The sequence below is a fragment of the Flavobacteriaceae bacterium genome, from assembly GCA_014075215.1.
Classification (GTDB): domain Bacteria; phylum Bacteroidota; class Bacteroidia; order Flavobacteriales; family Flavobacteriaceae; genus Polaribacter.
In genome coordinates, this window is sequence record CP046177.1 from 3,284,968 (window position 1) to 3,342,638 (window position 57,671).

The window sequence follows — 57,671 nt, forward strand, 5'->3', positions numbered from 1 at the left end:
CAGGATTGGCCATTCCAAAATTTCTATACTGGCGTGTCTTTGTGTTATACCCTTTTTGTTGACCAATAAACATATAGGATTGATCTCCGATCTTGCCCAATCCTCCAATCATCGCTTTATCATCTCTTACATTCCTGTCTCCATGCAGTTCCATAAAAGTATCTCCGCAAATAGCATGTATATAGTCCAAAGTATAAGGTCTGTTTGGATGCCGGGAAAGCTGAACTCTCTGCCAAGGCGTTAAATTTTTATGAATATCTTTTTTTACTTTTTCTAATTTCTTCTCAATTTTCTTACATGCTGTAGTAACATCAACATCACTGTCTTTACCAATATCATAGCATTTTTTTAATTGATCTTCCAACTCTTTAACCGGTAATTCAAAGTCTAAATAATTCATAGTATACTTTATTAGATTTTCTAAAAAATAGTACTGAACGTATTGGTTGCGATTACAAACTTACTATAATTTTATTTCAGTTTACAAATTTTTGTTTTTAAAATTACGTGTGGTTATTTTACTTTTGATTTTTCTCGGGTTTTGAATCATTCCATTTAGAAATACAACACCTAAAACAACCAATGCTCCTATATAAAATTCCGCATTCATCTTTTCTTTTTCTCCAAAGATCAGTAATGCTAAAACAATTGCATATACAGGTTCCAAATTAATCGTGAGCATTACCGTATAAGGAGTTAAGTATTTCATTATTTTTATAGAAGTTATAAATGCATATGCAGTACATATACTGCTTAATAGAAGTAACCAAAGCCAATCCTTTACAGAGAGTTGAAAAAACCCCGGAGTAAAACCCTCTTGCAGAAGAAGGAAAACGGTAATAAATAACATACCGAATAACAATTGATAAAAGGAAATGATATGGGGGCCTTTTTTTATCACAAATAATCCGTTTAATACAGAAAAGAGCGCTGACAAGAACGAGGAAATCAGCGCATAAATGATCCCCCATATGTATTGCGATTCAAAATTGAAGATAATATATAATCCTATTATCGCTCCACAACCCATTATAATCTCTAATGGTTTTATTCTCCTTTTAAAAAAGAACGGTTCTATAAAAGAAGTAAAAAATGCACCCGTACTCATGGTAACTAGAGCTACGGAGATTGTAGAAACTTTAATTGCTTTAAAAAAAGTAATCCAATGTAAAGCTATGATGATTCCTGTAAAAACATACTTTAAAGCTGATTGTTTATCTATGAAGAGCGTTTTCTTTTTAACACAAAGGTAAACAGCTATAAAAATAACTGCTAATAACATTCTGTACCAAACCAACGGAACAGCGTCTATGGAAATCAATGCTCCCAAGATAGCTGTAAATCCCCAGATAAAAACAATAAAATGTAATAGTAAAAAATGTTTTGCTTTACTTCCTTGCATTACTGTATAAATAGATTGCCAGAGCGCCAAAAATAATATTCGGCGACCATACATAGATAAATGAATTTACTCCTGCAACCGCGCCTAATACTTCGGAAACTTTCAAAAAGAAGATATAAATAAACATAATGCTGATTCCCAATGCAAGATTTACTCCAACCCCTCCTCTGCGTTTTTTATATGTAAGTGCAACAGCTATAATTGTCAGAATATAAGATGAAATAGGCAGGCTGGTTCTTTTGTGTAATTCTACCAAGTAAGAGTTTAAGTTTTTAACACCCCTCTTTTTCGAAATAGCTATGAATGCTACCAGTTCATCTGTAACCATTTCTTGGGACAATGTAGATTTAAATATGAGGTCTTTGGGTGTAAAAGCAAAAGTAGTATCAAGCGTAATTCCGGATACAATACTATCTTGCTTGGCAAATAGCTTTCTTATTTTATAATTGGTTAATTTAAAAACACTATCTTTCTCATTCCAGGAAATATTATCTGCGGTTAATTTATAATTCAACCTGATTCCATTATAGTATTCCAGAGAAAAAAAGATCCCCGAAGAAAATCTAAAATTATAATTTTTAAAGTATACATAAGTACTATCACTTAATTGCAAACTAAAATCCTGAACTGAATTTTCCCCGATTTTTGCTCCTCTGATATATTTTTTTTCAAATTTATGTCTTGCTTTGCTACTATAAGGCACTACATAATGGTTCATTACCAAAGCAAAAATGGTTACCAAGGTGGCCCCAATAAAGTACGGGTACAAAAACCTTTTAAAAGAGATTTTTGCATTTATCATGGCGACAATTTCCGTATTATTGGACAGTTTGGTTGTAAATACGATTACTGCAATAAACAGCGCCAATGGCATAAAAGTATTGGCATAATAAATGATAAAATTTTTATAATAGTCATTTATAATTTCGAGAGTTGTTAAGGTATCGTGTCTTAAAAATTTATCGACTTTTTCAGAAATATCAATAGCAACTGCTATGGGTATTAAAATTAATAGCGTAAATATAAACGTTACCAAATATCTCTTTAATATGTACCAATCCAGTATTTTCAAAGCTATAATCGTTTGTTCATTTGGTGTACCATTTGATGCTTCCAATCTAAAAAATCTCCTGCAATAATGTGTTTTCTGGCTTCTCCGACTAACCATATATAAAAACCGAGATTGTGAATAGAAGCAATCTGTTTACCCAACATTTCTTTTGATACGAATAAGTGTCTTAAATAGGCTTTGGAATATAAAGTATCTACTTCGGTAATACCCATTTCATCGATGGGAGAAAAATCGTTTTCCCATTTCTTATTTTTAATATTTATAGAGCCTTGCGCGGTAAACAGCATGCCATTTCTTGCATTTCTTGTAGGCATTACACAATCAAACATGTCCACTCCTAATGCAATATTTTCCAGAATATTTATAGGGGTTCCCACACCCATTAAATACCTGGGTTTGTCTTCCGGTAAAATAGCACATACAACAGCTGTCATTTCATACATCTCTTCTGCCGGTTCTCCGACAGATAGCCCTCCGATAGCGTTTCCCTCTGCCTCAACCGAAGCAATAAATTCCGCAGATTGTTTTCGAAGGTCTTTGTATATACTTCCTTGTACAATTGGGAAAAAAGTCTGGCTATAATTATATTTTAAAGGTGTTTTTTCCAAATGATCAACACATCTTTTCAACCAGCGATGGGTCATATGCATAGAGTTTTTTGCATAGCTATATTCACAAGGGTATGGGGTACATTCATCAAAAGCCATCATAATGTCTGCTCCGACGGTGCGTTGTATACTCATCACATTTTCCGGGGTAAAAAAATGAGTAGAACCGTCTATATGGCTTCTGAATTTTACTCCTTCTTCACTGATTTTTCTTCTCTCGGATAGTGAATATACCTGATACCCTCCCGAATCCGTAAGAATATTGCGATCCCAATTCATAAATTTATGGATCCCTCCTGCCTGTTCTAAAATGGTCGTCTTAGGTCGTAAATACAAATGATAGGTATTTGCCAATATGACATCCGGATTTATTTGTTGTTTCAATTCGGATTGGTGTACTCCTTTTACTGTAGCCACCGTTCCTACCGGCATAAAAACAGGAGTTTCTATAAGGCCATGATCCGTAGTAATTGTACCAGCCCTGGCTTTGGATTGTGCATCTTTACATGTTAACTGAAAATCCATTGCCTGCAAATATACGCAGAACTCATCTTGACTTTTTGTTTTTAACCGAAAATGAACTGAAATTTAACTAGATGAGGCACTTTTTAAAAGCTATAGCAGTTACAGGTAAGAAAAGTAACGAAATATAGATGAATTTCAGTCATTTTTTAGGAAATAGAAAAAGTCTGGATGAGTTCACAAATAGCATGTGGAGAAAGGCTAAAAACTTCTTAAGATTTCCTACGGCTTCTTCTTCTATTCCCGGGAAATTTTGGACCAAATGAAATGTTCTTTTTCTTATCTACGGATGCTTCTTCGGTTTTGGATGATGAATGTACCATACTAGATGATGAATGTACCATACTATGTATCATGTGAATCTCTTTTTCAGACAATTCACGCCATTCGCCAACCTTGAGATTTCCTAATTGTACATTCATAATTCGTACTCGTTTTAATTTTATAACCTCATAACCTAAGTATTCGCACATTCTCCTTATTTGTCTGTTTAACCCTTGTGCTAATGTAATATTGAATGTGTAATGATTTATTTTTGACACATTACATTTTTTAGTAATGGTATCTAATATCGGAATGCCATTACTCATTTTTTGAATAAAAATATCATCAATTAATTTATCAACGGTAACTACATATTCTTTTTGATGGTTGTTTCCTGCTCTCAAAATTTTATTTACAATATCTCCGTCATTTGTTAAAAAAATGAGGCCTTCGGAGGGTTTATCCAAACGTCCAATTGGAAATAACCGTTCCGAATGATTCACATATTTAATGATATTTTTATGTTCTTTAGTGTCTGTAGTACAAACAATTCCTATCGGTTTATTTAATGCAATATAAATTTTCTTAGGTTTTGCTTTTAATGGTTTTCCGTTTACTCTTACAAGGTCTCCTCTAAAAACTCTATTTCCCAGCTGTGCTACTTTTCCATTAATAGTTACGTTTCCGGCAATAATAAACTTTTCAGCTTCTCTTCTGGAACATATTCCGGTAGCACTGATATACTTATTTAAATTAACGGATTGCCGGTTAGAAGTCAATGGTTATATGGTTTGAAAGTTGTAAAGTTTGAAAGTTGCAAAGTTCGCTTAAAAAAACCAGGGAAAAAGCATTTCTTTTTACAAAGAGCTATAAACTCTAAACTACTATGGTTCTAAACGTTAAACTAATTCTTGGCGTGTGTACTTTTTTTGTGAGTGGCAACCGGTGCAACCAGTGAGATTGTGTGATTCCTTTCATTACCAAAAGGCTTCCGCTTTCCAATATAATATCTATCTTTTGTTTTGTTTTTTTATGTTTAAAAGAAAATTTGCGTTCTGCACCCAAAGTAACACATGCTATTGTTGTATGCTCTCCCAGTGATTTTTCATCATCGGAATGCCAGGTCATCCCTTCCGCTCCTGTATGATATAAATTTAGCAGACAGGAATTGAAAATGACTCCTGTTTCTTTTTCTACTTCTTTTTTTAATACAAGTAACTCTTTAGTCCAAATATGTGCTTGCTTTGTTACATTTGAGTAGGTATAACTGAAATTAGCATCTCCGTACCAGGCTACTTTTCTTTTAGTGGTATAGTGCTTTCCAAAAATAATGGCCTCGTCATTTTTCCACTGTGCGGTTTCTAATAAGGTTTTATAGTAATGCTCACATTCTTTCTTATTGAAGATCAACCCGTGATAAATGGTTTCTCCGTCATAGGGCAATATATTTTTAATGATAGTCGGGTAAAATAAATCCATCTGTTCACCTTTGATTATGAGAGACCAATATAAAATGGTTATCATTTAAATATCTAGAGACCTTTGCAAAATAGTGATATATTCTGTATTGAAATTGATTTGACTACAATACAGTGCATTTCATAGAGTATTTGCCTATAGGTTTTGTTATACTTTAATCATATTGAGAAATTCTCCAAACAGACGTGGCTTGTTGAGCTAAATCTTCTTGTCTTCTTTCAATAGTATTTGGAGTCCAGTCATTATAATTAATTCGTTTGGACAATTCATAATGACTGGTTTGATAAATTGCTTTTTTTTGATTGAAAGATAGTGTCTTACACCCTTTATTCTTATCGTCTTCGAGAATTGTGTAATTACCTAATCGATATACAATAGATTCATGAATTGAAGCAGGGAATTGTTCTAAATAATACTCGTTACCGTTTTCCGGAAGAATGTGTTCTATTGTTCCCGGGTTTTCTTCAAAATCATAATCGGCATGGCTTAAGTGGTTTTCAAGTTTGAAAAGAATATAACGAACTAATTTCTTTCCTCTCTTTGTACTTAAATATTTTGTACTGAAGTCATTTCTAAAATCATTATCTGAAGGGTATAAAGGCTTGATTAAATCCGCTATTTGACCAGAAGTAGTTACCTCTTTATTACTAATTTTCATAGCTGCCTTATTATAGATGTCTTCCTTTAAATTTGTATGAAGTCGAGCAATAACCGTATATCTAAAGGTGATAATACTAACAAATTTTAAAACCTTTTTGAAATCTTCAATGCTAAGTTCATTATAGGTCGCAATTAAAATAGGATAAGCTTGTTTCTCTTTAAAAAGAACAAGCTCTGTTATTCTACTTTTTAATTCTCGATCACCGCCCCAAAAACTATCTGCATAATTCGAAAGTGCGTTATACAGAAGTGCATTCTCCTCTAATAAATCCAACAATTCAATTACTTCCGGAGATGTAGTAACAGAATCGCGTATTGCCCTGAAAAGATATTCTTGGCGTATTAATTTATTTTTTGATATCCAGTAGTGTCTTAAAAATGTTGGAAATGTATCAAGCCCAATAACATCTACTATTTTTTTCCATTTATCTTTTATATGTGGCAAGTCAACTTTAGAAGAAATCGAAAAAAGATAATTTTTAAGCAAATCGGTAACAGTTAATCCAACACCTCTTGAATTTAATGTCTCAAAAACCGTATATGCACTGAGCTCATCTTCGACAATTATTTGAATAAACATCAACCTTTCGGCAATTAGTTTGTTCAAAAAATTTGCAATATTCTCACCACTTTGATTTTCGCTGAAATGTTTAGTTATTCTGTCAATGAAATAATTGTACGCCTGCCAGATAAGTTTATCAGAGTCCTGAAGCGTTCTTTCGTTCGTAGGAGGTCTAAAAACCAAAAGGTTAGATTGGAAAAAACTATCATTGTTTTCATTCAATTTAAGCTTAGACGAATATGTTAATGATCCGGGATCTTTGTCACCAATAAATTTTTTCTGTAGTAAAGAAACTCTTTCTTTATTTTGTTCTACCTCAATATTAGAGTTTATTAAATTCTGTAATTGCTTGATTGTCGCCAATACAATTAGGGTAAGTGTAGAAAATCGCTGTTGCCCATCAATAACATGATATTTTTTATCACCCATATTTTGCAGGACAATAGATCCCATGTAATGAACACTACCGTTTTCTTCTATGGCCAAAATGTCATTCCACAAATCTTCCCACTGATCACGCTTCCATGAATAATCCCTTTGGTATGTAGGTACAGCATAGGTTTTACCATTGCCTATGATGTCGCTCATGCTTACCGTACTGGTATCTAAAAGGTTATTTACTGCCATAGTATAAAATTATTGTCTACAACTTATCTATAAACACACTTTTACATTCATTTATTTCTCTCTCAAATATACCTTTTTTGAATCAAAAAAACTTCGGATATTGTTGAAAAACTTTATATAGGTGTAAAACTCAGTAATTTATCGGAATTATGACTTAGTATGTTTTCATAGCTATCAAATTAGTTCCGCTTTCCGATAAGTATATAGCAAAAAATAGTTAGAATTATGGAACGGATTTATACATACCGACTACTTGTTTTGACCTGTGAAAAAACCGTTCTGATATACTATCCTCCAAAATCGTCGAATCGGATGTTCTCATCCGGGATTCCAAAATCTTCTCCCATTTTCTGAACCGCATTATTCATCAAAGGAGGCCCGCAGAAATACAATTCAATATCTTCGGGAGATTCATGATCATTCAAGTAGTTTTCAATGACACAATTGTGGATAAACCCCATAAATCCATCTCCGCCTTCGTCATGGATATCTTTTTTTACTTTCCAGTTATCTTCTTCCAAAGGTTCCGATAGTGCCATATAGAATTTGAAATTTGGAAAATCTTTTTCCAATGCTCTAAAGTGTTCTATGTAAAATAGTTCGCGTTTGGAACGCCCGCCATACCAATACGTAACTTTTCGCCCAGTTTTTAAGGTTTTGAATAAATGATATAAATGTGAGCGCATCGGTGCCATTCCTGCCCCGCCGCCAACATATAACATTTCTGCATCAGATTCATTAATAAAGAACTCTCCGTAAGGCCCTGAAATAGTTACCTTATCTCCTTTCTTCTGATTGAATATATAGGACGATGCGATTCCGGGGTTTACATCCATCCACCCGTTTTTAGCACGATCCCACGGCGGTGTGGCAATACGGACATTTAACATGATCTCTCTGCCTTCTGCCGGGTAAGAAGCCATGGAGTATGCCCGTTCTACTGTTTCTGTGTTTTTCATAACAAGAGGCCATAGTCCGAATTTGTCCCATTCTGCCTGAAACTTATCCGGAGTTTCATGTTCTTCCGGATGCGCCGTGATATCCATATCCGAATAACGAATCTCACAAGGCGGGATTTCAATTTGAATATATCCGCCTGCTTTGTAGTTCATATCTTCCGGAATTTCCACAACAAATTCTTTGATAAAAGAAGCAACATTGTAATTACGTACAACGGTTGCTTCCCATTTTTTTATTCCAAATATTTCTTCCGGGATAGAAATATCCATATCCTGCTTCACTTTTATCTGGCATGCCAGGCGGATTCCTTCTTTTAATTCTTTACGGGTAAAATGAGGAGTTTCCGTTGGCAGTGCCTCTCCTCCCCCTGAGTTGATATGGCACTCACATTGAATACAGGAACCACCGCCACCACAAGCCGAAGGTAAAAATATTTTCTCATTTCCAAGGGTAGTCAGCAAAGTGTTTCCTGAAGCTACTTCTACTTTTTTCTCTCCGTTGATAGTAATAGTTACAGGTCCCGAAGGAGATAGTTTTTGTTTTACAAATAATAACAACACGACCAATAGTAATGTAATCAGTAAAAAAGCTGCTACGGTTGCTATTATAGTTCCTGTTGTACTTACTACTAATATCATCATCTTGCTATTCTGTTTCTTTAGTGTTTTCTGCTATACTTGGTTCCTCGTCGATAGGTTTTTCTTTATCTTCTTCTTTTATTTCTTCCTGAACAGGTTCTGAAATAACAACTTCTTTAGTTGTTTCCTTTCCTTTTTCATCTTCCCCTCCTGTCAGCATTCCTCCGAAACTCATAAAACCGATTGCCATTAATCCGGTAATGATAAATGTAATCCCCAACCCTCTTAAAGCCGGAGGTACACTTGAGTAACGAATTTTTTCGCGAATAGCTGCAATGGACAAGATAGCCAAAAACCACCCGATTCCGGAACCTACTCCATACGTTAAAGCCAACCCTAAAGTCGGAATTTCCCTGGACTGCATAAATAACGAACCTCCTAAAATGGCGCAGTTTACTGCAATCAACGGTAAAAAAATCCCCAAAGAATTGTATAAAGAAGGTGAAAACTTCTCTACAATGATCTCTACCAGTTGTACCATAGTTGCAATGGTTGCAATAAACATAATGAAAGATAAGAAGCTTAAATCGTACTCCGCATATTCCGGGCCTAACCATATAAGAGCTCCTTCTTTTAGAATATATTGATCTAACAGCCAGTTTAGGGGTACTGTAACTGCTAATACGAAGATGACGGCAGCTCCCAAACCAACAGCTGTAGATACTTTCTTTGATACGGCAAGGTAAGAACACATTCCTAAGAAAGTAGCAAAGACCATATTATCTATGAATATTGACTTAAAAAATAATTCTATGTGTTCCATAATGTTTTATAGTATTGAGATATGAGTATTGAGTACTGAGAAACTTCAGTTCTCACTAGTTTCTCAACTCATTAATCTTCTTCTATTAATGCTTTATTTCTACTGCGTTGTACCCAAATAATAATCCCAACAACAATCAATGCCATAGGTGCCAGCAACATGAATCCGTTGTTTTCATAACCCGTAGCATACAATCCTGTTTTTTCTATAGGATCTCCTAAAACCGGAAAACCCAACAATGTACCTGATCCTAATAATTCTCTGAAGAATCCTACAATAATCAGAATAACTCCGTATCCTAGTGCGTTTCCAATCCCGTCAAGAAATGATTTCCAGGGACCATTGCCCAAAGCAAATGCTTCAAAACGCCCCATAATGATACAGTTGGTGATAATCAACCCGATAAAAGCTCCGAGTGTTTTACTCAATTCATAAGCAAAAGCTTTTAGTACCAAATCTACAATGATTACCAATGTTGCAACTACAATCAACTGTACAATGATCCGAATTTTAGGTGGAATGATATTTCTCATCAGAGAAATAACAACATTTCCAACACCCATTACAAACAGCACGGAAACAGACATTACAATGGAAGCTTCCAATTCTGCCGTAATTGCCAATGCAGAACAAATTCCCAATACCTGAATGGTAATCGGATTATTATCTGCAAATGGGTCTGTTATGAGTTTTGCATCTTTTTTGGATAAAAGTTTCATTTTTTAAGTAGTTAAAGTGTTATGCCGCCAAAGTTTAAAAGTAAACTCTATAGACATTAATTCGTATTTGTTTTTAAATTTTCAAAATAAGGCACATAATTTTTCAACTCAGACTTAATCATCGCTGAAACTCCGTTCCCTGTAATCGTAGCACCTGCAATGGCATCTACTTCATTATCGGTTTTGTCTTCATTCTTCGGGTCATTGTTTGATTTGGAAACCTCAATTCCCGTAAACGTTCCGTTGTTAAACAAATATTCTCCTGTAAAATCATCCATAAAGAAGCGCAATTTTATATTGGCTCCCAATCCGGCCGTTTCGCCTTTATGGTCAAAATAAGCACCTTGTACTATCATTTGTTCATCCATTGCTATATAGCCCCATATGGCATCCCAGAGGCCTTTTCCTCTGATAGGAGCGATATAGAACATTTTACCATCTTTTTCTCCGATAAATAAAGGGAATTTTCTGTCCTTGCCTTCCTTTGCCAGTGTCTGCTGTTTCTTAACATCGATTAAATAGGCTTGATCATCTTCGGAAACAGCATCTCTTTGAATGACCAGTTGTTTGGTAATGTATTTTGAAAAAGTTTCGCCTACCATATCTTTTGAAATAAAGGCAACACTCCCCTCTTCGTTTTCATTTACACCCATAGCGTACAAGATATTTTGCTGCTTTTCTATACGCTTATTCTCATCAATAGTAGGTTTAAAGTAGGATGCTAAAAAAGCCAATAAGGTTCCTACAACTAAAACCATTCCTACGGCAAACAACACCGTATAAACATTACTATCTGTTTTTTTAGATGTCATAAATTTTAATTTGTAACTTTTAAACTTTTATAATCAGGCATTTTTAACCTTCAATCGCTTCATTCTTTTCTTTACATTTCCTTGTACTACGTAATGGTCAATTGTCGGGGCAAATACGTTCATCAACAGAATAGCTAGAAATACTCCTTCCGGATACGCCGGATTGAATACACGAATCATAATTGAGAAAAAGCCAATCAAAAATCCGTAAATCCATTTTCCTTTATTCGTTTGTGATGCCGTAACCGGATCGGTTGCCATATAGACCGCTCCAAATGCCAGTCCGCCAATCATCAGGTGCTCCCACCAGGCAGTGCTCATCAAACGGTAAAACTTACTGGTATCTGAAATAATATGGGCATCGACAATAAGGTTAAAAATCATTCCCATGACTGCTGCTCCTATAAAAGTAGCTATTATGATTCTCCAGCTTCCGACCTTTGTAAAAATCAGGAATGCTGCGCCTAGTAAGATTAAAAATGCAGAGGTTTCTCCTACGGAACCCGGGATAAAACCAAAAAACATATCCCAGTGATCGTATGTTGTTGTTAAATTTTGCGCATAACTTCCCAGAATCGTCTCCCCGGAAATAGCATCGGGAGTTCCGGTTCTTTTTACGGCATCATATACCCAAACTTTATCTCCGGTCATCCATGTCGGGTATGCAAAAAATAAAAAAGCCCTGATCGTCAGAGCAGGGTTTAAGATGTTCATTCCTGTTCCGCCAAATACTTCTTTTCCGATCACTACTCCAAATACAACAGCAACGGCCAGCATCCATAAAGGGGTGTCTACCGGAACAATCAGAGGGACCAACATTCCTGTTACCAGATACCCTTCTTCTACTTCGTGTCCTTTGATGACTGCAAAAACAAATTCAACGGCCAAACCAACCGCATAAGAAACCACTACTAACGGCAATACTTTGATAATCCCGATCCAAAAGTTTTTCCAGGTCAGGAAACTGTCCATCACGGAAAATTCCGTAGCAATTCCTTTTGCCGCATCAATTGCCGCATAATGTTGATATCCCGCATTAAACATACCGAACAATAAGCACGGAATCAATGCCATAATGACGGTATTCATCGTACGTTTTAAATCATCCGCTGCTTTAATATGAGTTCCGCCGTGTGTTACTTCATTTGGCAAATACAAAAACGTATGAATGGCATTAAATGCAGGAGCCATTTTGGTTCCTTTATATTTTTCTTTTAAATTATGTAAGGTACTTTTTAAGCCCATCTTATCGTAAATTTTAGCCTAATTCTTGTTTCATTAAATCCAACCCTTCTCTCACAATTTTTTGGTGAGGTTGTTTTGAAACACAGATAAATTCTGTCAATGCAAAATCCTCCGGAGCTACCTCATATCCTCCCAACTTTTCCATTTCATCTAAGTCTTTGTACATACAGGCTTTTAAAAATTGCAACGGGTATATGTCCAAAGGGAATACATTTTCGTATGATCCCGTTATTACAAAAGCTCTGTGCTCTCCATTTGTATTTGTGTTTAGATCATATTTTTTCTTTGGATTCAGCCAGGAAAAAGTAAGTGCTCTGGAGACAGATATTTTGTTAAAAACAGGTTTATTCCATCCAAAAAACTCATAATCATCTCCTTCCGGAATTGCAGTAATCTGATTGTCATAATATCCTAAAAAACCTTCTTTGGCAACTTGAGTTCCAGACAAAATATTTCCACTGATGATTCTTGTATTATCAGCTTTTAAGTTGTCTTTTACAATCTTACTAATCGTAGCTCCGCCAACAACGGTTACATAAGCCGGGTTTTCAAATCGGGAGCCCGATAATGCAACGGTTCGGGTTAAATTAAACTTCCCCGTTAAAAACAGTTCTCCGATGACTACTAAGTCTTGCGGGGTTATCACCCAAACTATTTCTCCTTTGTTTATCGGATCAATTCGCGCAATTTGAGTACTTACATTTCCGGCAGGATGTGGCCCGGAAATGGTATGAAGTTCAATATTTTTTAATCCGTTAAAAGGCGAATTCGAATTTTTAGCAACAGAAACATGTACTTTTCCTTCCGTTAGTTTGGAAACAAGAGTCAATGCTGCTTGCAATTCATTCTCTTTTCCTACTAAGGTATAATCGTAATCTGCTGCCAACGGTGCACTGGCATATGCGGATATAAAAATTGCTTTGGGTGCTTGGTTCGGATTCGCAACCACATCATACGGACGTTGTTTTATAAAAGGCCAGCAGCCTGAAGCAAACAAGTGATTTTTTACTTCTTCCGCAGACATCTTATCTATATCTTGCTTGCCAAAATCTTTAAACTTCTGTTTTCTGTCGGCAAGAATTTTTAATGCCAGTATTTTGCGTTTTGCTCCACGTACAATCTCTGTTACTTTTCCGCTTACAGGACTGGAAAATAAAATACGTTCATCACTTTTTGAATGAAAAAGAGCTTCGCCTGCTTTTACAGTTGTTCCTTCTTTTGCGATAAGTTTCGGGATGATTCCGTGGAAGTCTTCTGGTTTTAAGGCAAATACTCCGTCTGTAGAGATATGTGTAGTGGTGTGTTCTGCTTCGCCAATCAGCTTAATGTTTAAGCCTTTTCTGGTACGAATGTCTTTTGACATGATATTTCCGAAAAAATTAGTTATCTAAAAAATCATGCAAATTTAATTATTTTACAGGTGTTTTATAGTATAAAAGGTATCTTATCTTATGTTTTTAAAATTATTTATAATCATTCTAAATTAATGTTTGCCATATACACAATTTTATTTTAGTAGGTTTGTTTTATAAATGGTGAACTCAGTCGGAATTCCATATGAAAAATTATCTTCTTATTTATTTAATTCTCTTTATAAACAATCCTTTATTTAATCAAGAGCATATTATTTCAACGATTAAATCTGTTGAACTAAGGCCTTTGGCTCCTAATCAATTTTCATCAATTGTACCTTTAGGCACCGTATTGGAATTATCTTTTGACGATTTGGATGCCGATCAAAAAAATTACTATTATAAAGTTGAGCACATGAGTCATGATTGGAAACCGAGCAGGCTCATGTCAAATCAATACATAGACGGGTTTCAGTCTAATATTATATTGGATGTCAATAATTCATTTAACACTTTTCAGAATTATACGCATTATGCTGTTAAAATTCCAAACCGGAATACTATTATTACTAAAAGCGGCAACTATTTACTGTCTGTTTTAAACGAATATGACGAAGTTGTTTTTACCAGGAGGTTTGTACTCTATGAAGATGCTGTTATTGTGGGAGTAGCAACTTCCAGAAGCAGAAATGTAAAAACGCTAAACACAGAGCAAACAGTTCAATTTACTGTAAATTATTCGTCACTTGCTATTAACAATCCCAATCAGGAAATACATGTTGCAGTGATACAAAATCAAAATTGGGATTCAGCGATTACCGGTTTACAACCTCAATTTTTCAGAGCCAATCAGCTTATCTACAGGTACATCAACAAAAGTAATTTCAGTGGAGGAAACCAGTATTTGAATTTTGACAGTAAGATTCTCAGAAACAAAAGCATCAATATTGTAAAAATAGAAAGAAAAGAAGTGTATCATCATTATCTTTTGCCCTTTAAAAAGAGAAGATATCCTTCTTATTCGTACAATCCCGACATCAATGGTCAATTTGTGATCAGGACTTTAGAGGGAGCAGATAATGACACCGAAGCAGATTATGCCATGATGCATTTCACTTTTATATCCGAAGAAATTGCAGCTAAAGATGTATATATTTTTGGAGGCTTTAATAACTTTGAACTCACACCGGAAAATAAGATGAGCTATGATGAAGATATGGGCGTGTATTTTGCAAATATCTTATTAAAACAGGGGTTTTATAACTACACCTATATTACTAAAGATAATGATGAAACAGTTTATTACGGTGACATTATGGGTGATTTTTCTGTTACGGAAAATGAATATACTGTCATTGTATACTTTAAACAAATAGGGGGATTATATGATCGTGTAATAGGTGTGGGCAATTCCTATTTTGCAGGAGAGCGATAGTACTGTAAAATTTGTGATTTTTTAACAAAAAATACTATATTAGCCGGGTATGGTTCGAAAAATAACAAAAGGAATTGGAGTTTTAGTAAAGACAATGTATGAGGGTATTTTGTTACGAAATTTAAATACGTATCACAATTTTAGTTATTATATCACCATAGAAAATAAGTCTGCAGATACCGTACAATTAATAAATAGGTATTGGGAAATATTTGATTCTTTAAATGTTACCGAAATAGTAAAAGGAGAAGGGGTCGTGGGGCAAACACCTATACTGAAACCACAAGATGTATACACCTACAAATCCGGATGCATTTTACATTCCGATATAGGTACTACGAAAGGATTCTTTACGATGACGGATATTGATTCTTTAGAAACCTTTGCCGTGACTATTCCCAGTTCTCAACTAATAACACCGTCAGCATTAAACTAATTAGGAGAAAAAAACAGCTTGTTTCTTATAAAGAACCTGAATGCTACAATTGCGGGTATCCGTTTTCAGGGCATGAGAATTTTTGTCCGTATTGCGGGCAAAAAAATAAAAGAAAAAGAATTACTTTTAAAAACTTTATTGTTGAGGTGTTTAACGGCTTTTTTTCTCTGGATGCAAAATTCTGGATGACCATCATTCCTTTATTAACAAAACCCGGCAAAGTCTCCAGAGATTTTATTAATGGAAAAAGAGTACGTTATTCAAATCCTTTTCAGTTTTATCTGACTGTCTCCATTATTTTCTTTTTGATTTTAAGTGTAACCAACAAGTATCAGGAGTTTACCAGGCTTGGTGAAAATGCTACGAATACCAATTTCTCAATTATTGATTTCCAGGAAACTAACAAAAAAGAAATAGACTCTCTTGTTCATAAAGCACAAACAAATTTAAACAGTGAAATAAAAAAGATAGATTCTATAAACCCCAATATACTAGCCTTTATTCCTGAAGAAATCAAAGATTCCATACAAGCAGAAATTAAAAACCCCAAAGAACTCGGAGATATTGATTTTGATGATAAAAACGGACGTATTACCAAAATGGTCAATTATCAAAAAAAGCATCCCGAAGTTAGTATAGATTCGGCATTAACCAGCCTGGGAGCGCAAAAAACTTTTTTTAACAGATTCTTATATACCAGAGCCGGCAAGGTGAATTCTTTTTTGAAAAACACCAGTGAGGAAAATAATAAATTACGAAAAGAGATTATCTCTTATGCGTCTGTTTCTATTTTTATATTCCTTCCTTTTTTCACATTATTTCTTAGGTTTATTTATATCAGAAGAAAGTTTACCTATGTAGAGCATCTCATCTTTGTTTTTCATACACAAACGGTATTCTTTATCTTATTAACCCTTTTTTACACTTTAAATATGATTACGAAAAATGACTATATCATCTTGATATTTTCATTTATCTTCTTGATATACCTGCTTATTGCTATGAAACATTTTTACAAACAAAGGTATTTTAAAACATTTATTAAGTTTTTAATCATAAATTTCGCTTTTATATTTATGGCCTCTATAGGGTTTGGAGTTTTATCAATTATAACATTTATATTGTACTAAGCATTGCTGAAGTCTTTTTATCGTGTACAAAATCCAAATAGTGTAATGTTACATGTTCCTTTTCTTTTTTTACGGATGTAATACTTACCGTTTCTACAAAAGGTCGTTTCATTTTCAATGCCGTCTCCTGTGTTCCTCTTTCCGTATCCTGATGAAATCGCATCACCTCTTCCTGATTGAGATCGCCTTCTTCTAACCAATCATTAAACCAGTTGGCTCTGTCTTGTTTCATTTGAGCGTCATACAACGTAGATGACGACCAAATTTTAGGCTCATTTTTTAGTTCCTTAACATGTTTTTTAATTCCATCCCAAACTAACTCATACACTGATAACTTTGTATTCCAATCAATTAAAACAATAGTAAAAGGTTCTATGTTTTCAAAATTAAATTCATAGATAGTACTCAATAGATTTTTAGCTTTCAACAATTTCCTGACAATAACGCCTCTACTCATCTTGTAAAAAGCGTTATGCTTATGTTTTTCAAAACCTCCGTTTAGTAAACAGACCAATCTTTTTTTCTCACTAATCCCAATCCATGTACCTCCTGCTAATTCGTCTTTCGGATATACCATCTTCACTCCATTTTCTACATAGGTCATAGGAGCAATCGCTTTTCGATTCGGATTTTCATCTCTATTAGATGTAAAAATAAAATCCTTATTATCAATCGGGATGTAGGTTACCGTACACATAAAAAATATTCAACATAAATATAGTTCAAATCTACAAGAAAAAACGGATAGAGGCCTTTGCAAAATTGATTTGGCAAAAAAGTTCGATACCCGAAGAAAATTTTCAACCGGAGTAACCTGTTGGTTTTGAGGATTTAAAATTTTCGAGAAGGAAGAAATTTGAAGCCAAATCAATTTCAATACGGAATATATCTCTATTTTGCAAAGGTCTCGGATAATTAATTGTAACTTTATACTATCAAAATGAATAGACGCTAACATATAACATAAATAAAATGGGAAAAGGTTTTTTTCAAGTACCAACAGCTAATAACGAACCTGTAAAATCATATGCTCCCGGAAGCACCGAAAGAGCTGCGGTTTCTGCTCAATACACAACCTACTTTAATGGATTTGCAGATATACCCATGTATATTGGAAATGAAGAAATAAGAACCGGAAACACCAAAAATATAGCTCCTCCTCATGACCACCGGCATATAGTTGGTCAATACCATGTGGGAAACAAAGATCACATTCAAAGAGCCATCACTACAGCTTTAGAAGCAAGAAAAAACTGGTCTCAAATTCCCTGGACAGAAAGAGCAGCTATTTTCTTAAAAGCTGCAAGTTTGATTGCCGGTCCGCACAGAGCAAAGCTCAATGCTGCTACGATGATAGCCCAGTCCAAAACAATACATCAGGCTGAAATTGACGCTGCTTGTGAGCTAATAGATTTTTTAAATTTCAATGTTGCATTCATGTCTCAGATATATGCGGATCAGCCGGATTCTGCAGAAGAAATCTGGAACAGGGTTGAATACAGACCCTTAGAAGGGTTTATATATGCTGTTACCCCTTTTAATTTTACTGCCATTGCAGGTAATCTGCCTGCCAGTGCCGCTATGATGGGGAACACTGTCGTATGGAAGCCATCTGATCACCAAATTTTCTCTGCAAAAGTGATAATGGACGTATTTAAGGAAGCCGGCCTACCGGATGGAGTAATTAATGTCGTATACGGAGATCCGGTAATGATTACGGATACCGTATTGGCAAGCACTGATTTTGCCGGGATTCATTTTACAGGATCTACCTATGTATTCAAAGAAATTTGGAAAAAAACCGGAGAACATATTCATAATTATAAGACCTACCCTAGAATTGTAGGAGAAACCGGAGGTAAAGATTTTATCATTGCACACCCTTCCGCAGATGCAAAACAAGTAGCAACGGGAATTTCTCGTGGAGCTTTTGAATTTCAGGGTCAAAAATGTTCTGCCGCTTCAAGGGTATATTTACCGAAATCAATAGCTGAAAAAATCTTAAATTATGTAAAAGAAGATATTGCATCTTTTAAAATGGGTTCACCCGAAGATATGAGTCATTTTATTACTGCTGTAATCCATGAAAATTCTTTTGATAAGTTAGCTTCATACATAGATAATGCGAAATCTGATCCAAATGCAGAAGTAATTGCCGGCGGGAAGTATGACAAGTCCAAAGGGTATTTTGTTGAACCTACCGTAATTTTGACTAAATATCCTAAATACACAACTATGTGTACTGAGTTATTTGGCCCTGTTGTTACCGTATATATTTATGACGATGAAGATTGGTCGGAGACATTGCAACTGGTAGATCAAACATCCGAATATGCTTTGACAGGAGCTGTGTTTGCTACCGACAGATATGCTGTCACGGAAGCAACCAAAGCATTGGAAAATTGTGCGGGGAATTTCTATATCAATGATAAACCTACCGGTGCTGTCGTGGGCCAACAACCTTTTGGAGGGGCCAGAGCTTCGGGAACCAATGACAAAGCCGGGTCTGCTCAAAACTTATTGCGCTGGGTATCACCAAGGCTCATTAAAGAAACTTTTGTAACTCCAACAAATTACAGATATCCCTTTCTCGGGGAATAACAACCATTTTAAGTTTAAATGAGTTCACTGTAATACTGTTTCTGATTTACAAATATTCAACTAAAAAAAACAGTCATTTTTTTGATTAAACAACACTGCTGTCCGTACGTTGAAAATAAGATCGCTTCCGTTTTTAGATGCAAAAATATAGATTCATTACTTTCATATTTCTAGCTTCTATTATCTTTAATCTAGTAGTAAAACGGTCTTATCTCAAAAGATTTGGGAAGTTATGATCAGACAAAAAAGAGCAATTTTTAATAAATTTAAAATCTAATGGGTATAATTTCTTTATCTTCCGATAGAATTGTTATACTATTTCTGATTTAAAATTTATCTATAAATCTTATTTTATATCAAGTTGCTAAGTACATGACAAAAATTTAGTCAAGTTCATATTGTTTTGATTTACAGGGTTTAATAGCACAGAAGCGATATAATCTAATCCATATTTGAATATGCTTTTAGCCATTCTTCCATGCTTTTTTATTTTGATAGGCTTAATCTGATGTAAATATATACCAACTTTGTAACACCATACGAAAGCCATCATTACAAACAGTACTAAATTTTTCAATACGCTTAATATCTTGCAGGTGTGTGTTTTAAAGCAATGAAAGCCACTGGCTTTCATTGCTTTAAAACACATCTCTATCTGCCATCGTTCTTTGTATTGTTCAAAGGCCTTATCAGGAGCGTTGAACGATACAATGATTAAGAAATCAGGCTTTCCATTTTTTGGGTACAACTTGCATCCGGAAAGGAAACAAAGCTGACCATTAACACGTACAATTTTAGGATAATACACAAACTCATTGATCTTATGTGGATTAAACAAGTGAAATACTTTGATGGTTTTGTTCTTATCAGGAAGCTCTACCTTAAAGTTGTTTCGAATGCGGATATAATATTTGATTCCATTTGTATTCAAGAAATCCAACCAATGATTACCTACAAACTCTCTATCGGCTACAATGGATTTAATAACATCTTTGCCAAAAAGTCTTATGAAACGATTCACAAGATCAATACGCTCCTGACTGTTAGAGTTCCCTGGCTTATCTAACATAGTAAATAACAATGGGAAGGCAACACCTTTATAGACAACTCCCAACACGGCACCGTCAATTAATAAGCGTGTAATAAATGGGAAGGCAACACCTTTATAGACAACTCCCAACATAAAAATGTTGATGTTGGTCTGACCAAACTTCCAATTGGTCCTATCAATACTCAAGATCAATCCCTCTTGCTTAGGAAGGAGACTAAATATAAGACGAGCGATCAAATCTCCATCCAACGAATAATCAGCAATAAATCTTTGAATACGTCTGAGTGATGACTTCGAATCTACTGAGGTCTCAAAAGCGTTGGCTACCTTTTCAAAGGTAACTGTCTGTACCTTACAGAGGGCGATAATGAAATGTGATATGAGTTTGATTCTTGCCAAATTGATCTTACCTTGGAAATGAGAACTTAAAACTGAATTTAATTCACTACTTTTAGTGGAAGCATTGGTTTTTTTCATTAGAAAAATGAGTGATGTTATTCTTCTAATATACTGAAAATCAATGCTTTATTTTAATTATTTAACATTTAATTTACTGATAATCAATTAATTATATTTTTTGTCATGTACTAAAATCAAGTTGTTTTGATTTAATTGTAACTTTATAATATTCTTAACAAAAGATAAGGTCATTAAAAACTATCTTGCTTATCAATTTACATTAAAATCAATTTAAATCATGAAAACAACGAATTCCAGAGTGTTTAGGGTCATTTGGTCACTATTTTTAGTATTTACCATTGTGGGTATTCAGGATATAGATGCACAAAGAAGAAAAAAAAAGAAAAAGAATAAGACAGAGACCGTTGATAAACCAAAGCCAAAAAAAAAGAAAAAAACAATTGCTTCTCTAACAAAAAGCAGTAAGAAAACAGAAGGGTTATTTACCCTGTTTCAAGATACCATTACCGGGGATGTAAAAATGCTGATAACCAAAGATCAGCTAAATAGAGATTTTATTTACTTCTCTCAAATTGCTGATGCTGTTACAGACGCAGGAATGTTTAGGGGTGCCTATGGCAGATCCAGTATTTTTAACATAAAAAAACATTTTAATAAAATTGAGTTTATCGCTCCAAATACATCGTTTTATTTTGATAAGGAAAATATGCTGTCTAAAGCAGCTAGTGCCAATATAAGTGATGCTACTATTGCCAGTTCCAAAGTATTGGCAGCTAACGATAAAAAAGGTGAATATTTGATTAATGCAACAGGATTATTCTTATCAGAAAAATTGAAAAGAATCAAAGCTCCCAGATATCCCGGCAGATCCCCTTTTGCATTTACTTTAGGAAAATTTGATAAAAACAAATCAAAAATTGAAGCTATAAAGAACTATCCGGAAAATACAAATATCAAAACCGAATACGTTTTTAGCAATCCCGGAGTTTTAAATCGAGGTTCCAGAGCCGTTACAGATGGCAGGAATGTATCTATAAAGGTTTTTCACACTTTTATGAATATGCCGGAAGACGGATATGAAATGAGAATGGACGACCCCAGAGTAGGTTATTTTTTAACTCAGATTAATGACATGACCTCTGCGGAAACTGTCAATTACAAAGACCTTATTCACAGGTGGCGATTAGTAAAAAAAGACCCTAATGCAACTGTTTCCGAACCTGTAACTCCCATTATCTGGTGGATTGAAAATACAACTCCCTTAAAATGGAGAGAAACCATAAAAGAAGGTGTTTTGGCATGGAATGCAGCTTTTGAAAAGGCAGGATTCAAAAATGCAATCGTCGTAAAAGTACAACCGGACGATGCAGATTGGGATGCCGGCGATGTACGATACAATGTATTGCGTTGGACTTCTTCTCCTAACCCTCCTTTTGGTGGTTACGGGCCCAGTTTTGTAAATCCGCGGACCGGTGAGATTTTAGGTGCCGACATCATGTTAGAATATGTACACTTTACAAACAGGGTTTTTGCCGATAGATTATATAATGATGCCGCTGCCTATATGAAACTGGAAACAGCAGAAGAACTAGAGGTGAAAAGATTAAAAGAAAAAGAGAGTCATCTATTTTGTTCTATGGGGCACCTGATGCACGAAAATAATATGTTTGGGAATACCGTATTAGAAGCTACGGGCGCATCTGAAATGGAAATGGAAACATTGAAAAAAGAAGGAATGAAATCTCTGATTATGCATGAAGTTGGACACACGTTAGGTTTAAATCACAATATGAAAGCCAGTCAGCTATTCTCTCCGGAGCAATTGGCAGATGCCGACTTTATCAAAGGAAAAGCACTAACAGGATCGGTAATGGATTATGCCGGAATCAACCTGACTAACGATAGAACCAAACAAGGTCAATATTACGACATGAATGTGGGACCTTATGATATTTGGGCGATTCGGTATGGGTATCAGGATTTTAAAGATGAAGCTGAAATGAATGCCTTATTAGAGCAATCTACAAAACCCGAATTGATTTTTGGAAATGATGCAGATGATATGCGTTCTCCCGGTAAGGCAATTGATCCACGTGTAATGACAGGTGATTTATCTAATGACCAGATTACTTATTCCATCAATAGATTCCAATTAGTGAATGATATGATGAAAAATATAAAAACTCGTTTTGCCAAAGACAACGGGACTTATGTAGATGTAGTCAGAGCGTATTATACATTAAACGGTCAAGCAGCAAGAGCCGGTGATGTCATATCCAGATTTATCGGTGGTATATACGTAGACAGAGCTATGGCAGGCCAAACAGGCGGTACAATGCCATATACTCCTGTAAGTCTGGCAGATCAAAAAAGAGCGTTCAATGCTTTAAAGAAATATGTGTTTGCTCCAAATGCATTCAAAGCCCCTAAAGAAATCTATAATTACCTGGCCTGGCAACGTAGAGGGTATAACTTTTTTAGCGGGCCGGAAGATCCGAAAATTCACAAGCAAATTTTAGGATATCAAGCTAGGGTGCTGGCACATATCATGCATCCAAATACGCTACAAAGATTGTCTGACTCCGAATTGTATGGAAATCAATATAAATTATCCGTTTTTATGACGGATTTAAATAATGCAATGTTTAAGCCGGATGTATACGGAAGCATTAATTCTTTCCGACAAAACTTACAAATTATGTATGTAAAAAGATTGATCAATATGATTACCGGCAAAACAGCTAACCGATTTAATACCGCTGCCCAATCCATGGTGCTAATGAACTTAAAAAATATTAAGACATGGGTAAGCAACGGAACAGGGAATATAGCAACCAAAGCACATAAAAACCATTTAAAAACACTAATTACTAATGTGATGAAAGAGATTAAGTAATTCCAAATCTCTGAAATAATAGTAATACCATTTCTGACTTAAATTTACTCATTAAAAATGGCTGTTTTTTATTTGAGTATTTTTAAATTGGAAATGGTATAAACCGCAGTTCAAATTAGATTGCGGTTTTTTTTATCTTTACCCAATATATGGTAAAAGTTTTAATTACCGGTGGCTCCGGTTTAATTGGGAAACAACTCCTTTTTCTTCTAAAGCAAAAAGGTTATGAGGTATGTATTCTGACGAGAACCCCTAAAAGTGATAGTGAATACAAATGGGATATTAATGAACAATTTATAGACGAAAATGCTTTTCACAAATTAGATTATATCATTCATCTGGCAGGTGCAGGTATCGCTGACAAAAGATGGACGGAAAAAAGAAAACAGGAAATCATAGACAGCAGAATAAAATCTACCGAACTTTTATTACAAAAAGTAAAGCAATCCAAACTTCCATTAAAGGGTTTTATTTCAGCTTCAGCCATTGGTTATTACGGAGCCATCACCTCTAAACACATTTTTAAAGAAACCGACTCTCCGGCTAATGATTTTATAGGAAAAGTATGTGTGTTATGGGAACAGGCTGTACTCAAATTTAATTCGGAACATATTCGTACCGTTATCTTTAGAACCGGAATCGTACTAAGTAAAAACGGAGGAGTGTTAGCAAAAATGAAAACGTCTGTTATTTCTCCTATCGGATCCGGAAAACAATACGTCCCCTGGATTCATATCGATGACTTGTGCCATATGTATATCAGGGCTATAGAGGATATTCATATGTCAGGTATATTTAATGCAGTTGCTCCGGAACACCAAACGAGCAGTTCGTTTTCAAAAATACTCGCTCAAACCGGTAAACGTCCTTTTATTGCCTTTGGAGTACCTGCTATTTTACTACAACTTATTTTTGGAAAACTGGCCATACTACTATTGGAAGGAAGTAGAATTTCGTCAGAGAAAATAACTCTTACCGGATTTCGGTTCAAATTCCCTCAGTTAAAAGATGCTTTGAAAAATTTAGCAAAATAAAAAAAGGAGTTATAATAAATAACTCCCCTCTACGGTTATATCTTATGCTACCTATTTAAAGGTAGACGAAATATGAATGGCTACTTCAGACCACGTTTTGCTAATACCGTCCAATCCTTTATGTAAATCTTTACAAGCTACATTTAAAGAATCCATAGGGCTTTGAGTTTTCCATTTCAACACATCCATAGTGGCAGTCATTGAGAACTGTTTCCCTTCAACAGTATAATCAAAAGGTAATTTTTCAGTTACTCCGTTCATAGTTAGGTTAGCATAGCCCAAAGAATCATTTTCAATGATAAATTTTCCTGACAGTATGTTTGTTTTTTCCATCACACCGAAAAAGAATTTTCTGATTTTAAAATCTCTACTGGTATCTGATGTAAAAATACTACTTACCGGTATGGAAAATGCCACATCATTAATTGCCTCTTTTATCGTATTTCCTGCTCCCCCGGAAATAATGTTTACTTTCTTAAACTGCCCAGTTACAGGTACTTTCTCTGTAGTCTTATAAGCTGTCCAGTTTACTTTGGTAGCCGCATCGGATAATGAAAATGCAGCAGTGCTCTTCTCGGTTTCAATTGTATTTTTCTTTTTTTCTTTTTTTTCGGTTTTACACGCTATAAAACTAATAGCGGATACCATAAATAGTAGTGTTGTTAATTTTTTCATGTGTATGAGTATTGATTAAATTTTAATATTTCCTTACCTAATATCATTCATTATTCTTTTTCGGCAATCACCTGCTCTCCTCCTCTGACTACATCTCCAAGCGATACCTTTAATTTAGTTCCTACGGGCAAAAATACATCTACTCTGGAACCAAATTTAATAAAACCCGCGTCTGTTCCCTGGATCACATGTTCGCCTTCCTTTGCATAATTCATTATCCTTCTGGCAAGCACTCCCGCTATTTGCCTGTATAGTACTTCTCCAAACGACGGATTTTCTATCACTATCGTAGTTCTTTCATTATGAATTGATGATTTGGGGTGCCATGCAACAAGATACTTACCGGGGTGGTATTTACTATATTTTACTTTCCCGCTTAGAGCATATCTGGTAACATGTACATTGACAGGGGACATAAAAATAGAAACCTGTACTCTTTTATCTTTAAAATATTCTTCTTCCCGAACCTCTTCTATGACTACTACTTTACCATCTACCGGGGCAATAATATGGTGATCATTAACAGTCGTATTTCTTTTTGGGTTCCTAAAAAACTGAAGTATTAACACTAAAAAGAGCAACAGCAGTACCTGGATCGTTTTTAACAGTTGAAAATTCTCAATATACTTTTCTGCCAGAAATATTCCTGTAAGCGCAAAAATAAATGCCAGTAATATAATTTTATAACCTTCTTTATGAAAGCGAAGCATATGGTTAACTTATAAATTGAATGTACAAATATACAAATGGGGCCGCAAACAACAAGCTGTCTAATCTATCTAATAATCCGCCATGACCGGGCATTATGATTCCGCTATCTTTAATTTTAGCCTGCCTCTTAAATTTTGATTCTACCAAATCGCCTAGAGTTCCTGTTAAGGATATGATAATGGCTAACATTATCCAATTAAAAATGGTTAATGTCTCCGAATAAACAGCAATTAAAACAGCAGTAATTATTGAGAAAAATACACCGCCTATAACACCCTCTATGGTTTTCTTGGGAGATATGCTTTCAAAGAGTTTTCTTTTTCCAAAATTCTTACCTGTCAGGTAGGCAAAACTGTCATTGACCCACATCAATATTAAAATACTGACAAGTAAGTACGGTTGATAGGTATCATTAATAAATGGGATGAATACAATAAAACTTAATGAAAAAACCAGATAACGAACAGATATGTCTAATTTTTGAAGAAAATTAACCGGATCATTTTTCCCTTTGGCGTATATATATGCAATCATATGCACCGAACCCGTTAATGCTAAAATTAACAGGCCTGTAATTACTTTATCGTTGGTTATTTTAAAATAAATCGCTGCAATAATTCCCAAAAAAACAATGTAGGGAATTGCATTTTTTAACTGAATTAACTTTCCGAACTCATATATACACAAAAATCCAAAAACGGCCATTAGCAATACGAAAGATTCTACGGAATATAGAACAGCCGATAAAAAAACAATAACATAAATAAAACCCGAAATACTCCTTTTTATAAGGTTTTGCATTCTATAAATCTTCTAAGAGCAGCAAATATAAGTTTTTTGCATTACCATTCCCATAGTGTAAAAAGCTATCATCATCCGGACTCACTCGATAATTTCTGACAGCACTTATATTTGTCGGAATATTTTTATAGTTGGTTTTAATGCCTGTCAGCCCTTCTCCGATATCTTTCACTAACTGGCTTGTTTTTGCAAAAACAATGAAATTTTCTGTCAACGAAACCAACTTATGACCTCCTATCTGATTAGACGAAAACAAAATATCTCCACAGTCTGAAATCAGATGTTCACAATTTGTAAAAAAAGGAATTTCAGAGTTATGTTTGGAAGTTACTTCAATATCCAAATCTTTAATAAAAGAATGTTCATGTAAGTGCAAACATGCTACCTTATTCCATTGATTTTCTAACAAAATTCGATTCAAATTAGTTTTCAATTCCTCCTCGGAAAGACAATATAGAAACTTCCCTCCTTTCCAAATAAAATGATGCACAAAAGCATCGTCAAGAGATAACTGAACTTCCTCTTCTTTAATTTTTTTAGCTGCCGGGTCTTTAAGGTTAAATATTTTTTTGAAGAAACTCATGATGAGAGCACTGTTTTTTATTCTTTCTTTATTCCTTCCTCCTCTTCCTCTCCAAAAGATCTTTTTCCAAATATTTTTTCCAAATCATCTTTGAAAATAACTTCTTTTTCTAAGAGTAACTCCGCCAATATCGTCAGCTTTTCTTTGTGCTTTTGTAAAATACTTATTGCCCGTTTATACTGACTTTCAATCATTTTAGAAATTTCTTTATCAATTTTTTTGGCGGTCTCTTCACTATACGGTTTTACAAAAGCATCATTGCCCGAAGAATCATAATAGGTAACATTGCCCACTTCTTCATTCAGCCCGTATACGGTAACCATAGCTCTGGCCTGTTTCGTTACCTTTTCCAAATCGCTTAGTGCTCCTGTTGATATTTTATCAAAAATAATTTTTTCAGCTGCCCTACCTCCTAAAGCTGCACACATCTCATCCAGCATTTGTTCGGTTTGTACAATCATACGTTCCGCCGGTAAATACCAGGCGGCTCCCAAAGATTGCCCTCTCGGAACAATAGTAACCTTTACCAAAGGAGCTGCATGTTCCAGCATCCAACTTACGGTGGCATGCCCGGCTTCATGAAAAGCAATTGTTTTCTTCTCTTTTGGCGTAATAACTTTATTCTTTTTCTCTAACCCCCCTACAATTCTGTCCACTGCATCCAGAAAATCCTGATGGTGTATCAATTTTTTATTGTGCCTGGCGGCTATAAGCGCAGCTTCATTGCACATATTGGCAATATCTGCCCCGGAAAAACCGGGTGTCTGCTGAGCGAGAAATTCCACATCTACATCCTTAGCTAATTTTAATGGCTTGATATGGACTTCAAAAATCTCTTTTCGTTCTCTGATATCCGGTAGATCCACATAAATCTGACGATCAAAACGACCGGCTCTCATTAAGGCCTTATCTAACACGTCTGCCCTGTTTGTAGCAGCCAATACAATGACATTTGTATCGGTTCCAAAACCATCCATTTCGGTCAATAGCTGGTTCAGCGTATTTTCTCTCTCATCATTGCCTCCCGTCATACTATTTTTTCCACGAGCCCTGCCAATTGCATCTATCTCATCAATAAAAATAATGGAAGGTGATTTTTGCTGTGCCTGTTTAAAGAGATCCCTTACTCTGGATGCTCCGACACCGACAAACATTTCAACAAAATCCGAACCGGATAAAGAAAAGAAAGGAACACCTGCTTCGCCTGCAACTGCTTTTGCCAACAAGGTTTTACCGGTACCAGGAGGGCCTACTAAAAGAGCACCTTTGGGTATCTTACCTCCCAAAGAAGTATATTTTTCAGGGCTCTTTAAAAAATCTACGATCTCTTGTACTTCTTCTTTTGCACCTTCTAAACCAGCTACATCTAAAAAAGATGTTTTTACTTTGGTATCATTGTCAAACAATCTCGCCTTCGATTTCCCGATATTAAAGATTTGTCCTCCGGGAGCACCTCCGGAAGCAGACATTCTCCTCATGAAAAATATCCAAATCGCTATTAATAAAATAAAAGGTAAAAAAGTAATGATCTGATCAAATATACTGGTTTTTTCAGCATTTCTTCTATCAAAATCCAACCCTCTATCCTCCTTTGCTTTTTTTATTTTATTTTCAAAATTCTGCAGATCTCCAAAATTGTATTCATACATAGGAGAATTACTATTAAAAAAAGCGCTTTTTGTAATGTCCTTATAGCGCTCTTTATTTTGCGCTTCTTTTTTAATAAAAATCTGAGCTAAGCTATTATTGATAATCAGAATTCTATCAATATCATTATCTCTTAAAATCTCATCAAATTTATTTTCCGATAATCCCCGCGCAGAAAAAGCATCGCCATTTATAAAATTAAAACCTAAAATCAGTAAAAAAATGGCTGCATACACCCAATATATACTAAACTTAAACTTAGGCGTATTTGGTTTTATATTTTTATTCTTATCGTTCATACTTTCTTTTCAAAAAAAATTAATTTAAGCAGGGTTTATTTCCGTGATTTTTGCATCTCCCCACAAACTCTCTATATCATAAAACGCCCTTATATGCTTTTGAAAAATGTGTACTACAACATTCACATAATCCATTAATATCCATTCGGAATTGTTTTGTCCTTCTATATGCCACGGCTTGTCTTTTAATTCTTTACTTACCATTTTTTGCACACTTCCGGATATGGCACCTACCTGGGTATTTGAATTTCCCGAGCAAATTATAAAATAATCACAGACCGTATTTTCTATTTCCCGCAAATCTAATAATTGAATGTCTTCTCCTTTTATATCGTCAATCCCTTTAATTATTGCAGCGATTAAATCATCTGCATTCGTTTGTTTTTTTACCATTAAAAATTTTAAAATTTAAGCAAAGTTATTACTTTTTTGCGACTATTTTTATTAATATTGGACTTGTTCACGCTTTATTTCAAAATTGAAAATAATCAAACTTAGTGCCATTGAATCTACTAATTCTTTTTTAAAGAATTTGGAGAAGCAGAGCACTCAAAAGAACTTTACAACTGTTATTGCGAATATCCAGACAAAAGGACGGGGGCAATTAAATACTTCATGGCATTCTGAACCTTTTAAAAATTTGACTTTCAGCACTTTAATAAAAATAAATGCCTTGAAGGTTACTCGTAAATTTTATTTAAATTTTGCTGTTTCACTAGCTGTTTTTGAGGTTTTATCCGAATACAAAATACCCAAACTTAAAATAAAGTGGCCTAACGACATTCTGTCAGGAAATCGTAAAATCTGCGGGATTCTTATTGAAAATACCATTTCTAAAGATCGTATTGTCTATTCTGTAATTGGAATTGGCTTAAATGTAAATCAGGAACATTTTGAAAATGCTGTGATGGCTACCTCAATGATCCATCATCTAAAAAAAGAAACGGATTTGGAAAAACTCTTCATGAGTATTTTAAAAAAAATTAAAAAATATGTCACTTATATGGAAAATAAAAAATGGGAAGAGCTAAAACAGCTATATTTACGGAATTTGTATAAAATTAATACCGCTACTGCTTTTTTAGATAAGCATCAACATCTCTTTATGGGTATCATCAGAAATGTCAATAGCAACGGAAAATTAGTTATTGAACTGGAAAATGCTTCTTTAAAAGAATTTGATATAAAAGAAGTAATCTTTGCTAAAGTTTAGCTATATTTTCAGTCAGTGTATTTATAAAATTGGTTAATGGCTTTTTAACCATCATGGCCATCATAGGGTTAAAATCTCCTTTAAAAATCAATTGGACATCGCTTTGATAATCTGAGATTTTCTCAATCGTAGAAGATAATGTAAATGTCAATTTACCATCAGCAGCGCCCAGAGTTATAGTAGAAAACGGTTTCTTTTCTTTTAAAACCAGTTTTATTTCAGGCATTCCTTTCAAAGCAAACAAAAAAGAATCTCCATACACTTCAAATTTCCGAATGCTCTCCGGCATAAGGTGTTTAAAATTTTCTAATTGTGTAAAAAATGCAAATAATTCTTTATCGGATTTATGTACGCTAACTTTGTTTCCTTGTATTTCCATGATCTTTTATTATTTCCATATATCCGGTTTTTTTCTCCAGTCTTGCAATGTATCTGATTCTTCCTTAGTAATATAGTTTGTTTCCGATGCCTGCTCTAATAAATAAGAATAGCTGCTCAATACCGTTAAGGGTACATTCGCATTTTTAAAATTCTCTATGGCCATTTCAAATTCGTAAGAAAAAATAGCGATCATACCTTTTACAACCACTCCAAATTCTCTTAATGCTGCTACAGCATTTAGACTACTTTTGCCGGTACTTATCAGATCTTCTATAACAACAACATTTTGTCCGGGTCCTATATGACCTTCTATCTGATTTTTTCTTCCGTGCTTTTTCGGTTCCGGTCTTACATATATAAACGGAACGCCTGATTCTTGTGCCACAAGCACTCCAATGGCAATAGCACCGGTAGCCACACCGGCAATTACATCCGGTTTCCCATATTGTTTTTCAACGAGTTTACTCATCTTTTCTTTTATAAACACTCTGGCAAAAGGGTATGAAAGCACTACTCTATTATCACAATAAATGGGTGATTTCCATCCTGAAGCCCAATGAAAGGGGGTGTTGGGATTTAACTTTATTGCTTTAATGTTAAGAAGCAATTCAGCAGTTTTTTTTGCAGTATCTTTGTCTAAATTCATTACCGGCAAATGTATAAAGTTTTTATAAATAACAGCCCTATTATTTTAACTGATTCGTTCCAAAATCAAAACGAATTTCCTTTCTTGATATACAAAAATGTGGTTCCGGATGAAATTATTTACAAATTAAGCAAAAACGTTTTTAATGGTATTTATTTATACGACATGGATTTGGAACCGTGTTGGAAAGATTTTAAAAGCCATTTTAAGGTGATTATTGCCGGTGGTGGTTTGGTTCAAAATTCTAAAAAAGAAACGCTGTTTATTTATCGTGGAAATAAGTGGGATCTTCCTAAGGGGAAGGTTGAAAAAGGAGAGTCTGTGGAAAAAACCGCATTAAGAGAGGTAAAAGAAGAATGTGGAATTGCTAATTTAATTCTAAAAGAATTCATTATCACTACCTATCATATCTTTTATTATGATAACGTATTGAGTCTGAAAGAAACGCACTGGTTTTTGATGTACACCGATCATTCTAAAACGCAGCCTCAACTTGATGAAGGTATTACTATTGCCGAATTTAAACCAAAATCAGAAGTCGATTTGGCACTAAAAAATTCTTATGCTAACATCCAATTAATTTTTAACTACCTGACAAAATAAGATATTGAACAAATTCCTATTGCTGCATTGGTTGATGTCATGTTTATGGTAGTTAATAGGAACTTTTGCTTGGTCCAGTTTTAGAATTATGAATAAAATTCCCGGAACTGATGTATTTGTACTGATTTTAGTATCTGCTCTAACAGTCATTTTTGATCTGGCAATTGCTGTAATTTCCGGGGTTATTGTAAGTACTTTGGTATTTTCCCGGGAAAATGCAAAACGTATTCGCGCCAGAAAAAGAGTGAAAGCAGACGGCGCAAAGGTTTATGAAATTCGGGGGCCTTTATTTTTTGGAAGTATCTTTGTATTTGATGTAAAAAACGACCTTGAAAATGTAGAAATTGACTTTATTGAGTCTTGCGTTTCCGACCATTCTGCTTTGGAAGCTATTTTTGCTTTTACAGTAATTTCAAATAATAACTGGTATAAAACAGGTTAAGAACTCATTTAAACTTTTTCAATTTGCTAAAAAATTGCGGTTTTTAGCTCTGTTTTTATCTGGTACAACAAATGATCCTTTACTTTAGTCTTCTTTGGTTTAACCCCGGTTTTTAACATACCCTTAACAATTTCTTTATTTAAAAAAGCCAATGAAACCTGTCTTTTGCTGCCTGTTTTTAAAAGGTTTTGCCATTTCTGTTACATTATTTTCAAACAAACTAAAAAAACCTTGCTGATTTCGTAAAAATAAGCTCTCCTCTTGCAAGGTATATTTATATTGTCTACTTTTGACTTGTTTCTAACAAAGAGACGAAGATTACTATGACCCTGATAGTTTTTCAGAGTTAAGATGAAGACCCTTTGGAGTAGTGTGCTTTTTTCGGCTGTCCACAGGTAGCTGTTCAAACGGTAGCTTGTCGTTAGTGTTAGATAAGTAAAAATAGTATGAACCCTAAAAAGTTACACTATATGAAAAAAAGCGAAAAGTAAAAAAAGTACGGCTCAGGCGTACTTTTAGTACCGCTCTAGTACCGCTCATCGGTACTTGAGTTTCAAAAAAAGCAAATACGTTTGTCGTATTAATTTATAAAAAAATCAATATATGAGAACTACCAATCAACAAAACACAAGTATAATTCTAAACAAATCATTTTTAAAGAACGCATTTGTTTTTATTCTCGTTGTTACAGTTTATAAACATCAAGCCCAAGAGTTACCAAATATTGTGCCTCCATCTCCGGAGGCATCAGAATTAATTAAATATTCGCAAACACAAATATCGCCTTATACAGGTTTACCTAATATCCAAATTCCGTTTTATACCATAAATCATAAAGGGGTTTCCGTTCCAATTGCCTTAGCATATAGTAGTGGTGGTGTTAAAGTTGAAGATATAGCTTCATGGATTGGAATGGGTTGGAATCTTCAAGCTGGAGGATTAGTGACACGGACGATTAACTGGTTACCTGACAATAGCCCAATGGGTTATATGAATACGAGCTATACCCTAGAGGATTTTGCAAATCGTGAACCCACCCAAGGGGCATATTGTTGTGTAGAAGGTAGCAGGGATGCTCAATTGTTAGGAAGTGTGTCAGAACAAAGAGATTATGAGCCCGATGAGTTTAACTACACCATTCCTGGCTATTCAGGTAAGTTCTATTATGATCAGAATCTCAATGATTTTGTTCAGATTCCCTACTCAAATAATATTATAGAAATGATTGAGGATGCAACTATTCAAAGAATTACAGGTTTTATTATTACTACACCGGATGGCATTCGATATCATTTTGGTGGTTCATCGCATTATATTGAAAAGATTCAAGGTGTACAAAGTATGTCTTTAACATATAATGGTATCATCAATACCCCTGCCGGTTTTTATGGTAATGGTACCATACCTTATAACCAGAGTTGGATGTTACATCACATAGAGTTTCCTATATCTGATGAGCAAATTACATTTGAGTATGATTTGGAAAGTAATGTAAAAACAATTATCAGACAACATGAAGAGCTTGTATTGCCTCTCAATGGCCATCCGCAAGAATATAATATTAATTATATAGAAAGAATCTTTACCCAGCCTAAAATAAAAGAAATTCATTTTCCACAAGGAAGAGTAGCATTTATACGGGAGCAAACCGAGCGCATGGATTTAGCAAACTCATATCCTTTGGAAAGAATCAACCTTTATGATAAAAATAACAATTTTATTAAGGGTATAAAACTAAATCACTCTCAATCTGTTTGTGCTAATGATAATTCTCAAGCTCCGTTTTTTGACCATCATAATATTGAAGCCAAGCACAGACTTCAACTAGACGCAGTTTTACAAGTTGATCAAAACGACCTTGAATTAAACCGTTACAGTTTAGAATACAATCCATTAAAATTGCCTCAACGTTACTCAAGAGCTATAGATTATTTTGGCTATTATAACGGACAGTCAAATGTCGGTTTAATCCCCAGAGCCAGATATGCTCCGAACTATTCAACAAGTTATTTTGGTGATGCCAATCGTTCGGTTTATCCTCAATATACACAGGCGGAAACATTAACGAAAATGATTTACCCAACAGGTGGTTATGACCAATTTATATGGGAAAATAATAAAGTGAGTTACTTTTTAGAAAGCTCAAATACCTATAGAGATTATCTTATTGAACAACAAGATGTAATTCAATCCGGAGCTACCCCTATAGATACTGACCCTAACATTACCTATTCAAAAATATTTACGATTGATCCTGATAGCGACGGTAGAGTTGTTTTTGATATTGATATGCTCAATTGCGGGCCAGATTTAAATTCCAGTAATTGTGCTTACACCATTGGTATTCAAGATTTAAGTACTTCCGATTATACCAATATTCTTCAAAGTGATGTAGAGTTATTGTTAAACCCCGGAGGGAGTTATAAGGTTATTGCAATTTCCAATAGCTCAAACCCAGTATGTGACCCACTGCAAACCCAGTATGTGACCCACTGACCGATCCCTCTTGTTCAAATCTACCGTCATTTTTAACACTTCAATGGACATATTACAAAGACCCTACACCAAATCAATGGATCTTTGGAGGATTGCGTATAGCCAGTATAAATACCTATGAGGGAATAATGTCAACAGAGCCAGAACTTTTTAGAAACTTTGATTACACATACCACGACCCACATCCTTCATCACATTTGGACAGTGGCATGACTTACAGACTACCTATAAATCTTGTAACTGCTGGATATGTAAGTACAGGTAACGCACACACATCATTAATAAGTTCAAATTCCGGATTAGTACTTAATAATGGAAGTTATGTTGGATATCAACATGTTACGGAGACACTTGTAAATAGAAACGATACCAATGGGCGTAAAGAATATATATACTCGGATTTTGATTTCAATATTGATTATAATCACAGTAATATTTACATTGATGGTGGTGGTCCAGTTCCATTTCCAAAGACACTCAAAAAGCAAATAAAACCTACATGGAGGAATGGAAACCTTAAAGCATTAACCTACTTCGATAAAAACAATAATAAAATAAAGAAAGAGATTTATGAACATGAATCTGTCAATACACTTCATAGAAGAGGAGATGCTTTTGCAATTCAAGCCTACAGAATGCCAGACGTAACAGGAGCCGGAAACAATATAGAAGTTGAGTATTATGGTTACACTAATGAGCATCATCGCTTAAAATCCCAAACTACTATTGATTATTTTGACAACAATCAAGTTGTTACCACAACTAACTATCAGTATGATAATAATCCGTTATTAGCTTCAAAAGTTAGTTTAGTAGATAGCACTAACTTAATCAATGAAACACATACTTTATATGCACAAGATATGCCAAGTCCTACATTAGCCGAGCAAAAATTAATTAATCAAAACCGTTTTGTACCTGTTGAAACCAAGACTCAAGTTAAAAACGGTAATACTTTACTTAGTAGTCAAACCCAAAAAACAATCTATCATAATTGGGATAATGATATTGTATTACCAAAACAGATAAAAACTTCAAAAAATAGTAGCACTTTAGAGGATCGCATTATTTACCACAGACTAGACACCCATGGAAACCCTTTAGAAGTGAGTAAAGCGGGAGGCATAAGAATTATTTATGTTTGGGGTTACAACAATACACAGCCTATAGCTAAAATTGAGAATGCCAGTTACGTAGGAATGTCTGCAAGTATGTTAAATAGCATTACAACTGTAAAAAACGCTTCAAACAATGATGTTAACGATGCTACTGAAAATACTTTGAGAAGTATGTTAGCTAATCTAAGAGCAATATTTTCCGAAGCTATGGTAACGGCCTATACGTACGACCCACTTATTGGAGTTACCAGTATTACAAATCCTAGAGGACAAACAGTATACTATAAATATGATGAGTTTAATAGACTCCAGTATGTAAAAGATCACGATGGAAACATTTTAAGTAAAAATGAATATAACTACAAAAACTAAAAATTATGAAAAAGCTACTCTATATCTTATGGTTTATCCCCATGACAGTATGGACACAAACCAGCACGGAAAATTATATTAAAAATACCGCTTATAAAGTAGAGACTACAGACGGAAATACCCATGCAACAAATGGAGCCACAATAGTCAATGACCAAAAAACAGAGACGATTGTGTATTATGACGGTTTGGGCCGGGCCGTACAGAATATTGCCAAGCAGGCAGGAGGACAAAGACAGGATATCATTGTACCGGTGTTTTACGATGAGTTCGGACGCTAAACCATAGAGTATCTCCCTTATGCAAGAACCCACAGCAGCCTGTCTTTTGAAACCGGTATGATACCGGATGTACAAGGAAACATCCCTGTTTTGAATGCCTTTTATAAGAACAGATATCCCGACGAATGGAGCTCGGCAACCACGCCCAACCCCTATAGTAAAAAGAGAATGGAAGCCTCTCCGCTAAGCAGGGTGCTGGAACAGGCAGCTCCGGGGAAAGACTGGAGCATGGGAGCAGGGCATACCATCTTATTTGACTATCAGACCAATACCTCCGATGAGGTACTACAATTTGATGTGGATTTTTCAGGAGCTGATCCGCTGTTTGTAGTAGCAGATACCTACTACCCTACGGGAAAACTCTACAAGACCATTACCAAAGATGAAAACTGGAACTCCAGTCACGGAAAAGACCGTACTACCGAAGAGTTTAAAGATAAGCTTAGCAGGATTATTTTAAAACGTACTTATAACAATCAGCAAACTCATGACACGTATTATGTATATGACGATTTTGGTAATCTGACATACGTATTGCCACCATTGGCAGCAGCAAAAACCAATGTATACCAAACAGGAACCACCAGTTATCCTGCCGGTACTTTTGTCAGTGGCGGAAACCCAACAGGTACCGTTACCTTTGGTATAGAACAAACCGCACCGGGAACTTTTGAATTTGTTGCCGACTTTGATTTGCAAAACCTGGCAAACAGTACCTTTAAAACAGGGTATATTATGGATTTGCCTCACACTCATCCGGCTATGGGTAGCCATACCTATTTGGGCGGTGCATCGGTTTCGGAATCTTCGGGTGGGGTGTTTGCCTACAGGTATGTGAGCTACTATGCAAGAGATGGTAAATTATACGCCTATGGCGGCGGATATAGTTCCAACGGTGTCAATACCTTGGTGATTTCGGATTTTGACAGGACGACAAGAGTCAGCCTGCCTCAAAACCTGCAAGGGTATACCGAAGCGGAAACAGCAGAAAAAGTCCGGTAATTGTTAGACAAACTCTGCTACCAATATAAATACGACCACAGAAACCGGCTGATAGAAAAAAAGATTCCCGGCAAAGGTTGGGAGCATATCGTCTATGACAAACTAAACAGGCCCGTACTGACGCAAGATGCCGGTTTAAAAGCACGAAACAAATGGCTCTTTTCCAAATACGATGTCTTGGGAAGGGTTATCTATACAGGGTTCTACAGCGAAACAAGCAGTAGTTCAAGAGCTGCCATGCAAACGGTTTTTGACAATAAAAGTATGGAACAAAACTATGAGGTTAAACAAAACAATGAAGGTGCTTTGGGAATCTATTATAGCAATAGTGATTTTCCAAATACCCATATAGAGGTCTTAACCGTCAATTATTATGACAACTATACCTTTAACAGGGCAGGAGCACCAACTTCCGCTACAAGCTATGGCGTAAGTACTACCGACAGGCTTACCGGACTGGCCACCGGAAGTCTTATAAAAGTATTGGATACAAACCACTGGATTACTACGGTCAGTTATTACGATGATAAGGCAAGACCTGTGTATGTGTATAGCAAAAATGATTATTTGCAAACCACAGACATTGTGGAGACCAAACTAGATTTTACAGGCAACGTCCTTAGCACAAGAGCTACGCATACCAAAGCCGGTAATACGCCCATTGTGGTAGAAGATGTATTTACCTATGACCACGCAGAACGGCTGCTCACTCAAAAACAAACCGTAAACGGTACAGCGAAAGAACTCGTGGTCAAGAACCATTACGATGATTTGGGTCAGCTCATCCAAAAAAAGGTAGGGGATAGGGAAGCTGCTCCGCTACAGGAAGTAGACTATACCTACAATATCAGGGGTTGGCTAAAAAAGATCAACAACCCTTCGGCAGGACTGGCAGACGATTTGTTCTCTATGGAACTCAAATACAATGACACAGGTTCTTATCTCTATAATGGCAATATCTCACAAATATTGTGGAAAACAGCCTCGGACAATGCCAAACGACAATACAGCTATTATTATGATGACCTCAACCGGATTACCGGAGCCTACTACTATGCCTGGAATGAGACGTCTCGGTTTAACATAGGCAGTATCAGTTATGATAAAAACGGCAATATACAACGCCTTTTCAGAAGAGGAGCTGTGGTAAACAACCCTGTCATCTCCAATGCCGGACACTACGGTACTATGGACTATCTAAGCTATACCTATGACGGAAACCAACTTACCAAAGTAACCGACAACGGAAATAAAAACTACGGATTTAAAGACGGTATCAATACGGATGAGGATTATGCTTATGACACCAATGGTAATATGATACAAGACAAGAATAAAGGAATTACAGCTATTAGCTACAATCATCTGAATTTGCCGACACAGGTATATTTTAGTACAGGTAAGTTTATTGATTACCTGTACGATGCTATGGGAACTAAAATGGAGAAAAAAGTAAGAAACCTCAACAGCCTGATAACCACACAGTATGCCGGCAATTATGTATACGAAAACGATGTTTTGCAGTTCTTTTCCACACCCGAAGGCTATGCTACGCCCAATCATTCGGGAGGTTTTGATTATATTTACCAGGCAAAAGATCATTTAGGAAACGTGAGACTGAGTTATACCAAAAATACGAATAACAGCCAACAGACCGTGTTTACCGATGGATTTGAAAGTATGGCTAACTGGGATAGCAGTAATGGTTTGAGTAGGGCGCTTACTACACTGGACAGCAGTAAAAAGAAATCGGGAAGTTATTCGGGAAGGATTGACCCGATTGCTGCTACTAGTGATTACTATGTATATAATGATAGTTGGACAGCCGTTAACAACCCGGAAGATACTTACTATACGGTATCGGGGTGGGTATTTGTAGAGGATGTAACAAACAACAGTGCGGAGATTTTTCTGACCACCAGGAAATCAGGAGAGACAGGCTGGCCCAGCGGACATCATACATCGGATAAGATTACCGAGAAAAACCGGTGGGTATATGTAGCAAAAACCGTTCATGTGGCGGCAGATGTAAGAGAGGTGGGTATTCGAATAGATAATAATCATGTAGGTAAGGTGTGGTTTGATGATATCAAAATTGTAAAAGGCAATACGGCAAGGACTGTAATTGTTTCTGAATCAAACTACTATCCTTTTGGCTTGAAACAAAAGGGATACAATAGTGTAGTAAGTTCTAACGGAAACAGTACCGCACAGAAAAAACTCTATAACGGAAAAGAGTTGCAAGATGAGCTTGGATTAAACTGGCACGATTACGGGGCTCGTAATTATGATGCAACTTTGGGAAGGTTTTTTGGAACAGATAAGTTTGCTGAAAAGTTTGAAAGTTTATCGCCTTATCAATATGCTAATAATACGCCCACATACTTTATAGATAAGAACGGAGAGTATATTTCTATTTTCTTAACTATTGGAAGTGGAAAAAAGAAAAGAAGACAAGAATTAAGATATGATAATAAGACTAATACGTTTGTTTATCATGGAGGTAAAAATAAGGGGAAAACCTATAAAGGAAAGAACGCTTTTGTAGCTTCGGTTAATAAAGCTCTTATTGATATTGAATCAGGAGGGGATGCAGGGAAAGATCTTGTTTCATTTTTAGCAGATGATAAAAAGAGAGGTGTTAAATTTAGAAATACTAAAGGAGGAAACGCTGCTGGATCAAAGGGAGGTTATATAAACTTTAATCCAAATTCAAAGAAAGGAGGTTTAGATGCCAAAGGAAATACATCAAGACCTACTTTTATTGGCTTAGCACATGAAATGGCTCATGTAAAAGATGCTTGGAGTGGGACACAAGACAATACTTTTTGGTTTAGCTACAAATCTGGAGGGAAAACAAAAGTCAAAACATTTAAAGAAGTATATGCTAGTTATATGGAGAACTTAATAAGAGGAGAGAATGGTTTACCTTTGAGAGCGTATTATTCTCCCACTAAAAGTTCTAAAACCAAAATTTCAGGAACCGTTATTAATAAAATGCTCAAAAACTTGGTTTCAAAAGTTATGACAGTAAAGCCAAAGAAAGTGCAAGCGACACAAATAAACAGAGGAACATTTAAATCAAATTAAAATGAAAACATCAAATATATTATTAACTTTTCTATTAATATTTTTTTCATGCACTGCTCAAAAACAAACAGAAAGTATTTTAAAAAATATTTATACAGAAAATATTGAGTTTCATAAAAATGAAGAAGTAAAAAAGAGTGAGAAATTGGCATATTCTTTTCGTAAGAAATTAGCCAAAGAAGGCAAATTAGATTTCATTTCTTTAGATGATACTTTATATATTCTTGAGGGATATGACTTAGAAACAGGAGAAACTTATACTTCTATTTGGAATAAAACTACTGGTGTTAGTTATGTTGATGATAATAAAAAATTATATCAATTTTCAAATGAAGTTTACATAAGTAAAGGGGCAAAAAAGTTACTAAAAGAATGGAATATAAAGAAAATTAAAAGCCTACAAAAAGGACATGAAACTGCTTTAATAGGAGGATTAGATATAAATGTTTGTAAAATATCTTTTAATAAAGAAGGAAAGGTGGAAGATATAAAGCGTTTTTCTTTTGAACAATACGATGGTTTTTTTAAAGAAATAGAGTTAGTAGAGCCGGAATAATTCGATGGCGCGGAAATGGGTGATGTCCCAAAAGGGTGCTTACAAAAATTAAGTACTATTAAATAATTAGAAGCCACACTTAGCAATAGGTGTGGTTTTTTAAAAGCTAAAAAAAATTATGAAAAAGAAAATCTATGAAACCTATACTTACTTTAAAAAAGTTACAGTGCTATCTACGAGATGTTTCTACAATAAGCTGTCCCTTATAAGGGAGTTCAGTGCTACCTACGAGACCCCAGGATGGTGCTAGTATGTCACGTACTGGCTACCGCTAGAATTTTTCTAGTGGCGGGTAAGAGTAAGAAATAATTATACAAAACTACAGACATTGTAAAAATGTTTGTGGTTTTCTTTTATACAAACTTTTTAATAATGGCTTTTAGCAGGGTTCTATCCTCTGTGGGTAAGTTCTGTGCTTTTTGTAAAAGCTCATTGAGTTCGGTATCATTTTGCTTGTAAAGTCCGCAAAGAATGTCTAGGCTTACCTCTAATTTTTGAGCCAATGCAATCGCTACATCAAGCTTTGGTACTACTTCTCCTCTTTCATAACGTGCAATATTACCTAGCCCTATCCTTAAATGAGTAGCCAATTGCTTTTGAGTGAGCTGTTTTTGAGTTCTATAATGCTTTAGATTTTGGATAAAATCAGTAAGATTTGAGTTCATAAAAAAGAAATTTAAAAAAAGTTTGTGTGTATTTCTGTATAAAAATAAGGGGTTTTAGTGTGGTATCCAGATATGGATATTGATTTATTATTCATTTATGGATACCTTAGATTTATAAACAATTTAAAAGAGTATCCAAATATGAACATTTTAGATACAGAAAACCCAAATAATTATCAGTACAAGACAAATCATTTAGAAATTCATATTCTAGGCGGATTAAGAACTAATAAATTAGAAAGTTTACGAGTAACGTTATCGGTTCAAAAGCTGAAATCAAATAACGCTTCGACAAGCTCAGCCCATAGCATTCTAAGACATAGTATTGATTTATACAACGATAACCAAGTAGAAAAGTTTGTCAGAAGAATAGCAGAACGTTTAGAGATTGGGACGAGTGTCGTCCGCAAAGTTTTACAAGAACTTACGCACGAGCTAGAGAACTATCGTTTTTTACTACTACAAAAAGAAACAGAATCAAACAAACCATTTATAAAAGAATTAACTGCTAGTGAAGAAAAAGAAGCCATTGCCTTTTTAGAAAGGGAGAATTTGCTAGAGAGAACTAATAAGTACATTGGAACAAGCGGCGTGATTGGAGAAGAAACAAATAGACTTCTGATGTACTTATTATTTACTTCTCGTAAAACAAACAATCCACTTCATTGTATAAGTTTGGGAAGTAGCGGAGTTGGAAAAACACATTTGCAATCTAAAGTTGGAGAACTCATACCACAAGAAGATATACTCGAAGTCACTACACTCTCTGCCAATGCCTTATACTACTTTGCAAAAACAGAACTCTCTCATAGAATTATTTTGATAGAAGATTTAGACGGCGTACAAAAAGTATTATACACCATTCGAGAATTTGCCAGTAAAAAGTGGATAAAAAAAAGAGTAGTCCATAAAGATAAAAACGGAGTAAGTAAAACCATTCCCTTAGAAGTACAAGGACCTGTTTGTATTGCAGGAGCTACCACACAAGAAAGTATTTATGAAGACAATGCCAATCGTAGTTTTTTACTCTATATAGATGAAAGCTCAGAACAAGACAAACGTATCATGGATTATCAACGACTGGTTATTGCAGGAAAAATAGATGAGACAGAACAAATAAAAGCTAGAGAAGTTTTACAAAACGTACAAAGAATATTAAAACCCATCAAAGTAATTAATCCCTATGCAGAACACTTATCTCTTCCATTGTCAGTGTTTAAACCTCGACGTACAAACAGTCACTATTTGCAATTTATAAATGCCATCACATTTTATCATCAGTATCAAAGAGAACAAAAAGTAAATAAGGAAACTGGAGAAGTTTATATCGAGACAGAAATCGAAGATATCAAAGAAGCCAATGAATTAATTATTGATGTTTTACTTAGAAAATCAGATACACTTACAGGAGCAGTTAGAAATCATTTAGAGAAGTTGAAATTGTATCTTAAAGAGAAGAATCAAATCAAGTTTACAAGTTCCGAAATCCGTAGAAACTTACGAGTAAAAGAAACCACATTAAGACGTTATCATAAACAATTACTCTTAGAGAATTACATCAAGAAAGTACAAGGTGAAAAAGGACAGTTATATCATTTTGAAATTGTTGACATGAAAGAATATAGTGAACTCAAAGACCTGGTAACAAAGTCACTAAATAACTGTATCGAACAGATAAACCTCGCCACTACGCCATAGGTTCGCCACAACAGAATGGCGAAGTTAAGTATTACATACACAATTTGTTATATCTACTTCGCAACCAAACTTCAAAAAAGGTCAAGCACATGAAAAAATTAAAGCTATACAATGAGAGTTATAAAATATTTGTTACCAATTATAAAGAGTGGTTAGATATCTTAGGCTATGCAGAAAGTACAGTCTATTACTTGCCAAATCATCTACAAGAATTTTTCTATTACCTAGAACAAAATCATATTAGAAATATTAGTTACATCACAACCCAAACTGTAAAAGATTATTACAATTATTTACAGCAAAGAGTTAATGAAAGAAGAAGCGGAGGATTGAGTAAAAGCTATCTAAACAAACACCAACAAGCCTTAAAGAAGTTTAGAGAATATCTACAAAATCACAATCATAAAGGAATTAATATACATCTAAAATCAGAGAGAAACCCCACAGAAGAAAAGACAAATATATTAACGCAATCAGAAATCAAGGCATTATTCAATGCTACTAAGTATAGCCACCAGTACGACCATTATCGGTTAAGAGATAAAGTAATTCTTGTGATATTTTACAGTTGTGGATTACGTCGAAATGAAGCTGTTCATTTAGATATTAGCGATATTTTTTTTGATAAAGAAAGAATACTAATAAGAAAAGGAAAGAATTATAAAGAACGTTTTGTACCCATCAATCGAAAGAATGCAGAAATACTGGAAGACTATATGTATGAATCCAGAGATTTATTTAACCCAAAGAACACCGAAAGCTTATTTGTCAGTAAGCAAGGCAAAAGAATGGGCGGAATGAGTTTAGCGAACCGGTTACAGAAGATTGTACAAGCAAGTAATAACAAAGAGATTGTAGAAAAAAGAATTACACTTCACACATTAAGACATAGCATTGCAACCCATTTATTACAACAAGAAGTAAAACTAGAAAGCATCAAAACCTTTTTAGGCCACAGTTCTTTAGAATCCACACAGATTTATGTTCATTTATTAAAAATGATAAAAGATGAAACAGTATAAAGAATATTTAGAGAAAGAAAATTACAGTACAACAACCATTAAAAGCTACTCAAATCAGATTGATAAATTTATCACTTGGTGCAAGAAAAATGATACATCTGCAGAAGTTATTGAGTATGAAAACTGCATGAAATATCTAAAACATTTACAAAGAAAATACACCAATAAAAGAACTGTAAATCATGCCTTAGGCATTGTAAAAAATTACTTGAATTATTTAGTAAGTGAATGTTATAGAACAGACAATCCTATAGAAACAACCACAATCAAAGGAGTTAAAAAAGTAGTGAATCACAATTTATTAGAAGCCGACGAATTAGAAGATTTGTATTATTCATATCAAACAGAAAACATCACCGATCCTTACCACAGATTAACAGCAAAAAGAAATAAAATGATTGTTGGATTGATGGTTTATCAAGGATTAAACACAACAGAACTTATACATTTAGAAATCGAAGATTTACAACTTTACAAAGGAAAGATTTATATAAAAAGTGGCGCAAAAAGTAACAGCAGAACTTTAGAATTAAAATCGTGGCAAGTCATCCAATTTTTAGAATATATAAAAGAAGTCCGAGAAGAAATCATTGATAAAAAACACATTGTTAGCGAAAGAGTTTTTATACCAAACAACAAACGATTAGGAAATACAATCTATCACATTTTAAAGAAGTTAAAGAAGACAAACAACAAAGTAAATAGTTCAAATCAAATACGAGCTTCTGTGATTACCCATTGGTTAAAACAATACAATCTAAGACAAGTGCAAGTCATGGCAGGACATCGTTATATATCTTCTACAGAACGGTATCTACAGGATGATTTAGAATCTTTACACGAAGTTGTAAATAACTTTCATCCCATACAATAAAGCTTCGCTCGTCCTTCGTCCTCGCTTGCTAAAAAACCAATTAAGGGCGGTTATAAGGTGTTCGCTACGCCCCTCTGTGCAGCACTTTTTTTTGGCCAAAAAAAAATACATCGGCTTACAGCCGTTTTTGTCCAAAAAAAAGCTGCTGCCTCCCTGCTTCTGCTCCGCTCACTCGCAGCTCCTCTGTATTTTTGCTGACGGCTCCTATGGGTCGCCTACAAAAATCCACCGCTGCTTATCGGGCGCAGCCGCTGGTGCCAAAGCCTACTGCGCATTTTTTTTTAATCGATTTATTATTTTTATAATAAGGAGAAAAAAAATGCTTGTGGCGCGTCCACGCTGCTCACTTAATCGTTCGCAGACAATGTGTCCACGTCGGCTTTGGCGCTGCGCTTTCGCTGCGCTGGTTTTGCGTACAACGCAGAACACTCAATCGGCGTTGGCCTCTATAAACAGTACGGTTAAATCAAAAAAAGGGAAATACATAGTGGGCTATTATCCTGAAATGAGTTGACCGTTTTTTTAGCTAAATCCTAAAATAGATTTACAACCCGGAATCAATCCTAAAATGAGTTTACAGTTTTTAAAATCAGTACGGAAAACACTTGAGATATCACAGAGGGAAGAACTTACCATAAACGATGTAGTTCCGATGCTGAACGCACTATCGCTTGTCGGTTTTAAAAAGCTGACGATTTATCTCCCTGCTATAACCCTTTCTATAAATCCTCATCTTTTTAAAACGGAGGTAAACCGTTTTAATAATTGGCGATTTTTTAGAGGTGGAAAAAAGCCAGGGGAAAAATCGACAAGTATTAAAATGAAGCAACCGAAGGGTGCTAGTCTTCACAAAGAGCATAAAAAAAGAAGCTACCTAATTAAAAGATAACTTCTTACTTAGCAAACGATTTTAGTCCTCTAAGACGTCGTAGCTAAAATACGACTTTTTTACTTAAAAATCAAAGCTATTATCATCAATCTTAGTTCCACTGTGCGCTCAGGTAGCTATGAGCCTGGAGTATTTTACATAATTTACATTATAACTTACAAGCGAAGAACCGATCAAATAGTAAACTCCTGAATTTGTATTATAATGCCAATTATGTACAAATATCGAGGGAAAGGAAACGGAAAAAACACAGGGGTTTTGAGGAACGAAAATACTGGGTTTTTGGAGTGCGGATTTAATCATAAAATCATATATTTACAATGGTCATGAAGTGAGGACGTTCTTAAAAAAATCTGTTTTTGTCAGGTATAAGCGATAAAAAATGGGCTTTTATTAAAAAAAACGCATAAAGTTATATCCCTTTGGATTGAAACATAAAGGGTATAATAATGTGGTTTCTTCAAATGGAAATTCGGTTGCTAACGCTTGGAAGTATAATAATAAAGAATTAGAAGAAGAGTTAAATCTTGGTTGGTACGATTATGGTGCTAGAAGGTATGATCCAGCGATTGCACGTTGGACTACACAAGACCCACTAGCTGATATGTATGAAAGTTGGAGTCCATATAACTATACGACGAACAATCCTATACGATATATAGATCCTGACGGAATGATGGTTAATGATGCTTTAACTGGAGATGGTGTTCTTGGAGATACTACTCCAGACCCTGAACCTGATGATGTAGACGGAGGTACTTTAGATGAAGTTGTTATTGTAGCCAAAGTTACAAAAAATGAATCTTCAAATGATAGTGGATGGCTAAGTTGGGTGCAGGGAGGATTAGATTTAATAGGTGCTATTCCTGTAATTGGAGAAGTTGCAGATGCAGTAAATGCTGGGATTTATTTATACAATGGAGACTATGAAAATGCAGCCATAAGTGCATTAGCTATAATACCTGTAGTAGGAGACTTAGGTAAGATTTATAAATATAGCAAGAAACTGGCAAAACTTATTGAAAAAGTAAAAGGTGTTTCAGGTGTTTATGAAATTACTACAAAGAGTGGTAAAAAATATATAGGGCAATCTAAGGATATTGGAAAAAGATTGAAGCAACATAATAAATCTGCTAAATTTAAGTCTGATGAAATTGTCGATGTAAAAGTTACTGAAGTCAAAGGGAATAAAGTTAGTAGAGAAGTTTTTGAACAAAGAAAAATTAATGATGCTAGCGGTATAGACAATCTATTAAACAAAAGAAATCCAATAGGCTCTAAACGATCTGGAGAAATGTCTAGAAATGTTACCAGAGGTAAAGAATTTAAAATGAATTAATAAAAATATCATGTTTGGAATTAAAAATAAATTCAAGATACAATCAGATGATACGTTTGGAAATAATTATGTAACCGTTACATCAGACGATATAGCAGGATATATAGAAACTATTCATAAAAATGATATAAAGAATATCGTTATTAAGACTTATGAGGGATATAATCTTAACGATATAAAATGGTTGGAAAGTTGCCCTTTTATTGAAATAGTTCATCTATTTTGTTATGAAGATAATTTTGAGTTAGAGGGATTACATTATTTGGAGAATTTAAGAGTCTTAAATTTAAATGTTACAGCAAAAAGAGCTTCTCAAATACTAGATTTTAGCTACTTCAAAAACCTTGAAAACTGCTCTATTGACTGGAATCCAAAAATGAAGAATCTTTTTAATTGCATAACAATTAAAAGGTTATATTTAAGAAAATATAAAGTAAAGAATCTAGAGGGAATAAGTAATCTCATCAACCTTAAAGAACTTTTAATTAATAACTCTTCTATAGAGAATTTAGAAGGAATGGAAATGCTAGACATTGAAAAAATTGAACTTTCTCGTTTGAGAAAATTAGCCTCTTTAAAAGGATTAGAAAGCTTGAGAAATAACCTAAGAACTCTAGAGATTGAAAGTTGTACTAAATTAGATGATTTAGCTTATTTAAGCCATTTATCTCGTCTTGAAAAATTAGGAATAAATGATTGTAAAGAAATAAAATCATTATTGCCCATTAAAGATTTGAGCAACCTAAAATGGCTTGATTTTTGGGGAAGTACAAAAATATTTGATGGAGATATGACACCATGCTTAGGCATTGGTAAAGTGGCATTTGAAAACCGTAAACATTATAACTATACAAATGAAGAAATTGACAGGCTTAATCAAAAATAACAGATTTTTGACTATAATTTGTTTATCAATTGTATTGATGTCATTCGATACAGAACTAAAAGAACGTAAAGTATTAAATGGAAAATTGAGTTTGCTTTTGCCTTCAAGTTTCACTTTAATGGATAATGCTACTCTTTTAGTGAAATATCCTAATGTTGGAAATAGACCCAACGAGGTTTATACCAATGCTATCGGAAGTGTTAATGTCGCTTTTAACCATACACCTAATGCACTAAAAGAAAGTGAACTTCCACAAGTTAAAGAAGCTATAAAAGCACAATTGTCTGGAACAAAAGGTGTTTCGATAATTAATACATCGGAGACTCAGATAAATAATTCTAATTATGTTACCGTTGAATTTATATCAAAAGCAATAGATACTGAAATTTACAATAAAATGTTTATAACGGTACTTGATGGTAAGTTATTACTAGGTACGTTTAATTGTAAGAAGGGTGACTTAGATGAATGGAAATCCATATCAGTAAAAATTGTTAATTCAATAAAAAAATAACAAACTGAACTATGATGTAAAGAAACTGAAAACGTTCACTCGAAAAAAGGGTAGTGTCCTAAACTGGCGCTTTTAGAAAATGGTTAAAACTGAATGTTGATAATCAGCAAATTATAAAAATATAAGCCTCAATGAAGAGGCTTATATATGTTCTTTGAAATATTAAAAACCCGTTAAAGGTTATAAAATCTACATTTGTTTCCGCTTTGTGCCCTAAATTGGCGTTTAAAAGAGCTATGAATTGTACAAATTGTGATTCTTCTAATTCTATAAAGAAGGGATTACGAAACAATAGGCAACGTTTTTACTGTAAAGACTGTAAGAATTACTTTCAAGAAAAGTATATTTATAATGCATATAAATCAGATACAAATGATTTTATTATAAGCTTACTTAAAGAAAGCTGTAGTGTTAGAGGAATTTCAAGAATATTGAAAATTTCTAAAGATACTGTTCAATCTAGAATGTTAAAAATCAGTAGAAAGATTAGAGCCCCATATTTTAATAAGTTTGGGTGTAAATTTGAAGTAGATGAGATGAGGAGTTATATAGGAAACAAAAGTAATGTTACTTGTCTTACTTATGCTTTAGAAAGAGAAACCAAAAGTATCATTTCCTTCTATGTTGGGAGGAAATCAAAGGAAACAATAAGACCTTTGATTGATAAAGTTCTCCTACTCCAACCAAATAGAATTTATACAGATCGATTAAATATTTATCCGAGCTTAATTCCGAAAGAAATTCATAAATGATTTCAATATTGTACGAACAGAATTGAGAGAATGAATTTGAATTTACGAACTCATATTAAAAGATTAATTGATTACCCACTTTTATACTAGTATTGATGAGTGACAGCTACTACCAGTCTATCAAATAGTCTTTCAGCGAAATAGCGTCTGTTGAGTTTATAGCAGAACTCGTCAAGATAATTCTGCAAATATTTTCCTTTAATTTTATGGTAAATACCTAACAGAGTGCGTTTTGCATTACTTATGGCTATATGCACCGATTTTAGTGTGGTAATAGTGGTTTCTTTATTTGATTTTTCAGTAATGTGTACTTCCACATAATCACCTATGTCTACATAAGACGTGCTTTTGTCGCTAAAAACAATGCATGTATCATCAAAATTACTATCAATAAGCGTGTTGACTTCTTCTTTTTTATGAGTATCCAAAACTTTCATTTTAAAATAACGACATTGTTTGGATTGTTTCCCAGTCTTTAAATCTTCTAAAGGTACAGACTCTGCCATTACCGCTACGTTAGATTGTTTTTGACTGCCTCTGCCTATTTTAAGCTTTTGTCTGTCGGATTCTTTTGTTGCCACAGTAAAGTAAGCTTGATCAAACTCAATCATATCTTCAAGGTCGTATAAATTATCTCGTTTTCCCATAGCCGAACGTATTCTGTGCATAAGAGACCATATAGTGGTATAACGTGTATGGTTGAGCTGACGTTGTAATTCGGCAGCAGAAATACCTTTTTTACTAAAAGTCATAAATGCCATAGCGAGATACCAAGTACGAATAGGTAAATTGGAGTTCTCCATCATAGTACCGCTGCGTAGAGTAGTTCTAAAACCACAATAAGAACATTGCCACATCCATTTAGACTTTAACCAATAGTGCTTTTTTGATTGACATTTTTTGCAAATGACTCCTTCTTTTGAACGAGCCAACTTCATATGTGATTTACAGGAAAACTCATCTGGAAATTGTTCAATAAAATGTAGTAAATTCATAATTCTAAACTTTATATTAAGATACGAATTTTTAAATTAGTGGCATAATTAAGTGTAATCAATAAAGATTAAGTAGGAAAACAATTTGCTTTTCAAGAAGTCAAAAATATCTTGAAGTACATTTGAAGATTTATTTTTGGGGATAGTAATTCCAAAATGAAGATTCGCATAAAAAACATACGTTCTTTGAAAATACGATAATAAAATCAGTAGAAAGGTTTTAAAAATTAGCAAAAACTCAAAAAAATGTAAACTGACTACTATCCTTTTGGCTTGAAACATAAAGAGTATAATAATATCGTTACAAGCAATGGGAATAGTTTTGCTCAGAAAAAACTCTATAACGGAAAAGAATTACAAGATGAGTTAGGGCTGGATTGGTTTGATTATGGTGCTCGTAATTATGATCCATCCATAGGAAGGTGGATAAATATAGACCCGTTAGCTAGTAATTATTACACAATGAGTCCATACACATATGTTTTAAACAATCTCATTAATTATACAGATCCAGATGGGAGATATGTTAGAGGAGATAAAACTACTAAACTTAGTAAATTTATGCAGTATTTCCGTCTATGGGAAGTAGAGGCTATTAAGTATCGAAAATCTTTTTATGGAAAATGGACTACTCATGTAGAGCCTGTAAATGATGCCAAAATTAGAGTATTTGATCATGATTTTCGAGCAACAGAACAAATCATCAATAAGGTAGGAAAAAATGAGAAATTTAGTTATAATAAAGCGTTTGGGAAATATCTGGATGTTGGATTACCTTTAGATGTTGCTCACTTCTTTAAAATGGCAGAATTGGCTAAATCGTATCCTGATTTTGCTGTTAGAATGGCTTATATTAATGAGGAATATAATCAACTCGAAAATGAAAATCCTAAAGGAAGAACAAGTGCTTTTTCTCCTGAAGACTTGTTTTCTAACGAGTTAGGAGTTATCTTTGGTAGTTCAATAGGAACCCATGATAACATGGGTGATTTTCTTGAAGAGTTTTTTAATGAGGTCAAGACTTTATTTACTACAAATGAGTTAAAAGACGGTAAATACCTTAAAGAGTCTAATATTAAAAAATTAAGAAGTTTAGCAAAAAAATATTATGGTACTACAGATTTAAGAGAGTTTACTAAAGATAAAGATATTTATAAATTAGAAAATATTAAAAAAATAAACAACAATGCAGCAAAAAAGAACTTACCATTTTACGACTTTGGAAATGATTAAAGAACATTTTACAACAAATAAAAGATTTGCAATGTATTTTATTTTTATACTGTTTTTTACAGTAGGATGTTATCAATACGAAAAAGACAAAGTTACTATAACTATCATTAATGAGTTAAACGATTGTGAAGAAGATAATATTCACTATAAGATATTGGAGGGTAACTTTATAGAAAAGAGTAGCATAGTTAATATTGAGTTTTCTGATCGTTTGAATAGTAAAGAGAATAATGAATTATTCTTTCCTGCTTGGGGTACAAAGAGATTAAAATTTGAAGTTTCAGGGTATTTTTCCAAAAAAACAAAGAAACAAGATTATTATAGTTGTGATGATGTGTTTTCATTTAAGGTCATTGAAATACTAAACATTGAAGATATAACCGCAATTGATGATTATAAAATTAATAATCAAGAGTAAGGGATAGATAATCTATAAAAAATGAAAAACTAAGAGTTTAAAACGATATCTATAGCATCATCTACTTAGTATAGATATTTAAAAAGGTTTTGAAAAACTCAAATGTTTTCACAATGCTTTCACATAAATAAAAAAGCTGAGACGTAAATCTCAGCTTTTCCTTTATGTACTCAAGGTGGGAATCGAACCCACACTTCCGAAGAAACTGGATTTTGAATCCAGCGCGTCTACCAATTCCGCCACTTGAGCATCTTAAAATAGATCAGCACTGCAAATCTAAAAAATATTTTAGTTTAATACTAAAAAAAAGTATCCCTATGCGAGGTCAAACGCATCATAATTTGAGTATTTTCAATAGGTATCGATTACTCCAAGCTGCTTTGAGTCGTTTTCCTTTCACTCTGATCTTGACCGATTTATCATTTTTAAGCAGGTTTAGTGCAATTTTGGCAAGTATGGCAAAGTTTTGAGCTGCATTTCCTGTTCGTTTTCTTGAAGCATCCTCTGAGAAAGGAACATCCTAAAGTCCAATGTAATTTATTTTCTATACTCTAATGTGATCGAATCGCTTTTTGAAAGTCTTCAGCTTTAGCCTCAAGGCTTGAGATATAATAGCGTGTTGTTTTTTCTATAGGTTTGTCAGAATTTTTAAATTCTCTCAGACTTTCTATTTTGATGACACATTTTAACTGTTTCCATTTATGAATATTTTCTATGTGCTTAAAATCTGTGATGATACTACACACTCTAGTTTCAATTTTTCCATGGTCTACATCTTGATCCATATGTGTCTCTAAATCTTTAGCAAATCTAACTCATCTTCAATGTCTAGATATAATTGTTTCTGATTTTCTTTTACTGCTAACACCTAATCTGCTTTTTTATCGATGATTATCTTTGCTATCTTCTCTTGCCAACCCATTGCCTCTATGGTTACTACTGTATTTTCTAAACAGCGTGCCTTTAGCAATTCTGGAATTGCAGTAATTTCATTTGACTTTTCACTGGTTTTTACTTGACTTGGAACTAAATTTTGTTCACTAGACCATGCGCTGACAATATGCTAGGGTGATTTCTTACCATAACTTTTTGCTCCTCTGAGGGTTTTATCATCTACTGCAACGACCTCTTTGTCATTCAACTTAGCAAGTTCTTTAACCCAATCTATAAAACAATATTCAAATTGCTTCGGATTGATAGCAGAAAATACTCTGTTGAAAGTGTCGTGAGAGGGGATACCCTTATCTGGTTTGAGAAAGGTTTTGAGAAAATCTTCTTTTTCCAGACCATACTGTTCCATTTCATTCCACGAATCCCCTCCACAAATCACAGAAATAATACCAATAAGGAGGATGTCATTTAAATGGTGTCTTTCCTCAAATCACGACTAGGATCGTCTACTTGACTGAAAATAGTTAATAGTTTATTGTTGTTTTACATTGATGTTAAAATATTGATTACTAGTATAATATACAAATAATCAATCACATAAACAACAATTATTTGATTGAATGTCAAATATTTAAACCGCTCTTTAACATATAGAACCCTATAGAAAAATAAGAATAAAATCTAACTTTCAGAAACTTTTTACGGTGCGTTTGCTCTGATAACGGTCTTGATTCTTAATTCTAGTAGCGTAAGCGGTCTTGTTTTAAAATGTATCTTTGCTTGTGCGATTAAAATGACATGAAATGATTCAATCTATGACAGGGTATGGTAAATCCGTACTTCAATTACCCAATAAAAAAGTAATCGTAGAAATAAGATCTTTAAACAGTAAGATATTAGATTTGAGTGTCAGAATTCCTTTTTTCTACAAAGAAAAAGAGTTATCGGTTCGAAAAAAATTAGCAACAAATTTGGTACGAGGTAAAATAGATTTTTCTATTTATGTGGAAATGACCGGAGATGAAACCTCTACTACAATAAATGAAGGTGTAGTTCTGGAATATATGAGACAATTGAAGAATATCGTTCAAATAGATAATTCGGGTGATATTGAATTGATGAAAATGGCTGTTGGTATGCCTGATGTACTAAAAACAGAAAGAGAAGAACTGGATGAAGAAGAATGGAACAAAATAGATCAACATATAGACATTGCAATTAAAGAAAATACTCAATACCGAATCGATGAAGCCGCTTCATTAGAACAAGACTTTAAGAAATATATTGTTCGTATTGAAGAGCACTTAAAAACGATAGGGAGTCTGGATAGCGAAAGAATTCTTCATGTAAAACAAAAGTTAAGAAAAGCATTAAAAGAGCTAACATTAGAAATAGATGAAAATCGTTTTGAACAGGAGCTTATATACTATTTGGAAAGGTTAGATATTAATGAAGAAAAAGCGCGATTAGCAAATCATCTGGACTACTTTTTGAAAGGATTGGAAGACAAAGAATCCAATGGTAAAAAATTAGGATTTATTGTTCAGGAAATCGGGAGAGAAATCAATACCATAGGTTCTAAGGCCAATTTTGCGTCTATTCAAAAATCCGTGATACAGATGAAAAACGAATTGGAAAAAATAAAAGAGCAAATTTTAAATGTACTATAAATATATTGAATATCTGTTTAGACCCCTAAAAGGAATTATCAGGACATTTTTTAAATTTTTCAATCATTTAATATGTTGTATCTCTAAAACACAATTAGGTATAGTAATGGTCAAATAAATATAGATAAAATCCAATTTTTCTGCTATTTTGCCAATGACATTTTAAAAACTTGTAATTATCAGGTATATTCAAAATGAGTTCGATCATAAATAACAACCGTATGAGTGAATTTAAAGGAAAGCTTTTTGTTTTCTCAGCTCCTTCAGGATCAGGAAAAACCACTATAGTTCGTCATTTGTTAAATCAAAAAAGATTTGAACTGACTTTTTCTATTTCCGCTACTTCCAGAAGGCCAAGAAGGAAAGAAGTGAATGGAACGGATTACTATTTTATGACAAAAGAAACATTTTTGAAAAAAATTAAGAACCATGAGTTTTTAGAATGGGAAGAGGTATATCGCGACAACTTTTACGGTACTCTGAAAAGTGAAATAGAAAACATCTGGACACAAAAAAAACATGTAATTTTTGATATAGATGTAGCGGGAGGGCTGCGAATAAAAAAGAAATTTCCGGAGCAAACCTTAGCCGTTTTTATTAAACCTCCGGATATTAATGAATTAATTAAAAGGTTAAAAGCAAGAGGCGAAGAGAGCGACGAAAAAATCAATATGAGAGTAGCCAAAGCATCAATAGAAATGGCCACAGCACCACAGTTTGACCATATTATTAAAAATGACGATTTGGAAACGGCCTTAAAAGAAGCCGAAAAATTAGTTGCTAATTTTCTAAAAAAATCATGATTCATGAAAATTGGATTGTATTTTGGAACATTTAATCCCATTCACGTCGGGCATTTAATTATAGCCAACCATCTATTGGAATATTCCGATTTAGATGAAATTTGGATGGTGATAACACCTCATAATCCACACAAGAAAAAAACCTCTCTACTAAAAGATCATCATCGTTTGACACTGGTATATTTAGCTACGGAAGATTACCATTCAATGAGACCTTCTAACATAGAATTTAAGTTACCAGAACCCAATTATACCATTAATACCCTGGCACATATATCAGAAAAATACCCAACCCATCATTTTTGTTTGATCATGGGAGAGGATAATCTAAAGAATTTTCATAGGTGGAAAAACTATGAAACTATTTTAGAACATTACCATATATATGTTTATCCCAGAATTTCAGAAGGAACCACCGAAACACCATTTGATAACCATCCAAAGATTCATAAAGTGGATGCCCCTATCATAGAAATTTCTTCTACATTAATCAGAAATGGTATTAAAGCAAAAAAAAATGTACGACCTATGTTGCCTAAAGAAGTTTGGCAATACATAGACGAAATGAATTTTTATAGAAAATAGTCCTCTTTTTTTTTCGTTGTATATTTGTTTCATCAATACATGATTTTGTGGCCGACACTAAAAAAAAGAAAAGAAAACTAAAGAGAAAACTAACGGATAAATACAGGTTAGTCGTCTTAAATGAGAATACTTTTGAAGAGCGTTTTTCTTTAAAACTGTCCAGATTAAACGTTTTTGTAATGGGCGGGATTTTTTCCGTAATGTTAGTTATATGCACCATTATTCTTATTGCATTTACCCCGCTTAAAGAATATATACCGGGGTATGCGTCTACGGATTTAAAAAGAAAAACCGCACAATTAATTTTCAAGTCAGATTCTTTACAAAATAAGTTGGACGTCTTAGAGAATTATTTTAATGGTATCCGCTCTGTTTTTACCGGAGAGGTGCAAGGAGAAGAAAATATAGACTCTCTGCAGCATTTGCTCAAAAGAACGCCGACAAATGAAAATCTGTTAAATGCAACAAAAGATGATTCCATATTCAGAGAAGAAGTAGAACGTAAAGACAGATTTCCTCTTTTGGATAAAACAGAAAACAAAGCCGGTGTTGTATTTTTTGCACCGATAACAGGAAGTCTGTCACAATCTTTTGATGTAAACAGCAAGCATTTTGCGGTAGACATTGTTACAAAAACAGGAACTCCGGTAAAAGCTGTTGCAGACGGAACCGTTATTTTTTCAGAATGGACGGCAGAAACAGGTTATGTTATTATTGTAAAGCATAGCAGCGAATATGTTTCTGTTTACAAACACAATGGCAGCTTACTAAAACAGCAAGGAGATTTGGTAAAATCCGGAGAAGTAATTGCCAGTGTGGGATCTTCGGGAAAA

Annotated in this window: 53 protein-coding genes, 1 tRNA gene and 4 pseudogenes (2 of these 58 only partly in view); 31 read left to right on the plus strand and 27 right to left on the minus strand. The window is 34.2% G+C overall.

Annotated elements, in window-relative coordinates; translation table 11 throughout:
• From GKR88_16300 to GKR88_16360, 13 genes are all read right to left on the minus strand, one after another.
• Window positions 1-400 carry the beginning of an acetyl-CoA carboxylase carboxyltransferase subunit alpha gene (locus tag GKR88_16300; protein ID QMU65683.1) on the minus strand. It extends 554 nt beyond the left edge of the window, so the window shows 400 of its 954 coding nt (coding positions 1-400); the start codon lies at window positions 398-400; its stop codon lies beyond the left edge, outside the window.
• An 81-nt stretch (window positions 401-481) separates the two neighbouring features.
• A complete protein-coding gene (locus tag GKR88_16305) occupies window positions 482-1,402 on the minus strand; it encodes an EamA family transporter (protein QMU65684.1) in 921 nt (306 codons plus the stop codon).
• A complete protein-coding gene (locus GKR88_16310) occupies window positions 1,389-2,570 on the minus strand; it encodes an LptF/LptG family permease (protein QMU65685.1) in 1,182 nt (393 codons plus the stop codon). Before GKR88_16310 ends, GKR88_16305 begins: the two co-directional genes overlap by 14 nt.
• The gene (tgt, locus tag GKR88_16315) at window positions 2,477-3,607 is read right to left on the minus strand and encodes a tRNA guanosine(34) transglycosylase Tgt (GenBank protein QMU65686.1); all 1,131 of its coding nucleotides are present in this window, start codon (window positions 3,605-3,607) and stop codon (window positions 2,477-2,479) included. The genes GKR88_16310 and tgt overlap by 94 nt, the downstream gene beginning before the upstream one ends.
• A 209-nt stretch (window positions 3,608-3,816) precedes the next feature.
• Window positions 3,817-4,647 carry a 23S rRNA pseudouridine(2604) synthase RluF gene (gene rluF / locus GKR88_16320; protein ID QMU65687.1) on the minus strand — a complete coding sequence of 277 codons (831 nt, stop codon included), beginning with the start codon at window positions 4,645-4,647 and terminating at the stop codon, window positions 3,817-3,819.
• A gap of 97 nt (window positions 4,648-4,744) precedes the next feature.
• Window positions 4,745-5,347, minus strand: coding sequence for an alpha-ketoglutarate-dependent dioxygenase AlkB (locus GKR88_16325; protein QMU65688.1), 603 nt, complete (start codon window positions 5,345-5,347; stop codon window positions 4,745-4,747).
• Window positions 5,348-5,501: 154 nt separating this feature from the next.
• On the minus strand, window positions 5,502-7,196 hold the full coding sequence (locus GKR88_16330) for a DUF262 domain-containing protein (GenBank protein ID QMU65689.1): 1,695 nt from the start codon (window positions 7,194-7,196) through the stop codon (window positions 5,502-5,504).
• A 287-nt stretch (window positions 7,197-7,483) separates the two neighbouring features.
• Complete coding sequence (locus GKR88_16335; protein ID QMU66759.1) at window positions 7,484-8,794, minus strand: NADH:ubiquinone reductase (Na(+)-transporting) subunit F; 1,311 nt, start codon at window positions 8,792-8,794, stop codon at window positions 7,484-7,486.
• 7 nt (window positions 8,795-8,801) lie between these two features.
• Window positions 8,802-9,557, minus strand: a complete 756-nt coding sequence (gene nqrE / locus GKR88_16340) for an NADH:ubiquinone reductase (Na(+)-transporting) subunit E (protein QMU65690.1) — start codon at window positions 9,555-9,557, stop codon at window positions 8,802-8,804.
• Window positions 9,558-9,628: 71 nt separating this feature from the next.
• Window positions 9,629-10,276 (minus strand): NADH:ubiquinone reductase (Na(+)-transporting) subunit D, encoded by a 648-nt coding sequence (locus GKR88_16345; protein QMU65691.1) that lies wholly within the window; start codon window positions 10,274-10,276, stop codon window positions 9,629-9,631.
• A 56-nt stretch (window positions 10,277-10,332) separates the two neighbouring features.
• Window positions 10,333-11,088: a Na(+)-translocating NADH-quinone reductase subunit C gene (locus tag GKR88_16350; protein ID QMU65692.1), complete on the minus strand. Its 756-nt coding sequence runs from the start codon at window positions 11,086-11,088 to the stop codon at window positions 10,333-10,335.
• Between the two features lie 33 nt (window positions 11,089-11,121).
• Window positions 11,122-12,333, minus strand: coding sequence for an NADH:ubiquinone reductase (Na(+)-transporting) subunit B (locus tag GKR88_16355; GenBank protein QMU65693.1), 1,212 nt, complete (start codon window positions 12,331-12,333; stop codon window positions 11,122-11,124).
• 13 nt (window positions 12,334-12,346) lie between these two features.
• A complete protein-coding gene (locus GKR88_16360) occupies window positions 12,347-13,696 on the minus strand; it encodes a Na(+)-translocating NADH-quinone reductase subunit A (GenBank protein ID QMU65694.1) in 1,350 nt (449 codons plus the stop codon).
• Window positions 13,697-13,890: 194 nt separating this feature from the next.
• Here GKR88_16360 and GKR88_16365 point away from each other — a divergent pair, with 194 nt between their 5' ends.
• From GKR88_16365 to GKR88_16375, 3 genes are all read left to right on the plus strand, one after another.
• Window positions 13,891-15,120, plus strand: coding sequence for a DUF5103 domain-containing protein (locus GKR88_16365; GenBank protein ID QMU65695.1), 1,230 nt, complete (start codon window positions 13,891-13,893; stop codon window positions 15,118-15,120).
• 49 nt (window positions 15,121-15,169) lie between these two features.
• On the plus strand, window positions 15,170-15,556 hold the full coding sequence (gene apaG / locus GKR88_16370) for a Co2+/Mg2+ efflux protein ApaG (protein QMU65696.1): 387 nt from the start codon (window positions 15,170-15,172) through the stop codon (window positions 15,554-15,556).
• A 146-nt stretch (window positions 15,557-15,702) separates the two neighbouring features.
• Window positions 15,703-16,686: a DUF3667 domain-containing protein gene (locus tag GKR88_16375; protein ID QMU65697.1), complete on the plus strand. Its 984-nt coding sequence runs from the start codon at window positions 15,703-15,705 to the stop codon at window positions 16,684-16,686.
• Here the strand turns inward: GKR88_16375 and GKR88_16380 are convergent.
• Window positions 16,673-17,383 carry a hypothetical protein gene (locus tag GKR88_16380; GenBank protein QMU65698.1) on the minus strand — a complete coding sequence of 237 codons (711 nt, stop codon included), beginning with the start codon at window positions 17,381-17,383 and terminating at the stop codon, window positions 16,673-16,675. The two genes, GKR88_16375 and GKR88_16380, sit on opposite strands and share 14 nt — an antisense overlap.
• Window positions 17,384-17,658: 275 nt before the next feature.
• On the opposite strand from GKR88_16380, the gene pruA reads away from it, so the two are divergent.
• The gene (gene pruA / locus GKR88_16385) at window positions 17,659-19,287 is read left to right on the plus strand and encodes an L-glutamate gamma-semialdehyde dehydrogenase (protein QMU65699.1); all 1,629 of its coding nucleotides are present in this window, start codon (window positions 17,659-17,661) and stop codon (window positions 19,285-19,287) included.
• A gap of 364 nt (window positions 19,288-19,651) precedes the next feature.
• Here the strand turns inward: pruA and GKR88_16390 are convergent, their stop codons facing one another.
• Window positions 19,652-20,815 carry an IS4 family transposase gene (locus tag GKR88_16390; protein ID QMU65700.1) on the minus strand — a complete coding sequence of 388 codons (1,164 nt, stop codon included), beginning with the start codon at window positions 20,813-20,815 and terminating at the stop codon, window positions 19,652-19,654.
• A gap of 220 nt (window positions 20,816-21,035) precedes the next feature.
• Between GKR88_16390 and GKR88_16395 the strand changes: the two genes are divergently transcribed.
• A complete protein-coding gene (locus tag GKR88_16395; protein ID QMU65701.1) occupies window positions 21,036-23,654 on the plus strand; it encodes a DUF5117 domain-containing protein in 2,619 nt (872 codons plus the stop codon).
• 149 nt (window positions 23,655-23,803) lie between these two features.
• On the plus strand, window positions 23,804-24,688 hold the full coding sequence (locus tag GKR88_16400) for a TIGR01777 family protein (protein ID QMU65702.1): 885 nt from the start codon (window positions 23,804-23,806) through the stop codon (window positions 24,686-24,688).
• A gap of 51 nt (window positions 24,689-24,739) precedes the next feature.
• On the opposite strand, the gene GKR88_16405 is transcribed toward GKR88_16400, so the two are convergent.
• From GKR88_16405 to rsfS, 6 genes are read right to left on the minus strand one after another with little or no spacing between them, the layout of a single operon-like run.
• Window positions 24,740-25,363 (minus strand): hypothetical protein, encoded by a 624-nt coding sequence (locus GKR88_16405; GenBank protein QMU65703.1) that lies wholly within the window; start codon window positions 25,361-25,363, stop codon window positions 24,740-24,742.
• 50 nt (window positions 25,364-25,413) lie between these two features.
• Window positions 25,414-26,073 (minus strand): phosphatidylserine decarboxylase family protein, encoded by a 660-nt coding sequence (locus GKR88_16410; protein ID QMU65704.1) that lies wholly within the window; start codon window positions 26,071-26,073, stop codon window positions 25,414-25,416.
• Between the two features lie 4 nt (window positions 26,074-26,077).
• On the minus strand, window positions 26,078-26,875 hold the full coding sequence (locus tag GKR88_16415; protein QMU65705.1) for a CDP-archaeol synthase: 798 nt from the start codon (window positions 26,873-26,875) through the stop codon (window positions 26,078-26,080).
• Window position 26,876: 1 nt separating this feature from the next.
• Entirely contained in the window at window positions 26,877-27,458 is a 582-nt protein-coding gene (locus tag GKR88_16420; GenBank protein QMU65706.1) for a hypothetical protein, read from the minus strand.
• Between the two features lie 17 nt (window positions 27,459-27,475).
• On the minus strand, window positions 27,476-29,404 hold the full coding sequence (gene hflB, locus GKR88_16425) for an ATP-dependent zinc metalloprotease FtsH (GenBank protein ID QMU65707.1): 1,929 nt from the start codon (window positions 29,402-29,404) through the stop codon (window positions 27,476-27,478).
• A 24-nt stretch (window positions 29,405-29,428) separates the two neighbouring features.
• Entirely contained in the window at window positions 29,429-29,797 is a 369-nt protein-coding gene (gene rsfS, locus GKR88_16430) for a ribosome silencing factor (GenBank protein QMU65708.1), read from the minus strand.
• 85 nt (window positions 29,798-29,882) lie between these two features.
• On the opposite strand from rsfS, the gene GKR88_16435 reads away from it, so the two are divergent.
• On the plus strand, window positions 29,883-30,617 hold the full coding sequence (locus tag GKR88_16435) for a biotin--[acetyl-CoA-carboxylase] ligase (GenBank protein QMU65709.1): 735 nt from the start codon (window positions 29,883-29,885) through the stop codon (window positions 30,615-30,617).
• On the opposite strand, the gene GKR88_16440 is transcribed toward GKR88_16435, so the two are convergent.
• Both GKR88_16440 and GKR88_16445 read right to left on the minus strand, forming a co-directional pair.
• Window positions 30,607-30,996, minus strand: coding sequence for an SRPBCC family protein (locus GKR88_16440; protein QMU65710.1), 390 nt, complete (start codon window positions 30,994-30,996; stop codon window positions 30,607-30,609). The genes GKR88_16435 and GKR88_16440 overlap by 11 nt on opposite strands.
• Window positions 30,997-31,005: 9 nt before the next feature.
• On the minus strand, window positions 31,006-31,644 hold the full coding sequence (locus GKR88_16445; GenBank protein QMU65711.1) for an orotate phosphoribosyltransferase: 639 nt from the start codon (window positions 31,642-31,644) through the stop codon (window positions 31,006-31,008).
• A gap of 9 nt (window positions 31,645-31,653) precedes the next feature.
• Here GKR88_16445 and GKR88_16450 point away from each other — a divergent pair, with 9 nt between their 5' ends.
• From GKR88_16450 to GKR88_16485, 8 genes and pseudogenes are all read left to right on the plus strand, one after another.
• Window positions 31,654-32,247, plus strand: coding sequence for an NUDIX domain-containing protein (locus GKR88_16450; GenBank protein QMU65712.1), 594 nt, complete (start codon window positions 31,654-31,656; stop codon window positions 32,245-32,247).
• Between the two features lie 3 nt (window positions 32,248-32,250).
• Window positions 32,251-32,654 (plus strand): annotated as a pseudogene (locus GKR88_16455) (sodium-independent anion transporter).
• Between the two features lie 638 nt (window positions 32,655-33,292).
• The gene (locus tag GKR88_16460) at window positions 33,293-35,185 is read left to right on the plus strand and encodes a hypothetical protein (GenBank protein ID QMU65713.1); all 1,893 of its coding nucleotides are present in this window, start codon (window positions 33,293-33,295) and stop codon (window positions 35,183-35,185) included.
• Window positions 35,186-35,313: 128 nt separating this feature from the next.
• Window positions 35,314-36,675 (plus strand): hypothetical protein, encoded by a 1,362-nt coding sequence (locus tag GKR88_16465; GenBank protein QMU65714.1) that lies wholly within the window; start codon window positions 35,314-35,316, stop codon window positions 36,673-36,675.
• Window positions 36,676-36,680: 5 nt separating this feature from the next.
• Complete coding sequence (locus tag GKR88_16470; protein ID QMU65715.1) at window positions 36,681-36,956, plus strand: hypothetical protein; 276 nt, start codon at window positions 36,681-36,683, stop codon at window positions 36,954-36,956.
• Window positions 36,957-37,013: 57 nt separating this feature from the next.
• The gene (locus GKR88_16475; GenBank protein ID QMU65716.1) at window positions 37,014-37,958 is read left to right on the plus strand and encodes a hypothetical protein; all 945 of its coding nucleotides are present in this window, start codon (window positions 37,014-37,016) and stop codon (window positions 37,956-37,958) included.
• 909 nt (window positions 37,959-38,867) lie between these two features.
• Window positions 38,868-40,322: pseudogene (locus GKR88_16480) on the plus strand (hypothetical protein).
• 727 nt (window positions 40,323-41,049) lie between these two features.
• The gene (locus tag GKR88_16485; protein ID QMU65717.1) at window positions 41,050-41,604 is read left to right on the plus strand and encodes a hypothetical protein; all 555 of its coding nucleotides are present in this window, start codon (window positions 41,050-41,052) and stop codon (window positions 41,602-41,604) included.
• A 353-nt stretch (window positions 41,605-41,957) separates the two neighbouring features.
• Here GKR88_16485 and GKR88_16490 read toward each other — a convergent pair whose 3' ends face one another.
• Window positions 41,958-42,269 (minus strand): helix-turn-helix domain-containing protein, encoded by a 312-nt coding sequence (locus GKR88_16490; GenBank protein ID QMU65718.1) that lies wholly within the window; start codon window positions 42,267-42,269, stop codon window positions 41,958-41,960.
• Between the two features lie 141 nt (window positions 42,270-42,410).
• Here GKR88_16490 and GKR88_16495 point away from each other — a divergent pair, with 141 nt between their 5' ends.
• The 10 genes and pseudogenes from GKR88_16495 to GKR88_16540 all read left to right on the plus strand — a co-directional run bounded on the left by GKR88_16495 (window position 42,411) and on the right by GKR88_16540 (window position 50,333).
• Complete coding sequence (locus GKR88_16495; GenBank protein ID QMU66760.1) at window positions 42,411-43,967, plus strand: hypothetical protein; 1,557 nt, start codon at window positions 42,411-42,413, stop codon at window positions 43,965-43,967.
• A gap of 89 nt (window positions 43,968-44,056) precedes the next feature.
• Window positions 44,057-44,989, plus strand: coding sequence for a tyrosine-type recombinase/integrase (locus tag GKR88_16500; protein QMU65719.1), 933 nt, complete (start codon window positions 44,057-44,059; stop codon window positions 44,987-44,989).
• Window positions 44,976-45,863, plus strand: a complete 888-nt coding sequence (locus tag GKR88_16505) for a tyrosine-type recombinase/integrase (protein ID QMU65720.1) — start codon at window positions 44,976-44,978, stop codon at window positions 45,861-45,863. The genes GKR88_16500 and GKR88_16505 overlap by 14 nt, the downstream gene beginning before the upstream one ends.
• A gap of 127 nt (window positions 45,864-45,990) precedes the next feature.
• The gene (locus GKR88_16510; protein ID QMU65721.1) at window positions 45,991-46,377 is read left to right on the plus strand and encodes a hypothetical protein; all 387 of its coding nucleotides are present in this window, start codon (window positions 45,991-45,993) and stop codon (window positions 46,375-46,377) included.
• A gap of 54 nt (window positions 46,378-46,431) precedes the next feature.
• Entirely contained in the window at window positions 46,432-46,752 is a 321-nt protein-coding gene (locus GKR88_16515) for a hypothetical protein (protein QMU65722.1), read from the plus strand.
• Window positions 46,753-47,158: 406 nt separating this feature from the next.
• Window positions 47,159-47,425, plus strand: a pseudogene (locus tag GKR88_16520) (hypothetical protein).
• Window positions 47,426-48,101: 676 nt separating this feature from the next.
• Window positions 48,102-48,977 carry a hypothetical protein gene (locus tag GKR88_16525; protein QMU65723.1) on the plus strand — a complete coding sequence of 292 codons (876 nt, stop codon included), beginning with the start codon at window positions 48,102-48,104 and terminating at the stop codon, window positions 48,975-48,977.
• Window positions 48,946-49,491, plus strand: coding sequence for a hypothetical protein (locus GKR88_16530; GenBank protein ID QMU65724.1), 546 nt, complete (start codon window positions 48,946-48,948; stop codon window positions 49,489-49,491). Before GKR88_16525 ends, GKR88_16530 begins: the two co-directional genes overlap by 32 nt.
• A 236-nt stretch (window positions 49,492-49,727) precedes the next feature.
• Window positions 49,728-50,243, plus strand: coding sequence for an IS1 family transposase (locus tag GKR88_16535; protein QMU65725.1), 516 nt, complete (start codon window positions 49,728-49,730; stop codon window positions 50,241-50,243).
• A gap of 21 nt (window positions 50,244-50,264) precedes the next feature.
• The gene (locus GKR88_16540) at window positions 50,265-50,333 is read left to right on the plus strand and encodes a hypothetical protein (protein ID QMU66761.1); all 69 of its coding nucleotides are present in this window, start codon (window positions 50,265-50,267) and stop codon (window positions 50,331-50,333) included.
• Here the strand turns inward: GKR88_16540 and GKR88_16545 are convergent.
• Window positions 50,330-51,238 carry an IS1595 family transposase gene (locus GKR88_16545; protein ID QMU65726.1) on the minus strand — a complete coding sequence of 303 codons (909 nt, stop codon included), beginning with the start codon at window positions 51,236-51,238 and terminating at the stop codon, window positions 50,330-50,332. The two genes, GKR88_16540 and GKR88_16545, sit on opposite strands and share 4 nt — an antisense overlap.
• A gap of 273 nt (window positions 51,239-51,511) precedes the next feature.
• Between GKR88_16545 and GKR88_16550 the strand changes: the two genes are divergently transcribed.
• Together GKR88_16550 and GKR88_16555 are read left to right on the plus strand one after the other, a co-directional pair.
• Complete coding sequence (locus GKR88_16550; GenBank protein QMU65727.1) at window positions 51,512-52,471, plus strand: hypothetical protein; 960 nt, start codon at window positions 51,512-51,514, stop codon at window positions 52,469-52,471.
• Complete coding sequence (locus GKR88_16555; GenBank protein ID QMU65728.1) at window positions 52,425-52,889, plus strand: hypothetical protein; 465 nt, start codon at window positions 52,425-52,427, stop codon at window positions 52,887-52,889. The genes GKR88_16550 and GKR88_16555 overlap by 47 nt, the downstream gene beginning before the upstream one ends.
• A gap of 167 nt (window positions 52,890-53,056) precedes the next feature.
• Here the strand turns inward: GKR88_16555 and GKR88_16560 are convergent.
• Together GKR88_16560 and GKR88_16565 are read right to left on the minus strand one after the other, a co-directional pair.
• Window positions 53,057-53,138 (minus strand) — tRNA-Leu (locus GKR88_16560).
• Between the two features lie 85 nt (window positions 53,139-53,223).
• A pseudogene (locus GKR88_16565) lies at window positions 53,224-54,302 on the minus strand (ISAs1 family transposase).
• 293 nt (window positions 54,303-54,595) lie between these two features.
• Between GKR88_16565 and GKR88_16570 the strand changes: the two are divergent.
• The 4 genes from GKR88_16570 to GKR88_16585 all read left to right on the plus strand — a co-directional run.
• A complete protein-coding gene (locus GKR88_16570) occupies window positions 54,596-55,450 on the plus strand; it encodes a YicC family protein (GenBank protein QMU66762.1) in 855 nt (284 codons plus the stop codon).
• Between the two features lie 221 nt (window positions 55,451-55,671).
• Window positions 55,672-56,253, plus strand: a complete 582-nt coding sequence (locus GKR88_16575) for a guanylate kinase (protein QMU65729.1) — start codon at window positions 55,672-55,674, stop codon at window positions 56,251-56,253.
• A 3-nt stretch (window positions 56,254-56,256) separates the two neighbouring features.
• Window positions 56,257-56,838, plus strand: a complete 582-nt coding sequence (locus GKR88_16580) for a nicotinate-nucleotide adenylyltransferase (GenBank protein ID QMU65730.1) — start codon at window positions 56,257-56,259, stop codon at window positions 56,836-56,838.
• Window positions 56,839-56,885: 47 nt separating this feature from the next.
• Window positions 56,886-57,671, plus strand: partial view of a peptidoglycan DD-metalloendopeptidase family protein gene (locus GKR88_16585; GenBank protein ID QMU65731.1) — the 5' portion only. The gene runs 84 nt beyond the window's last position; only the first 786 of its 870 coding nucleotides appear in the window; it begins with the start codon at window positions 56,886-56,888; its stop codon lies off the right edge, out of view.

Excerpts from the sequence above, each read along its gene's own strand:
- GKR88_16305 (QMU65684.1), bottom strand. The coding sequence starts at position 1,402 with ATGCAAGGAAGTAAAGCAAAACATTTTTTACTATTACATTTTATTGTT.
- GKR88_16310 (QMU65685.1), bottom strand. The coding sequence starts at position 2,570 with ATGGTTAGTCGGAGAAGCCAGAAAACACATTATTGCAGGAGATTTTTT.
- tgt (QMU65686.1), bottom strand. The coding sequence starts at position 3,607 with ATGGATTTTCAGTTAACATGTAAAGATGCACAATCCAAAGCCAGGGCT.
- GKR88_16325 (QMU65688.1), bottom strand. The coding sequence starts at position 5,347 with ATGGATTTATTTTACCCGACTATCATTAAAAATATATTGCCCTATGAC.
- GKR88_16330 (QMU65689.1), bottom strand. The coding sequence starts at position 7,196 with ATGGCAGTAAATAACCTTTTAGATACCAGTACGGTAAGCATGAGCGAC.
- GKR88_16335 (QMU66759.1), bottom strand. The coding sequence starts at position 8,794 with ATGATATTAGTAGTAAGTACAACAGGAACTATAATAGCAACCGTAGCA.
- nqrE (QMU65690.1), bottom strand. The coding sequence starts at position 9,557 with ATGGAACACATAGAATTATTTTTTAAGTCAATATTCATAGATAATATG.
- GKR88_16345 (QMU65691.1), bottom strand. The coding sequence starts at position 10,276 with ATGAAACTTTTATCCAAAAAAGATGCAAAACTCATAACAGACCCATTT.
- GKR88_16350 (QMU65692.1), bottom strand. The coding sequence starts at position 11,088 with ATGACATCTAAAAAAACAGATAGTAATGTTTATACGGTGTTGTTTGCC.
- GKR88_16355 (QMU65693.1), bottom strand. The coding sequence starts at position 12,333 with ATGGGCTTAAAAAGTACCTTACATAATTTAAAAGAAAAATATAAAGGA.
- GKR88_16360 (QMU65694.1), bottom strand. The coding sequence starts at position 13,696 with ATGTCAAAAGACATTCGTACCAGAAAAGGCTTAAACATTAAGCTGATT.
- GKR88_16365 (QMU65695.1), top strand. The coding sequence starts at position 13,891 with ATGAAAAATTATCTTCTTATTTATTTAATTCTCTTTATAAACAATCCT.
- apaG (QMU65696.1), top strand. The coding sequence starts at position 15,170 with ATGGTTCGAAAAATAACAAAAGGAATTGGAGTTTTAGTAAAGACAATG.
- GKR88_16380 (QMU65698.1), bottom strand. The coding sequence starts at position 17,383 with ATGTGTACGGTAACCTACATCCCGATTGATAATAAGGATTTTATTTTT.
- pruA (QMU65699.1), top strand. The coding sequence starts at position 17,659 with ATGGGAAAAGGTTTTTTTCAAGTACCAACAGCTAATAACGAACCTGTA.
- GKR88_16390 (QMU65700.1), bottom strand. The coding sequence starts at position 20,815 with ATGAAAAAAACCAATGCTTCCACTAAAAGTAGTGAATTAAATTCAGTT.
- GKR88_16395 (QMU65701.1), top strand. The coding sequence starts at position 21,036 with ATGAAAACAACGAATTCCAGAGTGTTTAGGGTCATTTGGTCACTATTT.
- GKR88_16400 (QMU65702.1), top strand. The coding sequence starts at position 23,804 with ATGGTAAAAGTTTTAATTACCGGTGGCTCCGGTTTAATTGGGAAACAA.
- GKR88_16405 (QMU65703.1), bottom strand. The coding sequence starts at position 25,363 with ATGAAAAAATTAACAACACTACTATTTATGGTATCCGCTATTAGTTTT.
- GKR88_16410 (QMU65704.1), bottom strand. The coding sequence starts at position 26,073 with ATGCTTCGCTTTCATAAAGAAGGTTATAAAATTATATTACTGGCATTT.
- GKR88_16415 (QMU65705.1), bottom strand. The coding sequence starts at position 26,875 with ATGCAAAACCTTATAAAAAGGAGTATTTCGGGTTTTATTTATGTTATT.
- GKR88_16420 (QMU65706.1), bottom strand. The coding sequence starts at position 27,458 with ATGAGTTTCTTCAAAAAAATATTTAACCTTAAAGACCCGGCAGCTAAA.
- hflB (QMU65707.1), bottom strand. The coding sequence starts at position 29,404 with ATGAACGATAAGAATAAAAATATAAAACCAAATACGCCTAAGTTTAAG.
- rsfS (QMU65708.1), bottom strand. The coding sequence starts at position 29,797 with ATGGTAAAAAAACAAACGAATGCAGATGATTTAATCGCTGCAATAATT.
- GKR88_16440 (QMU65710.1), bottom strand. The coding sequence starts at position 30,996 with ATGGAAATACAAGGAAACAAAGTTAGCGTACATAAATCCGATAAAGAA.
- GKR88_16445 (QMU65711.1), bottom strand. The coding sequence starts at position 31,644 with ATGAATTTAGACAAAGATACTGCAAAAAAAACTGCTGAATTGCTTCTT.
- GKR88_16450 (QMU65712.1), top strand. The coding sequence starts at position 31,654 with ATGTATAAAGTTTTTATAAATAACAGCCCTATTATTTTAACTGATTCG.
- GKR88_16460 (QMU65713.1), top strand. The coding sequence starts at position 33,293 with ATGAGAACTACCAATCAACAAAACACAAGTATAATTCTAAACAAATCA.
- GKR88_16465 (QMU65714.1), top strand. The coding sequence starts at position 35,314 with ATGTCAACAGAGCCAGAACTTTTTAGAAACTTTGATTACACATACCAC.
- GKR88_16470 (QMU65715.1), top strand. The coding sequence starts at position 36,681 with ATGAAAAAGCTACTCTATATCTTATGGTTTATCCCCATGACAGTATGG.
- GKR88_16475 (QMU65716.1), top strand. The coding sequence starts at position 37,014 with ATGATACCGGATGTACAAGGAAACATCCCTGTTTTGAATGCCTTTTAT.
- GKR88_16485 (QMU65717.1), top strand. The coding sequence starts at position 41,050 with ATGAAAACATCAAATATATTATTAACTTTTCTATTAATATTTTTTTCA.
- GKR88_16490 (QMU65718.1), bottom strand. The coding sequence starts at position 42,269 with ATGAACTCAAATCTTACTGATTTTATCCAAAATCTAAAGCATTATAGA.
- GKR88_16495 (QMU66760.1), top strand. The coding sequence starts at position 42,411 with ATGAACATTTTAGATACAGAAAACCCAAATAATTATCAGTACAAGACA.
- GKR88_16500 (QMU65719.1), top strand. The coding sequence starts at position 44,057 with ATGAAAAAATTAAAGCTATACAATGAGAGTTATAAAATATTTGTTACC.
- GKR88_16505 (QMU65720.1), top strand. The coding sequence starts at position 44,976 with ATGAAACAGTATAAAGAATATTTAGAGAAAGAAAATTACAGTACAACA.
- GKR88_16515 (QMU65722.1), top strand. The coding sequence starts at position 46,432 with ATGAGTTTACAGTTTTTAAAATCAGTACGGAAAACACTTGAGATATCA.
- GKR88_16525 (QMU65723.1), top strand. The coding sequence starts at position 48,102 with ATGTTTGGAATTAAAAATAAATTCAAGATACAATCAGATGATACGTTT.
- GKR88_16530 (QMU65724.1), top strand. The coding sequence starts at position 48,946 with ATGAAGAAATTGACAGGCTTAATCAAAAATAACAGATTTTTGACTATA.
- GKR88_16535 (QMU65725.1), top strand. The coding sequence starts at position 49,728 with ATGAATTGTACAAATTGTGATTCTTCTAATTCTATAAAGAAGGGATTA.
- GKR88_16545 (QMU65726.1), bottom strand. The coding sequence starts at position 51,238 with ATGAATTTACTACATTTTATTGAACAATTTCCAGATGAGTTTTCCTGT.
- GKR88_16555 (QMU65728.1), top strand. The coding sequence starts at position 52,425 with ATGCAGCAAAAAAGAACTTACCATTTTACGACTTTGGAAATGATTAAA.
- GKR88_16570 (QMU66762.1), top strand. The coding sequence starts at position 54,596 with ATGACAGGGTATGGTAAATCCGTACTTCAATTACCCAATAAAAAAGTA.
- GKR88_16575 (QMU65729.1), top strand. The coding sequence starts at position 55,672 with ATGAGTGAATTTAAAGGAAAGCTTTTTGTTTTCTCAGCTCCTTCAGGA.
- GKR88_16580 (QMU65730.1), top strand. The coding sequence starts at position 56,257 with ATGAAAATTGGATTGTATTTTGGAACATTTAATCCCATTCACGTCGGG.